The sequence below is a fragment of the Tatumella sp. JGM94 genome (genome assembly GCF_018257595.1).
Classification (GTDB): Bacteria; Pseudomonadota; Gammaproteobacteria; order Enterobacterales; family Enterobacteriaceae; genus Tatumella; species Tatumella punctata.
This window is the reverse complement of record NZ_JAERJN010000007.1, coordinates 1-57671: the sequence shown is the minus strand read 5'-3', so window position 1 is coordinate 57671 and position 57671 is coordinate 1. Positions and strand designations below refer to the sequence as shown.

The following is a 57671-nucleotide window of genomic DNA, read 5'->3' as shown; positions in this document are numbered from 1 at the left end:
TGGCTGTCCCTGCAGGAAAAGATGCTGCAACGCCTGAAAGAGGGAAAAATCGATGCACTGCGCCAGATAGTTTATGACGCTGGCCGCGAATATCCGCGGCCGGAACTGGTGACTGAGGTTCTGCGCCCGCTGCGCAGTCAACTCTCCGCCAACATTCCGGCCATGCTCACCCTGCGGGAAATCCTCGACGGTATTATTATTGCCTACACTTCTTTTTGTCTGGAGGGTGATAAAAAAGTCGCGGGCGATAATATTCTGATCGGCGGCTGGCTGCTGGCAGACCCTTGTGAAGTCTGGCTCGAAGCGCTGAAACGGACCGGAAAAGGTCTGCGGCTGGATGTTCTTCCCCGGCCCGCTGCCACCCCGGCCCCGGTGACTTTCCCCGATAAAAAATGGTTACTGGTGACCGGTGCCCCACTGACGGCTGCACAGGCAGAGCAGTTTCAGCGCTGGCAACAGCAGGTAGCGTCTCTGGAACTGATTACCCTGTACTGACCTCTGTGGTTAACCCCTCAGGCAGACAGAGAGTCTGAACAGGGCTGATCAGTACTGTTCAGGCTGCCGGCGATGGTGATCAGCAATCACCCGCTGTCTGCGTCCCAGCCATAAACTGTTAACCCACCACAGTAATGACAGAGGCACTGCCACCCACGCCATCAGAGCCACCGGTATACCGATGGCCCCCATCGCCGCCCAGCTCCAGGCACCCACCTGATCACCCGCCCGGTACACAGCCGTATCAATAAAACTTTTCGCTTTGTATTTATCTTCCCGTTGTAACACGGTAAACAACACCTCACGCGCCGGCCGGGCCAGGGCAAAATTCCCGGCACGGCGGAATATGCTGAACAGCATGACCGCCAGCAGGGTCGGCCACAGAGATAACGATAAAAAACCGATGATGGTCAGAACCGGCAGAAAACAGAGCACCAGAGCCGTGCCATAACGGTTAAGCAACCGGCTGGCGATAAAAACCTGGGTCAGTAGTGTCAGGATATTGACCGCGAGGTCGGTGGCTGCAAAGAAAGTGGTGCGGGCATCTTCACTGTTAAACGCATGTCTGACCAAATCCGCCTGCCGAAAATACAACAGGGTCGATGTCGTGGAAAACAACAACATATACAGACAGATATTCCTGAGGTACGGCGAACGGAAAGTATGTGTGATACCGGCAAAAATACTGCCGCCGAGGGCCGGGGCGTCATTGTCGCGACTGACTGAGGTATCAGTCGCAGCGGATCGGCTCAGCCCGCAGGAATGATGAATTAACCGCCGTACACAAAATATGGCGCATAACAACAGCAGTGCCGAACACAGCAATAGTCCGCTGATATTCAGCAGACGGGCAAACAGGGTTGTCAGAAAAGAGCCCCCGATAGCACCGACAGTGGCACCGGCTGCCATCAGGGCAAACAACCGTCCGGCACGCTCGGTACTGAATAAATCCGACACCAGCACCCAGAATACGGAAACCGCATACAGGTTAAATACAGACACCCAGACAAAAAACAACCGCCCCGCCCACACCCGTTCACCGGCCGGTAACCAGTACATCAGTGCAGCAAAAATCAGTAAATTAATGACAAAAAAGTAATAAATCAGCGGGATAAGACGCTGCCGTGGAACCGAACGGGATAACGCCGAAAAGGGAATATTCAGCACCAGCATACAGAGTAATGTGGCAGTGAATAACCATTGCAGGTTATGCACTCCTCCTTCAACACCCAGCGTGTCTCTGACTGGCCGTAAAATATAGTAGGAACATAACAGGCAGAAGATATAAGCCATACACCAGAGCAAAGGCTGCCACTCTTCAGGCCTGATATTGAAAAATGCCAGTACCCGTGCTTTCGTCTGCGGCCCCTGTCTGAATTTGTTTAGATTCACCATACCGGATTAACCCGCTTTCAGGAAACCTCTGTCACTGGCAGCAACTACCGGGTCTGTTTCGGCAATATGCTGCCGGTCACGCCATCACCATACAGCAGCTAAAGCTAGGCACCTTTTGCGCAACTGTCAATTAACGGCTCAGCCTGACAGGCTGTGTTGCTGCAGTGGGAACCCGTCTGAACCGCGTATTACACCAGGCGGGCAGCAGCACAGGAAAAATGTTTGATTATGTATATTTTTGTGTCGCTTAACCCTTCCAGGGAAAATGCCCGCGCAGGGACAGGGCGCGCCGCTCCCCGCCGGTTACTGATGGTGCCGGTCAAAACGCCGCAGCAGTATCAGTGCCAGCAACAGGAGACTCAGCGGCAGTAACAGTGCCGTCAGCAGCGGGTTGAATGACAGCAGTAACCCGAGGCTCAGTACCACCTGGTAACTGATATAGGTCAGCAATCCGGTAATGACCCCGACAGCCAGCCGCCCTCCTGCCGATGCGCGGGGTGCATTCAGAGTGAAAGGAACGGCCAGTAACAGCATCGCCACCATCAGCACTGGCTGTCCTGCTTTTTTCCATAAACTAATCCGGTACTGGTTGTCCGGTTGTCCGGAGGATTGCAGATAACCAATATAGTGCCATAACTGCTGTACTGAGAAACTGTCCGGAGGCTGTATCAGATCCGGCAAACGCGCCGCCGGGAGTATCGGTTGCCACGCTGTCTGTTCAAGGCTGCTCAGGGTTTCCTGTCCCTGCCGCCATTGTTTCCGGGTGACCTGATGCAAGGTCCAGAAACCATTTTTTTCAGGGGTTGCGGTACGGGCATAGCAGTAGCGGTTAAGGGTGAAGTCCGGATTGTAGATGAAAATCTCAATATCAAACGGCTCACCGGCTGCATCCGGATATCTGAGGGTAACAAATTGATTATTTCGCCGCGCCCATAAGGTATTTTTACCCTCCGGCAGATCGGTCTGAGCGCGTGCTTTGATCACCAGCGCCTGTTGTTGCAGAGGTGCAGCAATCCACTGATCGACCGCCGCAGATATCACGGCCGCCATCGCCCCCGCCAATAGCATCACCCGGCCAAGGGCGCAGACAGAAAGTCCTGCACTGCGCATCGCCGTCAGTTGCTGGTTTTTTGCCAGCAGCCCGAGTCCGGTAATACCACCGAGTAAAGCAATAAACGGGCCGATATCGACCAGGGTGCGCGGCACCGTCATAACCACCACCAGCAGAGCCTGCGGCCAGCGATAGCCGCTGGCAGTGACATCCTCCAGCTGACTCATCAGATTAAACGTGGAAAAAACCGGCAACAACAGAGCCGCTGAAGCCGCACAACCGAAGAACAGATAACGGATCAGGTAACGTTCGATAATCCCCATCAGACACGGTGCCGCAGTGACGAAAAGTCCCTGAACATCAGCATCAGTAAGACTATGGCGATGCTCACCGTCACCAGCCAGCCCCCGGGGATCTCCGGCAACGAGTTATTGGCCACCAGGGTACGGCACAGATTTCCGCCATAAAATATGGCAATAAATACCAGCGTTAATGGCAACAGCGCGGCATAGCGCCCCTGGCGGGGGCGGCAGCGGCTCAGAGGCACCGCAAGCAACACCATCATCAGGGTATTGATGCCGCGGCTTTGTCGCCATTGCAATTCTGCGATATTTCCGGGGACCGGTACATCTAACAACTGCCTGACCGTGGCAGACTTCTGCCCAGTGCGTAGCGGTATCACCGTCGGTTTCAGCGCCATTTGCAACACATTATAATGTTGCAGGTTATCATCCCTGCCCTGCCGGTCGAGACGATAGGCGGTGCCCGCCTGTAATCGCACCCCGGGACGGAGCGGGGACGGATCAGTGACAGTGACTCGTTGCGCACGGTATAAACGGGTAATATTGCCGGTGCGCGAGTAGATAAGTGCATCGGTTAACTGACGGGTAGCAGGATCAATCCCCGCGGCCAGCACCATTCTGCCACTGTTATTCTGATTAAACGTATTTGCCTGTAAATGGCTGACATCCAGTGCTGACTGTGACTGTTGCTGCAAATGGTAAATCTGGTTATACGCGCGGGGTCTGCCATACAGCGACAACACCGAAACCAGCAACGCCAGCACCACCGCCGGAAACAGTACCGCTGTATACACCCGCCACGGACTGCCACCACAGGCAAAAAATGCAGTTATTTCCGAATCCGTGTGCAGTCGCCCCAGAACCACTGCGGCAGCCACATATAATCCGACCGGTAAAAGCATTTCAAGTGAGATCACTATTTTATAAAATATTACCGCCAGAACAACCGGCAGAGCCAGGGTCCCGTTTGCCGCTTCCGTCAGATAACGTTGTGCCGAGTAGCTGGCGAACATCACCACCAGCAAGCCGCTGATCAGTATCGCCTGACAGGCTATTTCGCGCATCAGATAGCGTTCAATTACCCCCATGGTTTTTCTCCGCCATGACAGCACGCGGCTTTAGCGCCTCCTGCCGCTCCCCGGCGACCAGCTGTTGTAACAGACTGAATACCTGACGGCTGTCGGCCGCTGTCAGCGGGCCTTCCTCAACCCGTCGGACCAGGCCGCCTTTATCCAGCACAACCAGCGCACTGCTGTCTGCCTTCAGCTGCCAGCGCCTGCCGACCTGCCCGTCATTATCGATAACAAACAGGGCCCACGGATAACGTTGCTGGAGCTTTTCTATTTTCCGACGCACAAAATAACCTGTTCCGGGAACAGTATCGTCCATATTCACAATAATCACCGGCTGGAAGGCCGTGACCGGAAAGCGGGCATGCTTTACGGCGATCATCAGTTGATGATCATTGTGTTTTACGGTGCTGCGTCCGGCCATCACCAGTACGACCCTCACCTTACCTGCCAGTTCACCACTGTCCCAGGGACGGTAGCTGATACTCTGAGCACTGACAACCAGCTGACCGCGATCCCTGATCTGCAGCGGAGCCACCGGCTGGCCGTACACCAGATTATGTGCCGCCGCCGCGTGGATGATCAGCCATGGCAGCAGTATCAGATAGCGGAACAGGGTCATCGGTTACCCTCTGCCGGTAAGGAAAAAGCGGTCAGTAACTGTTCCAGACGCCGGCGGATATCACTGTCCAGTGGTGCCGGCCGATCGTAGATATCACCGCCTGACAGTTTATCAGCCACCATCTGGTCATGACGGTCCCCCATCAGGCCGTTAATCACCGCCATAAATCCGGACATCTGACGGGCATGGATATTTTCCGGGGCCAGTGAACGCAAAGTGTCATAAAAGGACAGCTGCTGGCTGACGATTTTTCTCAGCTCATGGAATTCTGCGCCACTCAGCGTCTGGCGGGTGGTTAATTGCCGCAGCCGCTGTAGCTCTGCCCGCCGGTAAACGGCAAACCCCTGCTCAGTCTCAATTTCCGTATGCTGCAGTGCATAATCAATCACTGACCAGACAGCTGTACTCAGTAGTCCGCGCAGGATATAGCCATATTTACGTAGTTGCCCCTGATTCCCGTGGCGGAAGGCATCCTGAAAGTGGCCAAGCATCACCGTCGTCATATTCAGCAAACGACCGGGCCGGTGACCGGTACTGTACAGCCGCAGGGCAAAGCGCAGGTGTTTGTAACGGGCACGGATATATTTGTAGCGCATCCGCACCGCCAGTGGCTGGTTACTGTTCTTCAGAAATGTATTGATCAGCGCCAGCAGTTCTTTACGGTGACAGCCCTCTTCCCAGAATTGCAGACAAAGGGCGTAGTTTTCATACAACACCAGTGACGGGTAGCCGAATTCAGCACAGGCCGGCAGGCTGTCTCCGGCCCCGATAACATCATCCTCTTCCACCGCCTGAAATAATAATGCCGTGGTTTCGGCAGGGAACTTTTGCCAGTGTTTACCCATGTTACTGCCTCTCGCGGAACATAATCCGTCCCGGCCGGTGACGGCCACGGTAGGCACGCAGTGTCGGGATCAGGGTTAACAACATACTCAGGCATTGTCCGGCAAAGTAAGCATAGGCGGCCCCCCGCACACCGGACAGATAACAACTGCCAGTCAGTAATATCAGGTAACAGAAACAGGCCAGTACCTGATAGATTAAAAACGCCCGCTGTTTTCCGGCCATCAACAGTAACGACTCCAGCGGGAACCCCAGCATCGATACTATGGTGGCCCCCAGCATAATTTTGATTAAATCGTAAGCCGCCAGATACTGATGACCAAACACCGCCGTAATTAACGGTTCTCCCGCCACCAGCACCAGTAAGGCCACAGCAATACCCAGTCCTCCGGCCATCAGGGCTGCACGTAACCCCAGTCGCCAGGGAGCGGAGGTTCGCGGGTCAAGCCGCATCACTTCCGGATAAAAGCTTTTTTCCAGTAACCGGGCCGGTGTTCCGGTAGCATCATAAAAGGTCATGGCTATTTTAAATAACCCGGCAGCCGCCGGGCCGGAGACCAGTCCGACCAGCACGGTGCTGCATGAGTTTCTTGCCGCCCACAGGGTATGAGCGATATTGGTCGTCCAGACAAAGTCCCAGGCCCCGTGCAGGTTTCTGGCCGCGCCAAACAGGGCCGGTTTCAGCGCATGACGGATATTACGCCGTTTCAGTTCCCGTCCGGCAAACCACCAGAAAAGGCTGCCGCCTGCCAGGTTAGCGATATACCAGCTGATCATAAACCCCGCAAAACCGAGCCTGAAGTAATAGCAAATCACGCTGCCCGCCGCCTGTAAAAATGGCCTGACCGCCTGCTGTATCGCAATTAAATCAAAGCGATCCAGGGCGCGTAAAATACCGGTCGGTGTCGAAGAAGTCATGGAAGGGATTAAGGTGCAATACACCATCGCCAGCCAGAGGGTTTCCCGGTCTAACCCCAGGGAGGAGGCAAGAAACGGCAACAAACCAATCCCGCCAGTAATTGCTATCAGACTACTGACGATATCCAGACCGAATGAAAAGCGGACGACTTCACGGAAGCGGCCAGTATTATTCTCCTGCAGGGCCGGGGTGCCAAACTGCACCACAAACTGCCAGGTCTGAAACTTAATCAGGTCACTGACGGCTTTGTTATAGGCCTGAATAACCACCAGCACGCCGAACATACGTGGCGTCATACCTTTACCTGCACAGGATAAGGCCAGCAAACCGAGCAACGCACTGACCACACTGCCGCAGCAAAGACTGACAGCATTACGTAACAGGGAACGGAAGGCACCGTCACGCAACCAGTGCTTCATGGTTTACCGTCCGCACATTTTACCGGACAGTGGCCGGCTATCAGGCTATTTTCCATAAAAAATATCCTGCTGCTGTCGGATATCACCGCCGTCAGAAGCCAGTCGCGAAATTGCCGCTAATGCATTATTCAGCACCCGTGGATAAGCGATCCGTGAGTCCAGCTCAATAATACGGGCGCCGTTATAGCTGATACGCTGCATCTGTGAAATTTTGTCCTGCAACTCTTCGTAAGAGTGATCCGGTTTACGGGAAAATGCCGTATCCGCGTCAATATCCAGCCGCAGGATCAGTCCGGGACGGATTGAGGCCATCTGCTGATAGAGACGCCGTTCACTTTCGGCCAGCCGTGTCAGTAAGCGGCCCCTGACCCGTTCGATACCAATGCCCGGCCCGTCATAATAGAAGCCGGATATTTCCGCCTGCGGGTAACGATCACAGATCACCAGCACTCCGCTGTCTGCCAGCCGTACCGTTTTACGCAAACAGGCGGCCCGCCACAGAGAAAAACCATACATAATCAGCGCCACCCACAGGGACGGAGCCTGGTTGCTCATACGCTGGCTTTTATCAGATTTGGCCGCCAGCCTGCGTTCCAGCCAGATGCCAATCAGCGGTAATTGTTTAATTTTGTCGCCATTTTCACCGGAAATAAGTCCAAGGTAGCGCCGTACCACCGGACGCTGTACCCTCAGGCGGTTAACGATATCAGCTGTCAGGGTCGACTTACCGGTGCCATCGCTGCCGACCACCGCAATCAGTCCCTTAATGCACTCAGCCGGACGGCGGGTGTTGAACGGAGTTTCTGTTTTCATAAATTTCGCCTGAAAATCCCCTGACCATCACATATCTGGCGGGGTCAGTCGCTGGAGTATGGCACGTAACGATGCCTGACAGATCTCGGCGGCAGGCGCAGTACCATCAAGATCAATAATGGTGGCCCCGTTAAAGGTCAGAGACGGGATCACCGCTATTTTTTCGCGCAATGCCACCGCAGGATGATCCGGCTTGCGGGTACAGGCGGTTTGTTCGTCCACGTTCAGCCGAATCAGCAACCGCGGCGGGTATGAGGCCATCCACTGGTACAACCTCTGCTCCCTGCGGCGCAGCCAGCCCAGCCAGCGGTTTCCGCCACTGGTTTTCGCCAGTTGTGCGCCATCAACCCGAAACCCTGCGACCTCAGCCTGCGGATAACGATCGGTGATCAGCAATCTCCCCTGGCGGGCTTTCTTCAGCATTTTCCGGAATTTATAACCCCGCCAGCAAGAAAGTAAGAAGATGACCAGTGCGGTCAGATTGCCCGGCAGACGGGAGGGATGTTCACTGACCCGCTGTGCGCGGGATAAAAGAAACCGCCCCACCGGCCCGCCAACCAGCGGCAACTGTCCCAGCCATCGGCCTATCGCCCCTGATGACTGACCGAGATAAATCAGTTCTGTAGGGTTGTATGCAGATAAGTAATTCACCAGACTGTTCGCCAGCGTTGATTTTCCGGAGCCATCACAACCTGTGATAGCAATTATTTTCCCTGCCGACGGAGGAAGGCTTTTTATTTCCTGTGCAGACACAGTGATTATCCATAAATTAAAAAAATCATTTTATTCTAAATAAAGACATATTCAACATAGCAAAACTGAAATGCGCAATTAAAGTCAAAAACATAAAATAACTGCCGGTTATTACTTTAATTTATTTATCAATTAAATAAATATCACATAATAACTAAGCACTATTTGTCCACCACCGGCACTAAAATGCCCTGTTTTGTGCAGAACTATTAAATAACAGCTGTTATATTCGGGATTATTTTATCAAAAGAGAAAACCATGATAAATTCCAGTTGGCCACCGCTAATTGCGGTTATTGGCAGTGATGGTTCGGGAAAGTCAACGATTTGTAAATATCTGATCAATGAACTGCGAAGATATGGCCCGGCGATGCCGGTACATTTAGGTAAACAGGCAGGAAACACCGGCCGTGCATTATCTGCTTTACCTTTACTGGGTAAACCATTAAAAAAAGCCATTGTACATAATACAAAGAAAATAAAATCACCACAGGCAAATGTCAGTCTGTTATCCGCGCTGGTTATTATGGCTTTTGTCGGACGACGGTTATTACGTTTTCGCAGGATGCTGAAATACCGGCGTAAAGGATATATTGTACTCACTGACCGTTTTCCGCAAACACAGGTGCCCGGCGGCTATGACAGTCCGTCATTCCCCGAACAGATAACCGCCGGACGGGTTATTCAGCGGATGGCAGAAAAAGAACGTAAGTTATTTGCATGGATGACCCTGCAACAACCGGATATGGTGATTAAACTGAATGTCAGTCTGAATATTGCCTGCCAGCGAAAACCCGACCATTCTGAAGAAAAACTGGCCAGAAAAATAGCGGTGACACCACAGCTTACTTTCAGCAATGCAGAAGTGGTGGATATTGATGCCGATCAGCCCCTGAATCAGGTGATTACCCTCGCCGGTCAGGCAATCGGGCAGTTTATGGAACGTCGCGGCTACTGCCCTCCTGCCGGTAATGCACCGCGGCAATAACCATTGTCCGGATTACGCATCCGCCATCATTATGCGTAATCCTGTGACGATTATTGTTTTAGCCGGGTAAATACCTGAATAATTTTATCAATTTGCTGTTCACTGTGCGCCGCATTGACGCTGCAGCGCAGCAGAGTCATACCGGCCGGGGCCGCCGGGGGCAAGACCAGATTAACGTACACCCCGTGATCAATCAGGTCACGCCATAAGCGCAGCCCTTCCTCCTGCGAAGCAATCATCACCGGCACCACCGGGCTAATGCGCGGCCCCGACTGATAACCGGCCAATGACAGCCCGTGGTATAAACGTCTCGCGTTGTCCCACAACTTATTTCTCAATGCCGGGCAACCGGCAATGGTACGTAAAGAGGCCCGCACTGAGGCAATACTGGCCGGGGAAGGCGATGCGGTGAAAATATATGGCCGGCTGCTGTAACGCAGTACTTCCATCTCTTTACTACCGGTAGCAAAACCGCCAATCGCGGCCAGACTTTTACTGAATGTGCCCAGAATAATATCAACATCCTGTTCCACACCCGCTTCTTCAGCCAGTCCGCGGCCGTTAGGCCCGGTCACGCCGAACGAGTGCGCTTCATCCACCAGCAGGTAGCCACCCCGCTGTTTTTTTACAGCGACAATCTCCGCCAGCGGGGCAACATCCCCCAGCATGCTGTAAATGCCTTCGACAATGATCAGTGCCTCTGCAGCCCGCTCTCCCAGCCGTTGCAGGCGGCGATCCAAATCGGCCACATCATTGTGCCGGAAGCGGATAATCTCTGCCCCGCCCAGTGCGCAGGCATCATAGATACTGGCATGGCTGTCCGCATCTATTAATACCACTGCCCCGGGACAGGCCAGCGTACTGATCACTGCCAGATTAGCCGTATATCCGGTAGAGAACACAATCGCCGACGGACGACCAAAAAATGCCGCCAGTTCCTGTTCCAGTGCAAGGTGGGAACCATAGCTGCCGTTGGCCATCCGTGAGCCCGTGGTTCCGGTGCCCTGCTGTGCCATTGCCATCTGACCGTCAGCTATTGCCTGCGGGTCGAAAGTCAGGCCCAGATAATTGTTGGTCCCGGCGAGTATTACCCGCCGGTCGCCGATACGTCCCTCAGTTGCCGAATAAACTTCATCGATGCAGGTACCGAACGGATTCAGTCCCGAGTGACTGAAATACTGCCGCTGGTTTTTCAAACGGGAGAATTTATCATAAAGACCCATTTGCGTTCTCCAGCCAGGGTTGCAAGGCGTTCAGTAACTGCCGCGGAGTTCTGACGTCCAGCAGGATATTAATCGGAATCGAGATATCCAGTTTATCTTCAAGCATCATCAGCAAATCCAGCACCCTGACAGATTCCAGCCCCAGGTCATTAATCAAATCGCTGTCGGGGGTGATTTCCACACCACTGTCAGCAATATTTTTCAGGCAGGTCAGAATACAGGTCATCACAGCATCACGATTTAGCATAGCTACGTTGTAAAACCTCGGTTCAGAGAATTAAAAAAGCCGCTCACGTAAAGCACGTTCGAGACTCACTTCAGGACGCCAGCTGATAGCGGCAGTCAGCCGCTGATTACTGGCAGACCAGTCCGGATGGATGATTTCGCGGATTTTAGCCGGGGTAAGCATTGGTGCTTTCCCCGTCACGCGGTGGCACTGCACAGAGATCGCCGCCAGTAATCTCAGCACCGTTAACGGGATACTGGCCCGCCATACCGGTCCCCGGCGGACACTGGCCCCGATGAGCTGCAGGCGTTTCCAGCTATAGCCTCCTGGCATGCCGTCACAGAGTTCATAAATACCGGTGGCCGGAGATGCGCTCAGCAGCCACTGGCTGACTGCAGTAGCTAAATCACTGACGTGCAGAAAAGAAAGTGTCCCGTCATGGCCTGCCGGGCAGGGTAATACCCCGCGTAACAGGCCGTTCAATAACGGGTAAAGTTCTTTATCACCACAGCCATAGACCGCTGTCGGCCGGAAGATACCGAGGGAAATATCTCCTGCAAGCGTCTGCAGTTGCTGCTCAGCCCGGTGTTTAGAAGCGGCGTACCAGGAAAGTTCCGGATGGCGGGCGGCCAGAGAAGAGATAAACAGAAAACGGCGACACTGACCGCTGTGCAAAGCTGCCTGTAACAACGCCTGGCTGCCGTGCAGATTCGTGCGGGTAAAAACGTTTTCGCTGCCGCCTCTGACCTGACCGGCACAATGGATCACATCATCGGCCCCGCGAACCAGTTCACAGAGCGCCTGCGGACTTTCCAGACAGCCATGCACCCAGCTTAGCCGTGCGTCAGGGGCTGAACGCTGAGTACGGGTCAGGGCGCGGATCCTGAACCCGCGTCGTAGCAAATCACCGACGATATACCGGCCAATAAAGCCGGTGCCGCCGGTCAGGGCAACCGTACGGTTCATGGGGCGAATCCGGGGACCGGCAGCGCAGGACAGACTGCCGTGGTCATCCAGCGCTTCCTCGCTTCTGCCCTCGCCGGTTTACCGGAAGAAGTACGCGGCAGACTATGGGGCGGCAACAGTTCGATCTCCACCACCACCCCGAATTCGCTCTGGATGCTGGCAGATAACGAGCGGACCAGCTGTTTACGACGTTCTTCTGAGCTGATCCGACACTGGATTTGCAGGATTATCCGGGCATTCTCCCCGTGATCCTCCGTCACAAAAGCGATGGCATCGCCCCTGTTCACTTCGGGTTCCGACTCTGCCAGATACTCAATATCCCGTGGCCAGATATTGCGGCCGCGGATGATAATTAAATCTTTTTTACGTCCGGTGACATACAGGTAACCTGCCGACTGGTATCCGAGATCTCCCGTGTCCATCCATCCGTTATTCAGCAGTTGTTTTCGTATTTGCGGGTCACCAAAATAGCCACTCATCAGGCTGGGGCCGGAAATACAGATATGGCCGACCTGTTGCTCAGGCAGTCTCATTCCGGCTTCATTTCTGATTTCAATACGGTGACCGGGTAATGCTTTACCGCAGTTAACAAACACAGATACTGCGCGGGTACGGGCAGATGGTACAGCCGCCCGCCCCTCGTACTCCAGAATATCGCGGTCGATCGTATCCGTCTGTACGCCGCAGTTTTCATCAGAAAAACTCACCGCCAGGGTATTTTCAGCCAGCCCATAGCAGGGCATAAATGCCGTCGGGTTAGCGCCGACCACGGCAAAGTGCTCACTGAACCGGGCTAACAGTTCCGCAGGAATAGGTTCGGCACCGACCCCCGCAACCCGCAGACAGGAGAGATCCATCCCTGCCAGTTCTTTCTCACTGCTGCGGCGTAAACAGAGATCATAACCAAACGGTGGTGCCACCGTGACAGTACCGCGGTTTTTATCAATCAGTTTCAGCCACTGTAACGGTCGCATGGCGAAGTCCTGGGTACGCAGATAATCAACGGATAACTGGGTCGCCACCGGTGTAAGCAGAAACCCTACCAGCCCCATATCATGGTAAAAAGGCAGCCAGGAAACACAGCGATCGCCGGGACGTAATTTAATGCCATCATGGCTGATGACCTGCAGATTGGCCATGACCGCCCGCTGGGTAATGATCACCCCGCGCGGAAAGCGCGTGCTGCCGGAAGTATATTGCAGATAGGCAATATCATCGCCGGACGGTTCGCTCAGCGGTATCCGGCCGCAGGGCAAGGCACGCATCTCCTGATGACTGAGGACATAAGGGCCGGATCCCTGCGTCATCGCCGAACGAACCAGCGACAGCCACTCTTCACCGCTAATAATCACTGCCGGTGCGCAGTCATTAATCAGGCCCTGTAACCGGGTAATATAGGAGGCTCGCTGACCGATCCCCATCGGAATTGCCAGCGGGACCGCAATCAGCCCCGCATACTGACAGGCGAAAAATGACTCAGCAAACCCGGCGCTGGTTTCGGCAATTAAGCCAACACGGTCACCTTTTTTCAGCCCCAGCGACAGCAAACGACCGGCGGCAGAGACTGCCCGTAGCCTGAGTTCAGTGTAGTCCAGTACTTCAGTCAGCTGATTACGGCGATCATAGAAATTCATTCCGCTGTTTCCCCGGGCAGCATAATCTAACGCTGCCGTCAGCGACGGAAAATCAGCATAACGCATGGGAAGAGAATGGGTAGCACTGGTTTCTTTAACAGAAAAATTAGCCATAAATTTAATTCACCAACGACGACAGATATTATTGGTTGAAAAACTACTGTTTTATTTTTTAAGACATTCACTGAATAGTGCTTTCCCCGGAGAAAATCCTCCCGCACTAAAGGATAATATTTTTATTTCAGCTTACCTCCGTGAGAATAACAAGCAGCAGCTAAACTTCCCTGCTATAACCGGAACATTATAAAGTCACCTTGTATTATCGGCGATCGAACAAAGTTAAACATATCGTAAACAATAACCGGAAGTAGTTTAAAAGTGAATCTCTGATTTGTTTTACAGCACCCAAAGGCATTAAGTGATAAAAATACAGTATAACAGATTGAAAAAATCTTAAACTCCGATTAACAGGAGCTAATCATTAATTAACTATTATTTTGAATAGCACCAAACGATTAACGCTTTATAAAAATATCTGTCATTACTTTTCATCCGCAAGAGAATAGCAATAGCCATCGGATATAATATGAAATTATATTTTCCGCCAGTTATTATTCAGATAAATGAAAGAAATAATGCTGCTGAGGCAGTGAGTATATCCGTTATATAAATACCCCGTTACTGACCGGTACTGGCTGATGCCGGTAATATTATTTAAGGCTTTTTATGATTCAAATTGACGCTGTACAGGATAAAGACGATCTTAAAGATTTTATTAATTTTCCTTCATCATTGTATCCTGATGACCCGAACTGGATCATTCCTTTATTTGTCGAACGTGCAGAACATCTTTCAGACAAAAATCCGGCTGCAGAACATATCGAATGGCAGGCGTGGCTGGCCAGAAAAAATGGTCATATCGTCGGACGAATTACGGCACAGATCGACCGCCTGCATCAGCAGTTATACGGTAACCAGAGTGGTCATTTCGGTATGATTGATGCTATCGACGATAATGCCGTATTCGCTGCATTATTTACTGCTGCAGAGGCCTGGCTGCGGTCCAAAGGGGCAGTGATGATTACCGGTCCCTTTAGCCTGAATATTAATCAGGAAAGCGGATTACTGATTGACGGTTTTGATACCCCGCCGTCGGCGATGATGAACCACGGTAAACCCTATTACGCTGCCTGTCTGGAACAACAGGGATACGCTCAGGATACGGATTTACTAGCCTACCGGATGAAAAGGACAGACCTGTGTTTCTCAGACTCACTGAGAAAACTGATGTCACAGGCCAGCAGCAAAGTCACCCTTCGGCGTCTGGATCGTAAGCAGTTCTCCGCAGAAATGCAGTTGCTGCGTGATATTTTCAACTCCGGCTGGCAGCACAACCGCGGATTTGTCCCCTTTACTGCCCATGAATTCGCCACTATGGGGGGACAACTGAAATATCTGGTGCCCGATGATATGATTTACATTGCCGAAATCAATGGCGTGCCCTGCGCATTTATCGTCGGCCTGCCCAATATTAATGAAGCCATTAACGGCCTGAATGGCAGCCTGTTCCCCTTTGGCTGGGCCCGGCTATTGTGGCGATTGAAAATCCGTGGTGTACGCACAGCCAGAGTCCCTTTAATGGGCGTCCGTCACGAATATCAGTTCAGCCGCCTCGGGCCGGTTATTGCCTTATTACTGATCGAAGCATTACGTGAGCCTTTCGCCCGCCACCGGATTGATTGCCTGGAAATGTCGTGGATTTTGGAATCGAATAGCGGAATGCGCACTATCCTGGAGCGGATTGGTGCCGTGGTTTATAAACGCTACCGTATCTATCATAAACAACTGTCATCGCCGGTATAGCCTCAGCCCCCCCACAGGGCAATTACCCGTTGACCTGTGACAGACGAAGAACTGTGACTGAGAAGGCGGTAATCACCCTGTTACTGCCGGTGCTGACCGGCCAGCGCGGGTTAACACTGACCGCAACAAGGAAAATATTATTTTTATGAATCTGAGCAGAAAAAAAGGATTAGCAAGATTAACTGCCAGTATCAATAACTCCTGGCAGGGGTTTAAAAATGCACTCTCTACGGAAGAGGCTTTTCGTCAGTTAATCATTATTAATAGTGTGCTGCTGGTCATTATCCTGTTTTTGCCTGTCCCGCCGCTGGAAAAACTGCTATTGATCGCCTGCAGTTTCTTGTTACTGGTGGTGGAACTCCTGAATACGGCCATCGAAACCGTCGTTGACCGCATATCCTCACAGATCCACCCCCTTTCAAAAAGAGCAAAGGATATCAGCGGTGCCGCCCAGCTGGTGGCCGTAACCCTGACTATTCTGGTGTGGACCGTGGTACTGGTGTGGGGCTGATGGCCAGTTAATTTTCCCGCCACTGACCTACACTGCTTCTCAGAATTATCCCTGCTCAAGCCACCTTTTCGCTGCTATACTTTAGCTGTTTTCATCTGAAACCGGCCAGTGACCGGGCAGTGGAACAACAATACTGATGGTGCAATACCCTTCCCGGCAGGTTTCGGCTGCCGGCTGTACCGGTCTCTGTGTTATCAATAACCGGCCGGAAACATCTTAATTATTGATGTTAATTCATTTGCATACACTAATCATAACGACAGAGCCGTGGGTGGCAGGCTGGAGTATCGGTTATTTAAAGGAGCAATAATGTTAAATAAACACGCTGCTGGCGCAATAATGATCATTGCAGGAGCCATCTGTTATGGCATGCCGGGGATTATACTCAGTCTGGCACTCCGCCATGGCGCACACACCAGTAACATTATTGCCACACAATACTTATTCTCTTTTATTCTGTTTTTTGTGCTGTCGGAGTTTACCCGGAATAAAAAAGCCACCATCCCGACCAGAGAAAAAGCTATCGCCTTGTTTACAGGGATGCCGCTACTGGGCGTCACTTACTGCTTTTTTCAGTCGGTCTTTTATATCGGAGTCCCGACAGCAACATTACTGATGATGCAGTCGTCATGGATTGTGCCGCTCATTAACGCCATTATCAGAAGAACGCCTGTCGCCCGTAAAGATATACTGTTGTTACTCTGTATTATCACCGGGGTCGCCATTGCCACCGGGGTCTTTCGCGGGTCGATGCGCCTGAACATTATCGGTATCAGCTGGGGACTGGGGGCGGCTCTCTGCTATAGCCTGGTGATACTTTCGTCATCACAGATAGCCAAAGAAAGCCGTGTTATTGATAAGGCCAGATTACTGACTCTCGGGGCGTTTATTACCGCCATCTGTGTCATGAAAGATAACGTCGATATTTCGCCGTTTACCACCGACAGTTACTGGTCGCTGTTAACCGCCGTATTCTCGTCAATACTGCCCGTATTACTGTTCGGGCTGGGGATGCCAAGAACCGCCCCGTCACTGGCCGGTATGCTGGTGACCATCGAATTGCCGGCGGCGTATGTCTTTTCGTACCTGATTCTGGCCGAAAAAATCAACATCGATCAGATTGTCGGCTGTCTGATTATTGTCTTGTCACTGGTAGTACCGGGGCTTATCGGTAAGTATAAATCCCGCTGAAGTTTCTGCCCTGCTACACTCCGGCCTGCGTCGGCGAAAGCTCTGGCCGGTGGCGCAGTGCTTCAATCAGCAGGGAAAATGCTGCCGGGTGCTGTCTTCGGCTCGGATAATAGAGAGAGTACCCGGCAAAAGCCGGGCACCAGTCATCAAGTACCGTCAGTAACCGTCCCCCGGCAATCGCCTCTGATATCTGGTCCGCGGGGACAAATACCAGTCCCAGCCCGCAAAGCGCTGCATCAATGCGTTGTGAAAGGCTGCTGATGATCAGTGCCCCGTTAACCCGTACCCGCAGCGGCTTGCCCTGTGCTTCAAATTCCCAGTGATACAATGCACCGCTTCCGGGCAGGCGCATATTAATACACTGGTGTTGCAGTAAATCCTGCGGAGTCTGCGGGATCCCCCGTGCGGCAAAGTAGTCCGGAGAACCGGCAACCACCATCCGTATATCGGGGCCGATAGGTACTGCCACCATATCTTTTTCGATACTTTCCCCGAGCCGGACTCCGGCATCAAACCGCTGCTCAACAATATCGATAAAACGGTTATCGGCCACCAGTTCAATACTGATTTGCGGATACTGGCGGGTAAAGAGCTTTATTTTAGGCCATAGCAGGCTTTCCAGCGCATGCTCACTGACAGACAACCGTAAACTGCCTGTCGGCTGACCACTCAGTTGTAACAGGGCATCAAACTCCTGTTCCAGTGCCGACAGGCGCGGTGCCAGGCAGGCAATCAGCCGTTCTCCGGCCTCAGTCGGTGCCACACTGCGGGTAGTTCGTGTCAGCAACCGCAGGTTAAGGCGGTTCTCCAGGGCTTTCATCCCGTGACTCAGCGCCGACTGGGATACTCCTAACCGGGCCGCGGCTTTAGTAAAGCTGCGTTCCCTGGCTACCACCAGAAAGTTTTGTAGTTCGTTAAAATTTTCTTTCAGCACTACCCGCTTCCTTATTTACGACCCATCCGCCTGCCGGGGGAGCAGGCGGCGAACACAATATGGCCGGTAATAGCCCCTGACCGGATAGCACTGTGCCTGAGTGCCATCGCTGCCGCCATTTACTGTCCGGCCGGTGCCGGTTCTGCAAGAGATTTACGTTTTATCAGGGTTGCCGCTGCCAGAATCAGCATGACCAGCGCTTCGGCGGCCAGAAACCCGGCCATCGCCTGCGGGTAACTGCCCTGCTGATGATACTGATGCAGGTAAACTGCACCGGCAACGGCAGGACCTAATCCAAGGGCTGCCTGCTGCAGGGTACTGAGAATCGCGCTTCCGGCCCCGGCATCGCTGGCCGGGATATCCCGCATCCCTACCCGGTAAAAGCAGTTAACAATAATTGCCTGACCCAGCCCAAGTAAAATGCTGCCCGGGGCGATAGCCAGGGCGCCGGTTGAATTCCCCAGTATCCAGAGGGTCATCATCAGCACCAATACCCCGCTGACCTGAATTAAAATGCCGGTCAGTAACACCGGGGCCGTCGAATAACGACGGATCAGCTTCGGGGCATAGAGAGCCGACAGAAAATAAGCCACTCCCAGCACAATAAAACTGTTTCCGGACTGTAAGGGCCCCATTCCGGCACCGGCCTGTAACGTCAGTGCCATGCAGAACATAAATCCTGACCAGCAGCTGAAAAAAAGAAATGCGATCAATAAACTAAAGCGTACCCCTGGCAGTTTCAGCAAATGCGGCGGTAACAGCGGCTGCTGACCGCGCTGTTGCTGGGCCAGCGCCCCTTTACGCATCAGTAATGCCAGTGGCACAGTAATCAGCAGCATCACTTGCATTTGCCACGGCCAGTGCAGAGAGGGGCCGAGAGCCAGCGGAAACAACAGACAGCAAAGAATGATTGCCAGTAACAATGTGCCCTGCCAGTCGATACGTGATGCCCTGTCACTGCGGGTTTCAGGAATAAAGTGTCGGCTGAACAGCAATACCAGCAGGCAAATAGGAACATTAATAAAAAAGGCATTACGCCAGCCCAGACCGGCGATATCCGCCGAAACCAGCCAGCCGCCCCCCATCTGACCGATAATAAAGGCGATACCGCCGATCCCGCTGTACAGACTGATCGCCCGCGCATGGGCAGTGCCTTTCAGCGTCACATGCAGAGTGGCGAGGATCTGCGGGACAATTAATGCCGCTCCGGCCCCCTGTATTGTCCGCGACACTAACAGGGTATTGACGCTTCCGGCCAGACCACAAAATAATGAAGCAATACCAAAAATAACCACCCCGGCCAGCAGTACCCGCCGCCGGCCATAGTTGTCACCCAGTTTACTGCCGACGGCCAGACAAACAGCAAATGCCACCCCGTACAGGGCGACAATCAGCTCCAGATCTGTGGCAGTACTCGCCAGAGAACGGGTAATAGAGTCCAGTGCCACATTAGTAATCGACGTATCGATCAGTGGCAGCATTTGGGCGGTTAATAACAGTATCAGGCCGATTTTCCCCGGCGAGGCAGGTGAAGCGTTCATTGAAACTCCGTTGCGTGATTCACTTTCTGGCCGTAGTATTGACGATAATTTAACAGGGTACCAGTAGCTGTTTATACTGGTACTGGCACTACTATGCAGGAGTTTCAGTGACTATCATCACCCGCCAGGCCACCCTCAGTTCTCCTGAAAGAAACAGCCGCCAGCTGCTGGCCACCTTTTTACGTACCCGCAGAGAAAGTCTTGATCCTCAAAGGCTTGGATTACCGCGCAGTGGCCGTCGCCGGACACCCGGTCTGCGCAGGGAAGAAGTGGCCATGCTGGCCGATGTCGGGGTGACCTGGTATACCTGGCTGGAACAGGGCCGGCAGATGAAACCTTCGGCTGCCGTACTGGCCTCGGTCAGCCAGGCACTGCAATGTACCCCGGCCGAAACCCGCTACCTGTTTATACTGGCGGGACTGCCGGTGCCCGGAGAGCCGCCTTCTTCCGTGTGTCAGCAAGCCGGGCCCGCTTCCCAGCGGCTGCTACGATCGCTGATGCCTAATCCGGCAGCACTGGAACGGCCTAATTTTGATCTGATTGGCTATAACCAGAGTTTTTGCCGGTTAATGGGCGTCGACCTGGATCAGGTACCGCCGGAAGATCGCAACTGTATTTATCAGTACCTGACCAGTGCCGAATGGCGCAGCCGTTTCTGTGGGGAAGACAAAGTGTTACCCGTATTTGTCGCTTATTTCCGTGCCGGAATGGCAGAATACCGCGGGGACCCGCGCTGGGATACGCTGCTGGAACGTTTTTTTACCGTATCTCCGCGGTTTCATGAATTGTGGAATCAGCACTATGAAATCCGCAGCATCGAAAATCATATAAAGAACTTTAACCATCCGCAACTTGGTACTATTACTCTGCAGCAGATGAACTGGTATTCAGCACCACGCGATGGTTCGAGGTTGCTGGTTTACCTGCCACTGGATGCCAGTGGTGAAAAGACTGTCGCTGCCCTTGCTGCCGGCCCGCAGGCCGGTCAGTCCCCCCATGACAGGGAATAATCCGTTGTCATACATGAAAGCTGCTGTCGGCGATATCAGTAATAAACATATGGCCCGGAGCGTGGCTGATAGCAAAAGGTAACCGCGAGGCCATCACTGCCGCCTGGGGAGTCACTCCGCAGGCCCAGAACACGGGGATTTCCCCCGGTTTAATCTGTACGGCATCACCGAAGTCAGGCTGCGCCAGATCACGGATCCCCAGTGCCGCAGGCTCACCAATATGTACCGGCGCACCATGTACTGCGGGATAGCGGGCAGTGATTGCCACCGCATCTGCTACCCGATCCGCCGCCACCGGCCGCATTGAAACCACCATTTCGCCCTGTAAACATCCCGCCGGACGACACTGACGGTTAGTGCGATACATGGGGACATTACAACCGGCGCTAATATGCCGGATCTCAATACCGGCTTGCTGCAACGGTGTCTCAAAGGTAAAACTACAGCCAATAAGAAAGGTCACCAGATCCGGATGCTGTGCCCAGAGTGACGACGCATCGGCAATTTCTTCGGCCAGTGCGCCATCCCGCCAGACCCGGTATAGAGGAAGATCGCGGCTGATATCTGCGCCTGCTGCCAGCGGGGTCGTTGTTTTTCCGGCTTCTATCACATCCAGTACCGGACAGGCTTTGGGGTTACGCTGCGCATACAGCAAAAAATCCCAGGCCCTGTCGGCCGGTAAAGCAATCATATTGGCCTGGGTCATGCCGGGGGCAATACCGGCAGTCGGCATCACCCGCCCCTGACGAAATGCTGCCCGGGCAACCGGGGCGGTTACCCCCTGATATACAGCTGTATCATTATCTGCTGACATGCTTATCTCCGTTATATCGGTATTTGCGGCGAAACCGTTTTTTCTGTCGCGCCGCGAAAACAGTGATCAGGATGGCTGATCCTGATTAAGCGCCATCCCACGGGTTTCCGGAAGAGCCAGACAGGCGATAATCACCAGCAGATAGCTGCCTCCCGCCATATAACCAATCGCGGTCCCCAGCGGGATATAACCGCTGAGAAAGCCGACCATCCCCGGGAAAATAGCGCCGATAGCACGGCCAGCGTTATAACAAAACCCCTGACCAGAACCACGTATATGGCCGGGAAAAAGTTCACTGAGATAGGCCCCCATTCCCGAGAAAATCCCCGACAGGAAAAAGCCCAGCGGAAAACCGAGGATCATCATCACCTGGTTAGTGATCGGCAGTAAGGTATAGCCGCACACCAGCAAAATAGCGCAGACGGCAAACAGAATAAAACAGCGCCGGCGGCCTAAATAATCCGATAGCCAGGCACTGGTCAGATACCCGGCAAACGAACCGGCAATCAGGACCACCAGATAGCCGCTGGTATTGAGTACCGACAAGTGCCGCTCTGCTTTCAGGTAGGTCGGCAACCAGGTTGTCACGGAATAATAAGCTCCCTGCATACCTGTTGCCAGCAGACTGGCCAGCAGAGTAATACGCAGTATCCGCGGATGAAAGATCTGCATAAAACCGGCGGCAGATTGTCCGGTGGCCTGCCGCTGACGGCGGGCAGCAACAAAAATCTCCGGATCCTGCAATTGCCGGCGCAGAAAAACCAGCAGTAATGCGGGTAATGCCCCGACCCAGAACAGCACTCTCCAGGCATATTGCGCATCCACCAGCGCATATATTGCCCAGTAAGCGATAGCCGCAATACCCCAGCCAACCGCCCAGCTGCTTTGTACCAGTCCGACAGCTTTCCCCCGATGCCGCGCACGGATCATTTCGGCTATCAGTACTGACCCGACCGACCACTCTCCGCCGAAACCCAGCCCCTGCATAACACGGGTAAATAACAATTGCTCGGCGGATGTGACAAAGCCACTGCATAAGGTGAAGAAACTGAACCATAATACGGTCAGTTGCAGGATCCTGACACGGCCATAACGGTCGGCCAGAATTCCGGCTATCCAGCCCCCGATCGCCGACGAAATCAGCGCGCCGGTTGCAATATATCCGGCTTCTGTTTTACTCATGCCCCACAGAGTAATAAAGGTCGGGATCATAAAGGTATAGATCATTGAATCGAACGCATCGATCCCGTACCCCATAAATGCCGCCGCCAGTGTCTTGCGCTCGCTGCTGTTTGTTTCTTTTAACCACATAATCGTCCCCTGCCGTCCGGTGTTGCAGGCCGTATATCACACGGCCCGTTTTTCAGGTCATCTGCATATATTTTTATTGGTTGTCTTACTGTCACAAGCAAGGCCCGTGCCAGTATTCTCCTGCCCCTGCAGGCGGTTGTTTACCTCCGCCAGCCATATTGTTGAACAATATTCAGGGCTGTGTTCCACTAGCGGACCGGCTCTGCCCGCAACGGCCTGCCAGGGAAGCACTTTTATAGTGCAGGCAAGGGGGCAGATAGCACCATAAAGGTGCATTTAGCGGATAACCGCTGGTCAGGACGGGTTATTTGGCATTTTCCTGCCTGATATGAGAATGTGAAGTGAATATCATCAATATTGCAGAGCTTATGGTTAATACTCCTGTTCCCGGGTTATCCCCACAAAATCTGGCTGACCGGATTGCCGATCAGTTAAGAAATGAATTAGTTCACGGAAAATATGCGCCGGGGATGCACCTGTCAGAAGCCGGTCTCTGTGAACAGCTGAACGTCTCGCGGAACACCCTGCGCGAAGCTTTCAGAGTGCTGATCAAAGAGGGCTTGTTGCAGCATATTCCTCACCGCGGGGTCAGTGTGATTGTCCCGACACTGGAAACGATTATTGATATTTACCGGGTACGTAAACTGATTGAATGCAGGGCTGTGTCACTGGCGTATCCGCTGCATCCGGCGGTGAAACGGATGCGCAGTGCGGTCAGCCAGGCAGAAGCTTATCAGCAAAAAAAACACTGGGCAGCGGTCGGCACTGCCAATATGGACTTTCACCGTGCGATTGCTGAACTGACCGACAGCCCGCGTGTTATTGCACTGTTTGATCACCTGCTGGCTGAATTACGGCTGGCGTTTGGTCTGCTGGATGATGCTGAGTTTCTGCACTCCCCCTATCTGCCGATGAACGGGCAGATCACCACTCTGCTGGAACAGCAACAACCGGATACCGCAGCAGAATTACTGAGTGATTATCTGCATCATTCGGAGCGGGTGATCATTGCCGCTTATAGCCGCCGGATGAGGACCGATAGCCGCGGCAACGGATTCAGCCATAAGTAATCCCCGTCAGCGCCCCCAGCCTGGCGATACTGCGTAAAGGGCCCCCCTGACTCAGGGAATATTCCCAGACATTACCGCCGAGGTCGGTGATCCACATCCGGCGGTTGTCCGCATCTCTGACCAGGGCTATCGCTTCCTGTAACCCGCGCGCCAGGATCTGGTGGTCGGTCAAACGGCCATCCACCAGCCGGGCACAGTTCAGAGAGTTCCCCCCGCTGGCGTCGTCACCACGATCCGTCCAGTACATGATCCCGCGGGCAGCATCATAGTCCAGGTCAATCGGTTCCGGCAGTCCTGACAGCATGACTTCAATATCCGGACGATTACTGGCTTCTGAACCGCGGGGCAGCCTCAGCCCGGCACGTAAGATCTGTCCCTGTCCCCCTTTCGGCGGCCCTTTCAGGGTCCAGTAAATATAGCCCTGCTGATTGTCTATCGCCACCCCCACACAATGCCGAGTATAGTCGCCGCTATCGGCCGGAAACAGGCCGGTTTGTACCAGCACCTTCAGGTCACTGCCATCTTCCCTGGCACAGAAAACCCGCATTCCTTCACGGTCACACCAGTACAACAGACCGTTTTCCGCATCATGGATTAACTGCTTACCGGTAACAAAGATCCCGTTTCCCGCCAGCAGACGACGATCACGGCCTTCTGTGGTCATCGACTCCAGTCGCCCGTCGGCCTGGAAAAACTCCGAACTATCGGCGCGGGTCGCAGCCCCCATATAAGTCACAAACAGGCGCCGGTTCAGAGGATCGATTGCAATACCGTCCGGATGGGTGTTAAGCCCGGCAACCAGGGTTCGTAATCCGCCAGTGTCAGGATCCAGTTCAAGGATCCGGCCCGGCGTAGTGACCTGCAAAAGATACAGTTTTTTGCCCATTTTATCGCTCCGCATCATCGTCATCTCAGATTCCTGTGCATATCAGGGGGCCGAAACAGCCGGGATTAATCGGCAATAAAACGTAATAATCGCTGACTGAGGCGGCGGTTTTCCCTGTCCAGCCGGTCAATCCGGTCCAGTAATGATAATGCGACGGCAATCCCCGGCCAGTCCAGCTCCAGCTCACGCTGCAGACGCTGTGCCCGGTGAAAGGCAGCGATCGCCTGGTCATCGAAGCGCCATTCCGCGGACGGAGTCTCCTGCTCTGCCGGACGGAGTACACCCAGCCCGATAATCTCCGTCAGTTCGGTCCGGGACAGTCCGGTATGCTGGCAAAATTCAGTGACCGTAAAGCGGATATTGACGGTAGCCATTATTTTTTCCCCCATCCCTGCCGCGGATCGTAGCCGGATCCGGCTTCCGCCAGCTGTTGCCATAACTCACGGCTTTTTTCATCCGTGGTTGCAGGGACCACTATTTTGATCACTGCGTACAAATCCCCCTGCTGTTTTTTACCGGATAATCCTTTCCCTTTCAGTCTCAGGCGTTTACCGGCCTGAGTACCGGCAGGGATGGTCAGCAGAATGCTGTCATGCAGGGTGGGTAACGCCACTTTGGTCCCCAGTACCGCTTCCCAGGGGGCGAGAGGCAATACCACTTCCAGATCATTACCCACCACATCAAATAACGGGTGCGGCGCAATACGGACCACCAGATAGAGGTCGCCCGCCGGTCCGCCGGCACTCCCCGGTGCTCCCTGCCCTTTCAGCCGGATACGCTCGCCGTCACCGACCCCGGCAGGAATTTTCACCTTCAGCGTTTTAGGGGTTTCGCGGATCACTGAGCCAAAGACGTCATACTCCGGCAGTGTATAACGGATAGTCCGGGTTTCACCGGTTTGTGCTTCTTCCAGAAACACAGCAACTTCGGTTTCAATATCCTGTCCGCGTTGCGGACGCTGCTGACGAGACTGGCGGCCCTGCTGGCCGAACATCGAACTAAAGAAATCAGAGAAATCGGCACTGTGCTCGTCACCGTAGCTGTGCTGAGACTGTCCGCCAGACTGGTGTGCATTAAAACGGGGATCGTTACGGTGCTGCCACAGCTGGTCATATTCTTCGCGGCGTTGTTGATCTTTGAGGACTTCATAAGCTTCCGCGATTTCTTTAAACCGCGTTTCAGCATCTTTTTCGGTGCTGACATCAGGGTGATATTTGCGGGCCAGCCGCCGGTAAGCCGTTTTAATCGCTTTCAGGTCGTCGGTACGTTCAACGCCCAGGATGGCATAATAATCCTTTAATTCCATAGTATTATCTTCCGGATCAGTAAACAGAATTATACGGGATGGATAACGGTATTAGGGTTACCGTGCAGTAAATATAGTCCCCGCCAGGAGGATTTGCAGCGGTAATTTATCAGCCGCTTGCGGAAAAACACCGGCCGCAACACTCTGAGCTGAAGCCGGCAGAGGCAACAGGCCCTGACACCTCAGCTTACATTAATTTATCCGCCTGGCTGAAAGTATCCCTGTTGCCGGCCAGCCCTGCACTCTGCGGCCCCCCGCCCTTAGCAGCAGTCCCTGCTGTCAGGCATTGATCAGCGCATATAACACTGCGTTTATCCGGCGATGGCCACAGATAATATTTATTTACCTTACAACATAACTGCCGGAGGTTTGTGCCCGCGCCCGTTTCAGTCCGTATACAGAACTGTCAATCAGGACTACTTTATAGGTTGCTGCCGGCCGCGGACAGCATGCTAAATAATGTCACCGGCTTATCTGCAGGGAGAATATTGTGATTGAATTGATAATTGCGGCTCTGTTACCGATTGTTGTAACGCTGATGCTGGGGTTTGTCGCCGGATGGCACCATGACTTTGACGCCGGGCAAGGCGCGGTTCTGAACCGGATGGTGATGCTGTATGCACTGCCCCTGACATTATTTGCCGGAATGATGGGATTATCGCGGTCCGTGTTGCTCTCACAAGGAACAATTGCCTTGATTCTGCTGGCAGGGATGGCTGGCGGATATTTACTGGTGTTTCTGCTGGCACGGCTGGTGTTTCGCCAGGCCGCGGGGGTTGCCGCGTTACTGGCTCTGGCAATCGCCGGCCCGGCGGTGCCTTTTGTCGGTGTTCCGGTACTCGGCCATTTATACGGCACCATCAGTACCCTGCCGATCGCCCTGTGCAGCATTATTATGAACCTGTTCCAGGTACCGCTGACGTTACTGATACTTTCCTCTGGTGCACCTGACAGAAAAGACGCCGGATTTATACAGCATATTGTGCATACGCTAAAAGAACCGGTGGTGTGGGCCCCGCTGCTGGCGCTGGTGTTACTGCTGTGCAACCTGCATATTCCCGATCAGTTCCGCAATGCATTACAGCTGCTGGGCGGCACCACCGGCGGTGTTGCTCTGTTTGCCTCCGGGGTTATTCTTTATTCCTACCATGTGGTTTTTAACCGCGGCGTTATCCTGTCAGTGATTGCCAAAAATATTATTTTACCGCTGGTGATTATGGCCCTTGCCCTGTGGATGCATGCGGATAAGCAGACGCTCAATTTATCGGTGATCAGTATGGCCATCCCCACCGCATCAGTCTGCGTCATCCTGGCGGTGCAGTATAAAACCGCAGAGCAGGAAATGGCGTCGATTCTTTTCTTCAGTACTCTGTTCTCAATTCTGACCATGGGCGGATTATTATACTACCTCGGGGGGTAGCTAGCATTCCGCACCAGGGTTACCTGATAACCAGTCTCCCGGAGGTGTTGTATGACGACTCAAACCAGCAATGTCGCAGAATTTATGGTGTCCTGTCTCGAAGCAGAAGGGGTGGAATATGTGTTTGGTATTCCGGGTGAGGAAAATATTAAGTTTGTCAGGGCTGTCACCGCTTCCGATAAAATACGTTTTATCCTGGTACGTCATGAACAGGCAGCCTCGTTTATGGCCGATATTTATGGCCGCCTGACCGGAAAAGCCGGTGTCTGTACCGCAACCCTCGGCCCCGGGGCAATTAATCTGCTGCTGGGAACCGCCGATGCCCAGACCGATTCCAGTCCGCTGGTGGCTATTTCTGCCCAGGTCGGTCTGAACCGGATTTATAAAGAATCACATCAGATTATCGACCTTGTCGCCATGTTCAGGCCGGTAACCCACTGGGCTGAGACTATTTATACCCCGGCCGCCACCGCCGAAATGGTGCGTAAAGCCTTTCAGCTGGCCCAACAGGAACGTCCCGGCGCCACTTATCTGGCGGTGCCTCAGGATGTTGAAGCCATGCCGGTGGACGCAACACTCACCCCGTTAATGCCCTCAGTGACAGGCCGCTCAGCCCCGGAAGATGCCGCGATACATCAGGCGGCAGAATTACTGCGTAACAGCCGCTTCCCGGTGATTCTGGCAGGCCACGGCGTCGCCCGTAACCGCGCTTCTGAGGCCCTGACCCATTTTGCGGAACACTACCAGCTGCCTGTCGCCACCACTTTTATGGGAAAAGGGGTGATCAGTGACCGCAGTACACAGGCGCTGGGTGTTATGGGGTTTATGCGTCATGATTACGAAAACTTCGCGTTCGATCAGGCCGACCTGATTTTGTCTGTCGGTTATGAGTTACAGGAGTTCGCCCCCCAGCGAATGAACCCGGATGCTGATAAAAAAATCATCCATATCAATACGTTCCTTCCGGATACCGATCAGCATTATGTGGCGGATATCAGTATTGTGGCCGATATTACCCTCAGTCTGCAGGCCCTGGGCCGGGCACTGGGGGAAGCACCGTTACACAGTCAGCCGGCTACCGCCCGTATTCGTCAGTTACGCCAGCAGGAGCTGGATAACGGTCAGCAGGATGACAGCTTTCCCCTCAAACCTCAGCGGATAGTCGCGGATATCCGCGCTGCGATGGGGGATGATGATATTGTGCTGGCCGATACAGGGGCAATAAAAATGTGGGTATCCCGCCTATACCCGGCCTGGCAGCCTCTGACCTGCCTGACCTCGAACGGCCTGTCAACGATGGCTTTTTCTTTACCCGGCGCGCTGGCGGCCAGGCTGGCTTTTCCACAGCGTAAAGTGCTGGCGGTAATGGGTGACGGCAGCTTTATGATGAACTCTCAGGAGATCGAAACAGCGGTACGTGAACAGATCCCGCTGGTGGTGCTGGTCTGGGTAGACGGCAGCTACGGACTGATTAAATGGAAAATGGATATGGAAGAAGGTGCCCATGATTCGGTGGATTTTGGTAACCCGGACTTTGTGAAATATGCGCAGAGCTTCGGGGCTCGCGGCTGTCTGATCGCCGAAGCAGCACAGCTGTTACCGGCACTGAACCGTGCCCTCGCAGAAGACGGCGTGACAGTCATCGCCTGCCCGGTGGACTACCGGGAGAATATGGCACTGGTCAGTAAGCTCGGTGAACTGACTATCGCCCTCTGAACGGCCTCCGGCAGACAATGCGTGACACTGTCACTTAATTATCGGAAGGGGATCGAGGTTCCGCCGGCAGAAAACAGTGCTATGCTGATAATACCCGCCCCATCTGCTGTCCATCCGGCACAGCACCTTGCTCCGGGCCAATGTGCCGCCGTCAGCCCGTCTTCAGGTGACTGCGGCGGTGCTCTCTGTGAACAGCAGCGATTAGCGGCTGCTTTTCTGTAAGGCATAAGGCAAAAGTATGACTGTGGATCTCACTAATAATCACGCCCCGTTCGGTACCCTGCTCGGTTACGCGCCCGGCGGCGTAGCGATTTACTCCTCCGATTACGACTCACTGGACAGTGAAGAGTATCCGGATGACTCGTCATTACGCAGTTTCCTCGGTAATGAATTTATGGGCTACAAATGGCAGTGCGTGGAATTTGCCAGACGTTTTCTGTATCTCAATTACGGTATGGTGTTTACCGATGTCAGAATGGCTTATGAGATTTTTTCTCTGCGTTTTCTGCGCCAGGTCATCAATGACGATATTCTGCCGTTGCAGGCCTTTGCCAACGGCTGTCCGCGCCCTCCTGTATCGGGTGCATTATTAATCTGGCAACAGGGCGGCGAATTTGCTGATACCGGCCACGTCGCGATGATTACGCGGGTATTTGCCGATAAAGTGCAAATTGTCGAACAAAATGTTATCCACAGTCCGCTGCCCGCGGGACAACAGTGGACCCGGCAACTGCCGTTGCGCCGACAGAATGGCCTGTTTTTTATTGATGATACCTTTGACGATACGCAAATCCTCGGCTGGATGATACAGACCTGTGATAACAGTGACAGCCTGCCGGAACCGGTGACTGCCGGTAAATTACTGGCAATCCACCCGCACAGAATCAGGGATAACGGCCAGTTTTCCGGTCCGTGGCTGAATGAAGACGATCCTGTTCAGTCGGCCTATATCCGTGCCAGCCATGGTCATATAATTAACGCCGATCCTCACCAGTATTTCACCCTTTCACGCAGTGCCGAACAGGAACTGATCAGGGCAACCAACGAACTGCATCTGATGTACCTGCACGCTACCGATAAGGTGTTACGGGATGATGCCCTGTTGCGCCTGTTTGATATCCCGGAAATCCTCTGGCCACGGCTGCGTCTGTCATGGCAGCGGCGGCGTCACCATATGGTGACCGGACGACTTGATTTTTGTCTGGATGAACGCGGGCTGAAAGTGTACGAATACAATGCCGATTCTGCTTCATGTCATACGGAAGCCGGAGTGATCCTCGGGAAATGGGCGCAACAGGGCGGAGTCAGTGCCGGAAAAGATCCCTGTCGCCGGCTGGTGGAAAACCTTTCAGCGGCCTGGAAACACAGCGATGCGCTGCCGTTTGTCCATATTCTGCAGGACGAGGATGCTGAAGAAAATTATCATGCATTACTGATGCAGCAGGCGTTAACCGATGCCGGTTTTGACAGTAAAATTCTTCATGGTCTCGTTGAGTTACACTGGAGTGCGACCGGATTACTGATTGACGATGACCAGCGGGAAGTTAACTGTGTCTGGAAAACCTGGGCCTGGGAAACGGTGCTGGAACAGCTGCGTCAGGAAACAGAAAACGATGCCACCGCTACCCTGCCGGTACGTACCGGTGAAGCCGATCAGGTGCGGCTGATGGATGTGTTATTACGGCCAGAGGTGATGGTATTTGAACCCCTGTGGACTGTTATTCCGGGCAATAAAGCTATCCTGCCGATCCTCTGGTCCCTGTTTCCGCATCATAAATACCTGCTGGATACAGATTTCACCGTAAATCAGGAACTGCAACAGACCGGCTACGCCATCAAACCTATCGGCGGGCGCTGTGGCAGTAATATCGGGCTGGTCAGCCATCAGGAGCAAATGCTGGATGAGACTGCCGGTAAATTTGCTCATCAGACTAATATTTATCAGCAGCTATGGTGTTTACCGCAGGTGGCCGGACGCTATATTCAGGTCTGTACCTTTACGGTCGGCGGCCACTATGGCGGAGCCTGTCTGCGTTCCGACCCGACACTGGTGATTAAAAAAGAAAGCGATATCGAACCCCTGCGCATTATTAAAGACAGGGATTTCAGCCGTTAACTCCGCCCTGCCCGTGGCAATCCTGCCACGGGCTTTTTTATAATAACGCCAGGAAATGTTCTCCGGCTTTACTCAGATTATGTCGCCGCCATGCCAGTGCAACCTGGGCGGTCAGCGGAGTGCCTTTTACCGGCAGGTAGCGTACGTTGGCCTGATCAATTTTACTCAGCGACGCAGGTATTATCGTATAACCAAAACCGGTGGCGACCATGCTGATAGCCGAGGTGGTCTGGGGTGATTGCGCAACATTGGACGGAGTAAAACCTGCATCACTGCAGGCATTGATCACCGAATCATACAGCCCCGGAGAGATCTCGCGCGGGAAGATAATCAGCGTTTCGTTACGTAATTCAGCCAGAGAGCTGAGCTGATGATTCGCCGCCAGAGGATGATTAGCGGGTAACGCAACCACCATCTCTTCATTATCAATGATCCGGTACTCCAGTTCTCTGCTGCGGGCGCAGGGCAGCCGGATAAAGGCCAGATCAATCGCCCCCTTCAGCAGTTCATCCACCAGCGCTGACATATGCAGTTCACCGGGGTGCAGATTGATCATCGGATAATGGTCGCGGAAAGTGTGCAGCAAAGTGAACACCCGTGGATTGAGGGCCGTTGATGAGGCGAAACCAATCCGCAGCCAGCCACTCAGCCCGCGTCCGACACTGCAGGCTTTTTCAAAGGCGGCATCAGACATTTTCAATATTTTAATAGCATCTTCATATAGCACGCGGCCGGCATCGGTCAGTTCGACACTGCGGGTCAGACGGCGCAGTAACGGGCTGCCTATTTCATGTTCAAGCCTCTGTATCTGCTGGCTGAGGGGGGGCTGTGATATCCCGAGATTTTCGGCAGCACGGGTGAAATTCCCCGCATCTGCCACCGCAACGAAATAGCGTAAATGGCGCAGTTCCATATCAAAAACGTCTCAAAGTGGGTACTGCATCATATTGGAATTATCTGCGGTGACCTGTCAACCTTTAGGCCACAAGGTTAAGCAAAAAACCGCAGGAAATAATCATGGAAACAGCAAGTTGCGGATGCAGCTGCATCAGCGATATCACCCGGGCAGCACTCAGACTGGAAAAAAAACAGGGTGAGAATGTCATTTATCAGGCTTCCCTGATGAGCGCCCTGTTGAGCGGTGTTTATGAAGGCGATACCACAATCCGTGAATTACTGGAGCACGGGGATTTCGGGCTCGGCACCTTTAATCATCTGGATGGTGAAATGATCGCTTTTAACAGTGACGTATTTCAGTTACGCAGCGATGGCAGTGCACGCAGCGCCCACCCGGACCAGAAAACGCCGTTCGCGGTGATGACTTTTTTCAACCCGACCCATGAATATACTATTGACCGCCCCCATACCCGCCAGCAGATCCATCAGATTATTGACGAAACGGTCGCCAGTAAAAACCTGTTTTGTGCCCTGCGCATCGACGGTCATTTCGAAAAGGTAGATACCCGTACCGTGCCGGAACAGCACCGTCCTTATAAACCGATGATGCAGGCTGTTGAAGAACAGCCGGTATTTCATATTCAGCGCCAGGACGGCGTGCTGATTGGTTTTCTGACGCCCGAGTATATGCAAGGCATTAATGTGGCGGGTTACCACGAACACTTTATTAATCAGCAGCGCAGCAGCGGCGGCCATGTGCTCGATTACCAGGTCAGTGAAGGGAAACTGACGTTTGGCACTATCGAAAAACTGCTGATTGATTTCCCCGGAGATAACGATTTCCGTAACGCCGATCTGAATCCGGACGATCTCAGTGCGGCTATCCAGTCAGTGGAAGGTTAACCCTCTGCGCGTAACGGCTAAGTAAGGATTTTACTGTGAAAGATACTGAGAAAAAAACCGGGTGGAAATGCGGCGCAGATTTGGTGGTCGCTCAGCTGGAAGAGCAGCAAGTTAAGTATGTGTTCGGTATCCCCGGCGCGAAAATTGACCGGGTATTTGACTCTCTGGAAGACTCTCCGATTATCACTGTTCCGGTGCGGCTGGAAGCAAACGCCGGATTTATGGCCGGGGCCATTGGTCGTCTGACGGGTAAAGCCGGTGTGGCGCTGGTCACTTCAGGCCCGGGGTGTTCAAACCTGATTACCAGTGCCGCCACTGCCACCTCCGAAGGTGACCCCTTTGTCGCCATCGGCGGGGCCGTTAGCCGGCAGGACCATCTGAAACAGGTACACCAGACCATGGATACCGTGTCGATGTTCCGTCCGGTCACCAAATATGCGGCCGAAGTTACCTCCTCATCGGCGATTGCCGAAGTCCTGTCTAACGGGTTCCGTGCCGCTGAGTTTGGTCGTCCGGGGGCATCATTTATCAGCCTGCCGATGGATATTGTCAACGAGCCCGCCAGCGGACATGTGCTGAGCGCACGCCTGCCGGCACTTGGCAGCGCACCACAAAAAGAGATTAATCAGGTTGCCGCACTGATCCGTCAGGCCAAAAACCCCGTATTGCTGCTCGGTCTGATGGCCAGCCAGACACGTAACGCCGATGCCGTACGCAAGTTACTGAGAAAAAGCGACATCCCTGTGACCAGCACTTATCAGGCTGCCGGGGTGATCGATCAGGATCACTTCTCACGCTTTGCCGGCCGTGTCGGTTTATTTAATAACCAGGCCGGCGACCAGTTACTGCGTAATGCTGACCTGATTATTACTGTCGGTTACAGTCCGGTAGAATATGAACCGGCAAAATGGAACCGCGGCGCGGCACAACTGGTGCATATTGATGTGCTGCCGGCCGAAAATGACAGTAATTACTCTCCGGATGTTGAATTAATCGGCGATATTGCAGAGACCGTCGATTTGCTGGCCGGACAGATTGATCAGCGTTATATATTAAGCAGCGGCACAGCCGCCATTTTGCAGGAACGCCAGCAGCAACGTGAGTTACTGTCGCGCAAGGGTCACAGCCTGCAGCAATTTGCCATCCATCCGTTACGGCTGGTGAGGGCAATGCAGGATATCGTGAATAACGATGTCACCCTGTGCGTGGATATGGGCAGCTTCCATATCTGGATTGCCCGTTACCTTTACAGTTTCCGTGCCCGTCAGGTGCTGATCTCCAACGGGCAGCAGACCATGGGCGTGGCACTGCCATGGGCGATTGGTGCCGCACTGGTTGACCCGCAGCGTAAAGTGGTGTCTGTGTCCGGAGACGGTGGTTTTATGCAGTCCAGTATGGAGCTGGAAACCGCAGTCCGGCTGGGCGTTAACCTGCTGCATATTATCTGGGTGGATAATTGCTACAATATGGTGGCGATTCAGGAAGACAAAAAATATGCCCGCACCTCCGGGGTGGATTTTGGTCCGATTGATTTTAAAGCCTACGCTGAAGCCTTTGGCGCCAAAGGTTTTGCCGTCACCTCTTCTGAAACGCTGGAAAGCACGCTGCGTGCCGCAATGGATGTTCAGGGCCCGGCGGTTATCGCCATCCCTGTGGATTACAGCGCCAATGCCCTGCTGATGAGCCAGCTGAATATGGCCGAAATGTTTTAACCCGCGGCGGTCATCACCGCAGGGGAGCAAAAGTGCTGCCCTGCGGCTGTGGTGATACGGGTTACGGACATGGGTTGTTACCCGGGTTAGCCGTTGCAAACACTTTCGCTGCAATAATTCGCCGGGGTTAAGCTACACTCTGAATTGCTGATTTATTATCCTATAACCGGAGGTTTCAGATGATAGCCGGATTTGTTGCCCTGATGATTGCTCACTCCCGTGTACTGCCTTTTTCTGTCGCCCTGTACTCTACGGAATCCCGCTGCCAGACCGCCATCAGCCAGCAGCAGCCAAAGTATCCGAAAACGCCACTGCTGTGTGGTGAGGTGATGCGCGGCAGCTATATGTAATGGTCAGTTGTCTGCCGCTGGCGGCACCATCCATGCGCGGGTGAAGTCAAACCAGCCGAGGTTATTCAGATGAATACCCTGTGCCTGCCCCGGACCTTTCAGCCGCATCCAGTGGTGGAACAGCGGCTGTAACCAGCCATCGCGGATCACTTCACGGGTCAGTTGTTTTGCCCCCAGTGTCTGCTCCCGCCACTGCTGTTGCCAGCCGGCAAACCGTTGCCTGTCCCCGCCGGATACTGAGTGTTTTAGCAGTGGCATCCCCAGCAGCCAGCTGCCGACGTGCCAGCTTTCAGGGACCGCAAAGTTAACCGTCCCCAGCCAGAGATCGGCTTCCGCATCGCCGCGCGCCCATTGCTGATACTCCAGCCCGAGCAGAGTCAGGGTAATATTGTGTTGCTGCAGCAGATGCTGCATTTCGCAGGCCAGCATGGCAAATTCCGGGTGCTGAAGATGATACGCCAGGGTCAGTTGCCCGCAGCCCTCTGACTGGCGTGTAAATGGCGGAATGGTCACCGGGCCGTCATCCATATAGTGCAGCCAGTCCGGTAACAGGCTGCCTGCAGGGATCCAGAATGGCCGGATCGGCGCAATAAAACGCTGGATCAGCGCGTAAGGGTTCAGTACTTCACGGATCCAGCGGCGGTGTTCTGGTTTTTTCCAGTAAGCCGAACGGCTGTCGCAGAGCAAAAAATAACCGCCTTTTTCGGGAAACATCTCACCGGAAACATCGTCCGGCGGGCCGCTCAGTCCTGCGGCCATCCCCGAAGTGTATTCGATATCACTCAGGCTGGAACTCAGCCATGCCGCCGGAGCAACCGGATGCAGCCGCGCGGTGGCTTCTGCCGGCGGCGCAGCCTCTCCCTGTTCCGATAAAGGCCAGACAATCACTTCGATATCATCCAGCAGCCCGCGGAAACCGAAATAGTCATCAAATGCCTGCATCCGTAAATGCCACTGATCATTTTCGGCGACAAAATACGGTCCGCTGCCGATCGGTCTGACAGCAAAGTCTTTGCGGCTGGCATGGTCAGCTGGCAGGATCAAGGCAGCAGTGTCGGTCAGTAATAAAGGTAATTGCGGATCAGGCTGGCTCAGTTCAATCACTACCGTCAGACTGCCCTGTGCCGTAACCTGCCGCAGGTGCGAAAACAAGGGTAATTCTGCGCTGCGGATTAATGAGGCCACCACATCCTTGCTGGTCAGTTCTTTACCATCATGGAAACGGACCGCCGGCCGCAGATGAAAAGACCACTTCAGCTCACTGCTCTGTGACCAGAAATGAGCCAGATCGGCTTCCGGCCGGCCACTTTGCGGATTAATACGGGTCAGCCCGCTGAAAATCTGTTTCACCAGATGCGCTTCTGAACGACGCAGAGGGGTCCCCGGGTACAGATGCGGCATGGTCCGGTAATAGGGGATCCGCAGAGACTGACGATCCTGGCGCACACTGTAGCCCAGTTTTTTCCTGAGCAATGCCGACACCAGCGGCTGCTGATTATCAAGTAACCGCACGGCGCTGCCAATGTCGCCGTCATCCAGCAGATGTTCCGCTTTTGCTAACAATAGCTGCTGTTCGCTGCAACGCAGGATCAGCCGCGACTGATGACCACGTCCCGCATTTGCCTGCCATTCCAGCCAGCCCGCATCCTGCATTCTTAAAAGTAATGACCGCATGTGCCGTTTGGTACAGCACAGCTGATCAGCCAGCGCCCCTAAGGTGGTAGTGATATCCCGTGACGGAAAATAGTTCAGTAATCTCAGATAATGTTGTTCAAGTCGTGTTACCGGCATAAAAGAGGAACTCCTTTAATAAAAACATAGCCGTTTTTACCTTCCTCTTTTTAGTTCATTATCAGAGTGACGACAAGTTTTAACAAATTTATCAGTGTGGTCTGCCGTCCGGACAACCTGAAAAAAACAGAGCGACAAGGAGTAATGTATGACCCGCCAGATTAATAAAGACACCACCATTTGTATGTCACTGGCCGCACGCCCCAGTAACTTCGGTACCCGCTTTCATAATTACCTGTATGACGCCCTGGATCTCGATTATCTGTATAAGGCCTTTACTACCCGCGATTTACCTGCCGCTATCGGCGGTGTCAGGGCATTAGGTATCCGTGGCTGTGCGATTTCAATGCCTTTTAAACAGCAGTGTATTCCGCTGGTCGATGAACTGGATGCCTCCGCCGCGGCGATTAATTCAGTCAATACTATCGTCAATACTGACGGTTATCTGAAAGCCTATAATACGGATTACATTGCGATCGCCGCCCTGCTGAAACAATACCAGGTCAGTAATCAGCTCAGTTTTGTCCTGTTTGGCAGTGGCGGTATGGCAAAAGCTATCGCCTGTGCCCTGAAAGATGCCGGTTTTAAAGACGGCTGGGTGATCGGTAACAATGCCGACAGCGCAGCGGAACTGGCGGAGCTTTGTGGTTTTCGTTCAGCGACCGATATGACATCGTTGCAACCGCAGTTACTGATTAACGCCACCCCTATCGGTATGACAGGAAGCCCGGACGCAGAGAAACTGGCATTTTCCGTCTCGCAGATACAGGCGGCAGAGATAGTTTTTGATGTGGTCGCCCTGCCGGAAACAACGCCGTTGATTAACTGTGCCCGTGAACTGAATAAAACCGTGATCACCGGTTCGGAAGTGTTTGCTATTCAGGCCGTTGAACAATTTGCACTCTATACGGGGATTCGTCCGTCGAACCAATTGTTCCGTGAGGCCGCCGCCTATTCACGACAATAATCTGCCGGCCTCTGTACCCGGTAAGCTTAAAACACCTGTTAAACCAATAATACGAACTGAAATATAAGGTGTATTCCATGAGTCAGCGAATGGTTGCAGTAACCGCCTGTCCTACAGGTGTCGCACATACGTTTATGGCCGCAGAGGCTCTGAAAACCGCCGCCGAAAAGCTCGGTTACCTGCTTAACGTGGAAACCCGTGGCTCCGTGGGCGCACGGGATTTACTGAGTGATGACGATATCCGGCAGGCAGATGTCGTCATTATTGCCGCAGATATTGATACTGATTTATCCCGTTTCGTGGGAAAACGTATTTACCGCACCAGCACCAGTGCGGCACTGAAAAACCCGCAGCAGGTACTGCAACAGGCCGGCGAGTCAGCCACTGTGTACAATACCGCCGCCTCCGGCAGGAGTGGCGGGACAAAAAACCAACTGCCCTCCGTCTACAAACACCTGATGACCGGGGTGTCACATATGCTACCGCTGGTAGTCGCCGGGGGATTATGTATCGCCTTATCTTTTGTCTTCGGGATTGAAGCATTTAAACAACCGGGCACCCTGGCGGCGGCATTAATGGATATCGGGGGGAAAGCGGCTTTTGCCCTGATGGTGCCGGTGCTGGCAGGCTATATTTCTTATTCGATTGCTGACCGTCCCGGGCTGGCACCCGGCCTGATTGGCGGTATGCTGGCCGCAACCGGTGGCGCCGGTTTTCTCGGCGGGATTGTCGCCGGATTTCTGGCCGGTTACACCGCCCGCTTTCTGACGCAGAAAATCCGTCTGCCGGCGTCCATGGAGGCATTAAAACCGGTACTGGTGATCCCTTTACTGGCCACTCTGGTGACCGGGTTGATTATGATCTTCGTGGTGGGCGGACCGGTGGCGCGGGTAATGGCCGGCCTGACGAATTTCCTCGCCAGTATGACAACCGCCAATGCAGTACTGCTGGGGGTGTTACTGGGAGCAATGCAATGCTTTGATCTCGGGGGACCGGTCAATAAAGCGGCCTATACTTTCGGCGTCGGTCTGCTGGCATCCCATACCTACGGTCCGATGGCCGCAATTATGGCTTCAGGCATGGTTCCGGCCCTCGGCATGGGAATCTCCACCTGGCTGGCGAAAACTAAGTTCAGTCAGCAGGAGCGGGAAGCCGGTAAAGCCTCCTTTGTTCTGGGCCTGTGCTTTATTTCAGAAGGTGCTATCCCCTTTGCCGCCAGGGATCCCATCAGGGTTATCCCGTCAACAATGACAGGCGGCGCACTGGCCGGCGGGATGTCGATGTATTTTGGCTGTACCCTGATGGCACCACACGGCGGGCTGTTTGTACTGGCTATTCCAAACGCGGTTGATCATGTGGGACTGTATCTGCTGGCCATTATTACTGGCAGCCTGGTGACCGGGGCAATGTATGCGTTACTGAAACCGGGGCTGGCACTGACAACAGTAAAATCCTGACGGTTAAACGGCTCCGGTGAGCACCGGAGCCGTTTACTGGCTGAAACAGATTAACGGACCTGAGAAGAGATCACCTGTTTACCCGCCTGCCAGACACGATAGCTGACCTGTACGCCCTCAGGCGCATAAACAACCAGCGGCAGTTTACTGTTATAGCGCAGTAATTGCTCCCCGGCCGCAGGCAGCGTCACCAGAGTATTTTTCTTAGGGGTATCGACACAAGCCATGCGAGTTGATACCGCCCCGGGCTGCAGGCTGACCTGATAATAAGGATAGCCCCAGCCTTTGACGGTCTGCTCACTGAGTTCCCCGGCCAGCCGGACCTGGTTACAATCGGTCAGCATCTGTTTACCAATAATCAGTTCCACCCTGTGCTGTGGTTCGTCGGCAAGTACCGGCAACAACATGACATGGCGCTGCATATGTTCAGCAGCCGGAGGATAAGGTTTAAGCTGTGCTTCAGCGTCCGCTGTGGCGGCCTGTGCCGCACTGCCGAACAATATTGCCGGAACAAACACTAAGGCTACGGAGAGTCTGATCATAGAATTTCCTAAAGTAAGTAATACAACATCATTCTGTACTGGCCTTCAACCGCTAAGGTTTCAGTGACAACCCCTGCCGCCACGACAGGCAGTACATTGTCTGCAGGCCATCGCCGGACTGCCCGGGTTGAGACTGCGTGGTGTACAGCGGGACATTAACAGTATCAGCAGCAGGTTATATACTATCACCCCTGTCAGAATCAGTCCGGCACTGAGAGGGGATTCGCGAAAACTGATTAACTGCCAGCTGACTGTCGCGACGGACCAGGCAATACTCAGCCCCCAGAACACCGAAAACAGCATCCAGTAACGATTACTTTCGCGGGTGATCGCCCCCATAACCGAGGCACAGGGTACATACAACAATACAAACAGCAGATAACAAAATGCGCCGCCACTGCCGGCAAACTTCTGCTGCATCAGCCCTGAGGCGGCAATCCCCATTTCTGCATCCCCCTGGCTGGCCTGCAGAGGATTTTCCAGTGCCGCCGGACTAAAGGTTGCTGCCAGACTGTCACGCGTCGCTTGCCAGGCTGCTGTCAGTTCTTCCCATGGACTGAACTGTGACGGATCAAAAGACTGTTCTTCCATCATTTGTGAAGTATAGAGCGTATTTAACGTGCCGATCACCACTTCTTTCGCCATCGCGCCGGTGATCAGGCCAACCGTTGCCTGCCAGTTATCCTGCCGGATACCCATTGGCTGCAGCAACGGTGTGATAAACTGGCCGACTGTTTGCAGTGCCGGCGGGTTTTCAGGGCTGACCACTTGTCCGTTAATTGCAAAACTGTTCAGGCCACTGATCAGTAAGCTGACCACCACTATCACTTTCCCTGCCCGCCAGACAAATTCCCGTAATCTCTGCCAGCTTTGCAGCATCAGGCTTTTCATATGCGGCAGATGGTAGAGCGGCAGTTCCATAATAAATGGCCGGGCTTCGCCACGCAGCAATGTGTATTTCAGTAATAAGCCGGTCATTATCGCAACCACAATCCCGGTAAGATACAGGGCAAACACCGCCAGGGCGCTGTGGTGACCGAAGAATACCGACGAAAAAACAGCGAAAATCGCCAGTCTGGCACCGCAGGACATAAAAGGTGCCATTAATATCGTCATCAGTCGTTCCCGCGGGGAGTCGAGACTGCGGGTCCCCATCACCGCCGGGACATTGCAGCCAAATCCGGTGATCAGCGGGACAAAGGATTTACCGGGCAATCCCAGCCATTGCATCAGCCGGTCCATGACAAAGGCCGCCCGTGCCATATAGCCGGAATCTTCCATAAAGGTCATCAGCAGGTACATAATGCCGATTTGCGGTATTAAAGGCAGTACCGTATTGATCCCTCCGCCAATACCGCTGGCCAGAAAATCCGTCACACCGGACGGCAACTGTCCGGCCCAGCCCAGCCATTGAATGCCGTGAATAAACAGGGTCACGGAACCAAGGTCAAACAGGGGTTGCAGGGCCCCGCCGACATTAATCGCCAGAAAAAACATCAGGTACATCATCAGAAAAAATACCGGTAATCCGAGCCAGCGGTTCATGACTATCCGGTCCAGTCTGCGGGTCAGCAGGTGCGGTGTGGCGGACTGCTGGCTGACAACATCATCCGCCAGTTGCCGCGCTGTCTGCTGACGTAACCTGGCCATTTTTAATGGAATATCCTCCTCCTCTCCCGGCAGTGCATCGGTCTCTGTCAGGACGTTTTCTGAAAGATACTGCCGACTGCAGATATCCCCTTCCAGTACTTGCAATGCCAGCCAGCGCCGAAGTGCCGGCGGAAAAGAAGCACTAATATGCGCTGAGATTTGCGATGCCAGCTGATCTATTGCCGGGGGTAATGCCAGTAAGTCAGGCGGTTGCCTGGCTGGCGGTGAGGCCTGGCTGTGATCGATAGCATGTTTCAGGGCCACCAGCCCCTGTTTACGGGTCGATACCATCGGGATCACCGGACATCCCAGCCGTGCCGCCAGTCGCGGAATATCCGGAATAATGCCGCGCTGTGCCGCCACATCCATCATATTAAGCACCAGAATGCAGGGAATTCCGGTAGCAAGTAACTGTAAGCTCAGCCATAAGTTGCGTTGCAGGGCACTGGCATCAACCACATTAATCAGTAGTCCGGCGTTATGCCCGACAATAAACTGCGCTGCGATTTGCTCATCAACCGAGGCTTCTGGCGAGGTCACGGTCAGAGAATAGAGCCCCGGTAAATCCACCAGCTGGACCAGCGCACTGCCGGTAGTAAAAAAACCTTCTTTACGTTCGACGGTCACACCTGCCCAGTTACCTGTGCGCTGACTGGCACCGGTTAACTGATTGAACAGGGTGGTTTTACCGGTATTCGGGTTTCCTGCCAGCCCAATGGTCAGTGGTTTTCTGCTCATCGCTGATCGCCTCCGCCAGTGGCTGGCAGTCTTTCCAGGCTCAGTGAGCGTAAATCTCTGCGGCGTAACATCAGATTCATGGTGCGGGTATGGATCTCCAGCGGATCACCTAACGGGGCGACCCTGACTACCTGAAAATCAGTACCCGGCAGTAAGCCCAGTGACAGTAACCTCTGCCGGAATGCAGGCGGTGTTTGCGGGTTAATCGCGCGGATAAGATAACGGTGACCGGCAGTCACTGTCATAGCAATATTCCTTATTCAGTCATTCGGTATCAGTCAATGACCGGTATAATAATGAGAATAGTTCTCAATTGATTTGACGCAAAGCAAAGAATCCGCCAATTGTGTGATCTGACGCGAGGCAGGGGCAGCAGGCAGGACGCGGCGAGGGTCGCAAATACAGCAGACAGAAGGCTGACAGCAAAAACCAGCCGGCGGTGCTCACCGCCAGCCGGCTGGCAGGTTTAGCAACCGGAGGAAGCCAGTAACCCGTACTGATGAATAAAGCTGTGCAGTTGTACCGGGGTAGGTAATGCCGGCAGTGCACCTTTGCGGGTGGTTGCCAGTGCGCCACAGGCACTGGCCTGAGAGATAAGTGCACTGATCTGACTGAGATCCGGCATGCCATGGCGTGCCAGCCAGGCCAGTAAGCCTGCCATAAAAGCATCCCCCGCCCCGGTGGTATCAATGCTGTCCACCGGATAGCCGGCAAAGCTCAGGGTCTGTCCCTGATAGATAACCACCACACCGTCTTTACCCCGGGTAATAATTTTCAGGGCAGCCGGATAAGGTTCCAGGCAATGCAGCGCCTGCTGTAATTCCGTACTCTGATCGTCAGCCAGCCAGAATAATTCATCATCAGACAGTTTCAGAATATCGGCGGCAGCACACTGCTGCCGGACGACCTGCCTCATCTGTTGCTTATCGGCCCACATTTGCTCACGCAGATTAAGATCGAAACTGACACTGCCATTGTTTTCTTTAATCCGTGATACTGCCTGCAATGTAGTATCGCGACAGGTTTCTGCCGCCAGGGCCAGTGAACAAAAATGTAAAATATCCCGACCGAAAGGCGGCAAATCATCACTGGTCAGAAATTGATCTGCCGATGGATTCACCAGAAAAGAGAAACTCCGTTCGCCGCTTTCGGCTAAATCGACCATCACGGTACTGGTGCGGTGTTCTGCATCGCGGATCATATATCCCGCGTCAACACCCTGTTCTTCCAGTGTTTTTTTCAGGAAGCGACCGAAGGTGTCTTCACCTACCCGGCCGATAAACGCGGTTTCTGCCGCCAGCCTGGCCGCACCGACAACCACATTAAATGGCGCTCCGCCGGCACAAGCCTGGTAGCGCATTTCGCCGACGGGAAGCAGGTCAACTACCGCGTCACCCAGAGCCCAAATTTTCATGTTATTTCCTTCATTTTGTCTGTCAGGGGACACCGGCAACCCCGGTTGACGCTTCAGAGACACCCAGTTTTTACGGCGACGAATTATAACGGAAAATAAATAATGTTCGTTCATAATCACAAAATTTATTTATTAATTTTTTATGCATAACCGCTGATTAAGCCATTATTCCCGTGCAGAGTGGCCATAAAAGGACAATAACCACAGGAATCAGGCCCTCAGTTACATTTCTCTTACACTTCTGTCCGGCGACAGCGTCTAACATATAACTTTTTATTATGGTAGATTAGCCCACTTTTTTTATTTATCGGGTGGATACTCTCGCAAGATGATTAAATGTTGGTCGAAAGAAGAAACTTTATGGAGTTTTGCGCTCTATGGCACTGCGGTAGGGGCCGGAACGCTGTTTCTGCCCATTCAGTTAGGCTCCGCAGGCGCAGTTGTGTTGTTTCTGACAGCATTACTGGCCTGGCCTCTGACCTACTGGCCACATAAAGCATTATGTCAGTTCATTCTGGCTTCCAAAGCCGGTCATCTCCAGGATGGTATTACTGCAGCAGTACGGGAGTTTTTTGGCCGCAAAGTCGGCAATCTGATCTCTGCGTTATACTTTGTCGCTTTTTTCGTGGTGATACTGATTTATGCTGTTGCTATTACTAATTCACTGGCGGAACAGCTGGCAAGGCATATGACCGTTGGTCACGGTACCCGGATATTGCTCAGTCTGGCAGTGGTCGCGGTACTGAACCTGATCTTTCTCACCGGACGAGGTATGACGATTAAGGTGATGGGCTTTCTGGTCTTCCCGCTGATAGCTTACTTTCTGTTCCTGTCCGTCTACCTCAGCAGCCACTGGCAGCCTGCCCTGCTGACCTCCGGTCTGACTTATACCCCCTCTACCCTTCATGCCATCTGGTTTTCTATCCCTGTTATGGTGTTTGCCTTTAGCCATACCCCCATTATTTCTACCTTTGCTGTTGCACAGCGCGAGAAATATCATGACCAGGCGATGGCTAAGTGCAAAAAAATCATGAAGGTTGCTTATCTGATTATCTGCCTGAGTGTGCTGTTTTTTGTCTTCAGCTGCTTTATGGCCATTCCGGAGGCTAATGTCGAGGTGGCTAAACAGCAGGGTCTGACCATCTTGTCTGCACTGTCAATGATGTCTTCCTCTGCCGGCTGGCTGAGTGTCTCAGGGATTGTTGTCGCGGTTGTCGCGATGTCTAAATCGTTTCTCGGCACCTACTTTGGTGTGATCGAAGGGGCGACCCAGCTGGTCTCTTCTGCAGCGCAGCAGGCAGGTTTCAAGCCGGGCCCGAAACTGAGCCGCGGCTTATCTGTGGCTATCGTGTCGGTGGTGACGTTTATTATCTGTTGCCTTAACCCGAATGCACTGTCGATGATTTATGCCATCAGCGGTCCGTTAATCGCACTGATCCTGTTTATTATGCCAACCCTCTCCTGCTGGCTGGTACCTGTATTACGGCCATACCGTTCCCTGGCCAATGTGCTGGTGCTGATTGTCGGTGTGTTATGTGTCTCGGTAATGTTTTTTAAATAATCCCCTGCCAGCCTGTTTTCCTGACAGGCTGGCTTGTTTTCTCCCTGCCAATATCGCATCTGTTTTGCTATAAAAATCACACATCCCCCGGTTACAGACTATTCTGATAATTGTAAGTTTCCGTATGAAGACAGGCACTTTATCGCGGAATCAGGTACATAGTAGTAACAGTTAATTTGGTCATGGAGGTCTGCATGCTAGCGTCTGCCATTAGTCTGGTTCGGTCCAAGGCAGGTTTTGTCCAGCAATTTATTCGTAATCCGCGAAAGGTGGGCAGTATCACCCCATCATCGATAGCATTGTGTGAAACAATGGCTGCCTGTGCTGACTGGAAAGATGTCCGCCGGGTCGCGGAACTGGGTGCCGGAGATGGTGTGTTAACGAAAGTTCTGCTGAAGCATATGGCGACACATGCAGAAATTGATGTGTTTGAAATCAGTCCGCCACTGGTACGCAGTCTGAGAGCAATTAACGACCCGAGGGTCAGGGTGCATGCCAATTCTGCCGAGCGGCTCAACGGTCAGTACGACGTGATTTTTTCCGGACTTCCCCTGCTATCATTAGACCCTCCGGTTCGCCATGCCGTGTTGTCGGCGGTGCATAAAAGCCTCGCGCCGGGCGGGGTATTCGTGCAATTTCAGTATACCTCCCTTACCCAGTCAGAACTGTCGCGTTACTTTACCTGGGAACGGAAACGGGTGCTGAAAAATGTTCCGCCGGCCTGGGTATACCGCTGCACTCATCACTGGACACAAGGTTAAACGGGTTATCCGGCTCAGAGCGGTAAAAACACCCCCTGAGCGGATACTGATAACTACCGTGATAAATTAACGGGGTTCCTGCTGCTGTTCTGACAACTCTTCATACATCGCCTGAATCGCCCCCCGGGTGAGTCCTGCCAGGCTGCGATAGAATGCCGTTTCTGCATTCGCTTCAGTCTTACCAAGAAATGCCCCGCACCACGGAAGTAAAAACTGTTCAAACACTGTCATCTGCGCCAGATATTCATCTTCCTGTGACTGGTCTTCCAGCCAGGAGGTCGCCAGTAATAATACCCCGAAATGGTTAGCCGGCGTTTCACTCAGAGGCATACCGCGTTGTTGCAGAAATGTCCGGACCTCATCCTGCTGAGGGCCGCCTTCCCAGTCAGATCCAAACGGTGAGACTGCCGGTACTTCTCCGCCGAATAACGCACGATAATCCTGTTCCAGCGCAGGAAGGTCACAGCTTTTTTGTAACACCGCCAGTAATTCATCCTGTTCCAGTGGCCATTGCTGCTGTAGTTTGCCTTCGCTGATTACCGTCAGCAGTGGCTGCATTACCGGATCGGCCGGTGAGCGGTTATACAATGAACCGAGAATACGACAGATCAGTGAAAATTCATTCATGGAGGATAATTCCTTGCGCGTTAATATCCGGCCCGCGAGATTCTGATGCCCGGCGAATAAAAGCGGGTTGCCGGAAAGTAATATAGCGCAGTATTTAAAGTCCCCTGCCGGCAGTTGTCAATTAAAGCTTGCCGATTGTGAGGTTTTTGCGGGAGATAGCGGTATATCCGGCTATCATGACAGAAATATCAGAGATGCAGACAAAAAGGGCCATACCGGAGGTATGGCCCTTTGTTCAGTAATGCCAGAACAGGCCGTTTAGCCGGTTCTGTTACCCCGCAAAGCAGAATGTATTACCGGGATCAGCTTTTAACTTTTCTGTAAATCCACAGTACCACCAGCGAACCGATCACTGCGACTATAAAGCTGCCGAAATTAAACCCGTTGACTTTGCCAAAGCCAAAAAACGTACTGATCCAGCCGCCGACCAGTGCCCCGACAATCCCTAAGATCACCGTCATAATAAAGCCGCCACCGTCTTTTCCCGGCATAATCCATTTAGCCAGAATACCGGCGATTAGCCCGAAAATGATCCATGAAATAATACCCATAACAGCTCCTTACATTTGATGACTTTACGTAAATCAGAACAATGTTATTCAGTGTAATCACTGTCTGCTTTTTTTCACCCGCTAATAGCCAGGTAATGGACTGCGCAGCAGATACGCAGACTGTCAGGCATTTTGCATCAATGGTACCGGAATTATCCTGCAGTCACATTAATACATCCTGTACAGCAGGTAAGTATAGTCACAGAGTCAGCAGAAGGCGACCTGTCAGAAAAAATTATGACTGGCTGCCGGATATTTAACCAGCACCCTTAGTAACTCGTATTAACTGTCACGATAAGCATTCGTGACTTTCCACAAATAACGCGGAGCCTGGCTGGCCGGATGTCTGCGCTCAATAAAACGATAGAACTGCTGTGGCGTCATATCATTAATCATCGCAATCGCTGTATTGCGGTTGCGGGAGAAGGTGCGTAATAAGGCACCGGCTCCGTTGGAGTATGAGACGATGGTTGCATAGCGCAATGTGACAGGATTATGAATGCCGGACAACATACTGTTTTGCAGGATTCTAATATATGCCGTGCCAATCTCAATATTTTTAGCCGGATCTCTCAGCTCGCTGCGGGTGGGCTGCCCCCGTTTACCCTGCACCCGGTAAACCTCACGGCCTGCGGTGGATGCCTTTATTTGCATCAGACCCACCGCATCAGAACGGCTGACTGCATTCGGGTTTCCACCAGACTCGACACTAATAATGGCGCTGATTAAACGTTGATCAACGCCATAATGACTGGCAGCATCTTCGGTGAAAAGGGACCAGTCATCATTACTGGTCAGTACTCTGGAAGGCGGTGCTTCAATGAGTGGTGTATATTTTTGCTGTACTGTATGCGTCGGTGGTTCACTGGCACACCCTGCCAGTAATAAGGCAGAGAGCACAAGAAATTTTATTTTCACGTTATCGTTATCCTGATCATTTTGCGTCGCCTATGATACAGATTTCTCATCCGCAGAAAATTACCGTTTGTCTTAAATACCCCGAGACTGAAAGGCGTGACTTATCCCGCTATTTTCGCCATGATGGCTCTATTATCTGACTTATTTGCTGCAAACTTACTGCTATGTCTGTTAACCCTACAATCCGATTAATCGCCCCTTCGGGCTATTGTATTAACCAGCAGGCCGCTGAGCGCGGACTGGATTATCTGCTGACTGCCGGTTACAGGCTGGAGAATACCGGGGTTGTTACCCGGCGCTATCAGCGATTTGCCGGCACGGATGAACAACGACTTGCTGACCTCAACCACCTTGCTGACTGTGAAAATCTGCCGGATATTGTACTCGCGGTACGTGGTGGTTATGGTGCCAGCCGGTTACTGAGTCAGATTGATTATTCTGCACTGGGAAAGCGTTTAGCGGGACAGCCGGTCGCGATTTGTGGTCACAGCGATTTCACCGCCATTCAGCTGGCATTGTTATCCCGGTGCGGCTTAATTACTTTCAGCGCGCCGATGCTGGCAGGTAATTTTGGCGCCAGCCCGCCGTCTGAATTTACCCTGCAGCACTTTCGTAATATTCTGAGGCAAAAAAGTTATACCATCCACTGGTCAGGAAATAAACAAAAAGATTTCAGCGTCAGCGGCACACTGTGGGGCGGGAATCTGGCGATGATCAGTTCACTGACCGGTACCCCCTGGATGCCACAGACAGATAACGGTATTTTAGTGATTGAAGATGTGAATGAACATCCGTTCCGCATTGAAAGAATGTTATTGCAACTGTGGCATGCGGGTATCCTGCAACGTCAGCAGGCAGTAATCACCGGCAGTTTCAGCGGTGCCCGTCCCTCTGAATATGATCAGGATTTCTCACTGGACAGTGTATGGCAATACCTGCAGGAACTGAGCGGCGTTCCCTTTATTGATGGCCTGAGTTTTGGTCATGAACAACAAACTGTTACTCTGCCAATCGGAGCGACAGCAGAGTTAACCAGCAGAGCGGGTCAGAATAGCCTGACCCTCAGTGGTTATCCGGTGATCAGCAGTTCCCGCCAGTAATCCACTGTTTCCGGTTAACTGCTGGCTGAACCGGTTGCGGCTGAATAGTTCAGGGGAGTAAGTGTCAGCAGCGGATCGGGACGGCTGTCAGTTCTTTCACAGGGCACCAGTGTTGTGGTGCCTGCATACACAAAAAATGTATTTTGTGTGGCGTTATCCACCATCAGCTGGTCGCCGTTACGAAACAGGGTAATGGATACGGGCTGACCATCCTGTAACCGGGTACGGTCCTGCCCTGCGGCAATCTGAAAGTTATTATCACCCCACATCAGTGTTGAAATACCATATTCCGCACGATCAATGGTCATGGTCGGACGTCCGGCACATGAAATCTGGAATTCGTCCCCGTCATTAGGGGCCGCAAAAGCTAATGCTGTGCTTAAAGGCATCACGATGCCTAATACTGTGGCAATGATCTTTTTCATCACTCATCCTGAGATATGTTTAACGGAGATAATTATTTACTGTGTAGCAAATGATAACCAGATTAAACAACAGAAAACTATCCGCTTAGGTTACAACATAATAAAATTGATGACTGGTGCTATATTCCCGCGTGTACAGGTAAAGACTTTATGATCTCTTATCAGCAATTATCCCGCCGTCTGGCTGGCTCTCCGTTTCGCAGCCGGTTTCATCTTGGCGTAAAAGAACGGCAGTATTGCCTGGAAAAAGGTGCTGAGGTGGTGATGCAGCATGCCGCCGACTTTGTCCGCCAGCGGCTGTCGGCGGCAGAGCCGGTAAACGACGGTAAGCAAACCCCGATGCGCGGCCATCCGGTATTTATTGCCCAGCACGCAACGGCAACATGTTGTCGCGGCTGTCTTGAAAAATGGCACCGTATTCCCGCCCGTCAGCCATTAGATGATGCCTGCCAGCGTTATATCTGCGATGTTCTGTTTCGCTGGCTACAGGGTGAGATAACTGCTCCCGCCCCATCTGTTATCTCCGGAAAGTAATCCGCGGCTGTATTATCGTTCACCCTGTCGCCTCCGGAAATGCTATGCTTGAGATCCCGGTAAAACGATAATTACCCGCAATGGACTAAGGTGATGTTATGCGTTATCTGCTGATGGCTGCCGTACTGGTATTAATCACTGGCTGTACCTCCCAGCCCCGCGGGCGTTTGTGTGACGGAGAAGTGTCCAGCCTGTATGGTCAGAATCTCGGCCGCAGTAATGCATGGGTATTTGATCAGGTGAATTATTTTACTGTCAGCAAAAATGCTGTGCGTATTAACAGCGGACCATTAATTTCAGCAGATCGCCAGTTGTATATTCCGGCGGCCGTCACCGCGGAAGGCTATTATGCCCAGCGACTGGGAGATAACCGTTTCCGGCTGATTAATTCACCGCAAAACCTGATGGTCACCTGGACCTGCCCTGCCCCCGGCACTGAATAGTCATGGTGGCCGGCTTTTCCGACAGGTATTTCTGGTATTTCCTGTAGCAGATTTTTATATTTTGTTGCATAACCCGCCACCTGCTGCCCGGCAGCAGAAAGCATGAATACATCAACTATCACCTGAAGAGCGCGCTATCCTCGCCCGGAGGCTTAACAGCCTGCCGGTAAGGTATTATGTACCACTGTTCTTTCTTAAAGGGCTGTCTCTGCCCGATTGGTCCGTAAAGATCCTTCACCCTGACTTAAGAAAATTCCGGTTCCCTGATGAGGAAAAAATCCTCTGCTATACTTAAAAACAACTGATAAAACAGCCAAACAAATCAGTCAAACAAAGGAGAGTTCTGTATGAGTGATAAATTTCAGGATAAAGCGCAGGAACTGGCCGGTGCTGCACAGGAAGCTTATGGTGATATCACCGACTCACCTGAGCATTCAGTAAAGGGTGCTGCGCGTAAATACGCTTCACAGGCAAGCTATGCTGTGCGGGATGCTGCTGATACCATCAAAACACAGGTCTCCGACAAACCTTATACCGGTGTCGCGATTGCGGCGGCTGTCGGGGTGGTGTTTGGTTATCTCCTCGGCCGTAAATAACCGCGGATTGTTTACAGTTAGTACATTACTTCCGGCCCCGTTATTTTTCAGATAACGGGGCTTTTTATTGACAGTGATAGCCGCGGAAATAATCATACACCGGACTAGAAACCGTTATAATCCCCCCTTCCCGGATGACTACCTGAAACAGCAATGAAAAGTAAAATACTGATAAGTGCCTGCCTGATGGGTTTCAATGTCCGTTATAACGGCCGCGATAAACCTTTTGTCTCTGATGCCCTGCAACAACTCCGCCAGCAAAACCGTCTGGTTATTTTTTGCCCTGAAGTGGCAGCCGGGCTACAGACGCCCCGTCTGCCGGCAGAAATACGGGGCGGCAATGGTGACCAGGTACTGACGGGTGCAGCCAGTATTGTGGAAAGTGACGGAACAGATGCCAGTACGGTCTATCGGCTGGCTGCCAGACTGGCACTGACAACCGCCCTGCAGCACGGTTGTCGTTTTGCCTTACTGACAGATGGCAGTCCGACCTGCGGCAGTCAGCACATTTATAACGGAACGTTTTCAGGACAACAGGTCAATGGCCAGGGTGTAGCGGCGGCTTTATTACGTCAGCATGGCATTGAAGTATTTTCTCACCGACACCCTGAACAGTTACTCGCCAGAATAGCGATCACCGAAACCAATCCGCGGCTCCTGCCACATTTTGCCGGTTGAGAAATAATTCATCTGAAGGGTTAATACTGACAGAAAGGGGTTGCAATTGAGAATCATTACCACTATCTTTAGCTCTGTCGAATAGTTGATTAAAACAGTCAACTATTTGACACGACATTGCTCACATTGCTTCCAGTTATCTTTGCCCGCTGACCGCGGGCTTTTTTTTGTCTGCGGTTGCGCAGACAGTACAGCACCGGAGACTGTGCTGTAGCTCAGAGCCTGCCATAGAAGATGGCAGCGCTCATGACAGTATTTACTGCTTACTGCTTACTGCTTACTGCTTACTGCTTACTGCTTACTGCTTACTGCTTACTGCTTACTGCTTACTGCTTATCAGTCTGAGTTCAGCCTATCCGGATACAACCATTATCCATACCGGCCTGGCTGTCGGGGTTCATCACCACTTTTTCCTGCATACCATTTGCCAGCTTAACCATAAATTCTTTATTGCCAGCAGCCAGATGGCCATTTTCGATTTCTGTCATCTCAGTGACAGCGACGTAACAATGACGCCCGTGTAAAAACATTTTCGCCAACATATTATTTCCTTTTTTATGTTATCTGCTTAATTATCCTGTTGTCAGGTTACAGCAATGTGTCACCGGTTTTTTTTCCTTTCGTGTCTGCGACAGAATGACAACAGGGTCGCCATATTAACCATATAGTTAGCATGGTTACAACGTATTTAACTCTCTCTGCAACAGAGTATAGACCCTGAATCTCTGTCGCTCTCTGTAAAGCACAGCTGAGACCGGTTTTTGTGATAAACATTTCTGCTATTCACTGGCAAAACCCGCAACAGACAACCGAATTAACGTTATAATCCGGAAAATTATTCAATATGTTCAGGTATTACGATGACAAAACTTAGCTTACAAGAACAGATGCTGAAAGCCGGACTCGTCACCAGCAAAAAGATGGATAAAGTTCAGAGAACCGCAAAAAAGTCCCGTGTGCAGGCCCGTGAGGCTAGAGAAGCTGTAGAAGAAAATAAAAAAGCGCAGCTGGAACGAGACCGGCAACTGAATGAACAACAGAAACTGGCTGCATTATCTAAGGAATATAAAGCCCAGGTACGCCAGTTAATTGATATGAACCGGGTACTGATTACCAAAGGCGATATTGAATTCAATTTCACCGATAATAACCTTATCAAAAAAATAACTGTCGATAAAACCACCCAGTCTCAGCTAATCAGTGGCCGTCTTGCCATTGCACGTCTGATAACTGCGCATGCAGACCGCCCCGACTACGCGATTATTCCCGCCGTCGTCGCCGACAAGATTGCACAACGCGACGCCGGGAGTATTGTTTTGAACAGTACTCTGACGCCTCAGGAACAGGATGAAGACGATCCCTATGCAGACTTTAAAGTACCTGATGACCTGATGTGGTAACCCTTGCTGCGGCGGACAGGGTATCTCTCTGTTCGCTGGCGGCAACAGCAGCCACGGTACGGAGTTCAGAACGGGCAGTGACTACCGGCATCCACCACCCGACCGGTGACCGGATGAGTAAAGTGTAATTGACTGGCATGCAGCATCAGTCTCGGCAAGCGGTCACTGCCTGGCTGCTCACGACCACCATAGAGATCACAACCAGCAATCGGAAATCCCAGATGCTGACAGTGAATTCGCAGCTGATGCGTCCGGCCCGTTTCAGGCAGTAATCGTACCCGGCTGACCGGTAATAACGTCCCGTCGGCTAACGGATATGTTTCATGCCCGAGCAGCCGGTAAGCAGAGCGGGATACCTTCCCTTTAACAGCACAGACCGACATTCTCGGAAACAGGGCGGGATCTTTGGCTATCGGTGCATCAATGATTCCTTCACTCTGTTTCAGATAACCGCACAGTAATGCTTCATATTGCTTGGTGACCCGACGCTGACTGAACTGCTGACTAAGTGCCGCATTTATTGCTTTATTACGGGCAACGATCATCACTCCCGAGGTGCCGAAATCCAGCCGGTGCACCAGTGTGCAACCGGGAAACGCTTTCACCAGCCGGTAATGTACTGAGTCCAGGTTTTGCGGGTTTTTCCCTGACAGGCTCAGTAAACCGGCCGGTTTATTAATCAGCAGCAAATGCTCATCCTGATAAAGAATTTCAATCGAATCAGTACAGGGAGGCGCAATAAAAGTATCGACAATAGCAGACATCAGATGATCCGGAGAATAACAGGCAGCGGATCATAACCAATTTCTGTACTGCTGGCGACCTTTGCCGGTCTTCATCATTACCGCTGATTCAGCGCACTTCCCTGCCGCTATTTTCCTGCGAATGACCGGTATCAGCACCGATTAAATTGTGACTTAGATCACATTAACTGGGATGCACTTCCCCGCGGGGATAAATCTGTCTCACACTGAGAGTCGGTGTTTTTTGTTGCGGAGTAATACTGATGAGTCATTTTTTCTACGATAGCAAAGACCAGATTATTGACAATGTCCTTGAGGGGATTATCCGGACCAGTCCGCATGCTAATCTGACGCGGCTGAAAACCGGTACCGGGTTGCGGGTAGTGATCCGCAATGACTGGGATAAACAACAGGTCGCCCTGATTTCCGGTGGCGGATCTGGCCATGAACCCATGCATGCCGGTTTTGTCGGGAAAGGTATGCTGACGGCCGCCGTCTGCGGTGATATTTTTGCCTCACCGGGGGTTGATGCGGTCCTCAGTGCGATTATTAATGTCACCGGTGACGCGGGCTGCCTGTTAATTGTGAAAAATTATACGGGAGACCGCCTGAACTTCGGGCTGGCAGCAGAAAAAGCCCGGGCACTGGGTTATAAGGTGGAAATGGTGCTGGCCGGGGATGATATCTCCCTGCCTGACAATCCGCAGCCGCGCGGTCTTTCGGGGACCATACTCGCCCATAAAGTGGCCGGATATGCCGCCAGTCAGGGCCTGTCGTTAACCGAGGTCACAGAGCAGACGCGGGCCGTATTAAATAAAACAGCGACCCTCGGGGTTGCCCTTTCTTCCTGTCATTTACCGGCGTCTGATGAAGAAGACCGGGTGCCGGCAGGGAAAAGTGAACTGGGAATGGGAATTCACGGCGAGCATGGGGTCGCAACACTTGATACACAGAACAGCCGTGAAATTGTACAGCAACTTACCCAACGGCTGTTATCTCATCTCGGGGACTCATCAGATCTGTTACTGATGATAAATAATCTCGGCGGTTTCTCAGCACTGGAACTGGCAATACTCAGTCAGGAGCTGCTCAGCTCCCCATTAGGCAAGCGGGTTAGTTATCTGCAGGGCCCGGCGACCCTGGTCAGTGCGCTGGATATGAAAGGCGTTTCACTGACCGTATTGCCTCTGACCCCGCAACTGCTGGCAGCCCTGCAGGCACCGGTGGAAGTCTCCGGCTGGTCGCCGGTGTATACACCGTCACAGATGCACTGGCATCAGGCCGCCCCGCTGCCGGAAAATAGCCCGGTGACCCCGTCAGAAAATGCACAAACTGCTGCTATTCTGGTCTCAGCATGCCAGGCATTAATCGATAATGAACAACAGCTTAACCGGCTGGACAGTCATGTGGGTGATGGTGATACGGGGTCAACGCTGGCGACCGGCGCACGGTTTGTAGTAAAGGCGGTACAGGATAAGCAACTGCCGCTCAATGATCCGGCAGCACTGTTGCGCTGGCTGGGAGAAAGTATTACCACCCCGATGGGCGGTTCAGGAGGAGTATTGCTGTCGTTATTATTTAGTGCGGCCGCTGAGGGATATGCAGAGCAGCAGCATATAGGTAAGGCATTGCTGGCAGGACTGGAACAAATGAAAAAATATGGCGGGGCAAAAACGGGAGACCGTACCATGGTTGATGCCCTGCAACCGGCTCTGGAGGCCCTGGCAGCAAATGCTGACTGGGATCAGGTAGTCGCAGCAGCAGAGAAAGGGGCCGCGGCGACAGCGGAGATGAAAAAAGCCGGAGCCGGCCGCTCTGCTTACCTGAATGCAGACAGCCTGCAGGGTCATATTGATCCCGGAGCCCGGGCTGTCAGCGAAGTATTTTCCGCAATCCGCCGCCATTGAGGGTAGCGGGTCAGCACGGGAGCCTGTACGCTGCCGTGCTGCCGGACAGAGTCATACTGTCCCTGTTTATCATAAACACCCCCTGCAATATAAAAGCAATCAGGAACCAACCAATAGCTTTAGCTTTGAGGTATCTGTATTTCACAAGGAGGGTGAATATATAAAAATCAGATCTAAATTAATCCCCGCCCCGTTACACAGACATATTCATAATGTGCCTAATGCAATGATTTAATTAGGTTATATTGAGTAAGTTCGTGCACACAGAGCATTGCCGCAATATCCCTCGACCTGACACTTGTTAGTTTGAGTTATATCGCGGCAATTTTTTGTCCCATACATGCCCCACTATTCCGGCCTTTCAAAACTCTTCACCATAAATGTCACCACTCCGATCACTCGCGCATCATCCAGCATCTCACCGTCAATAATTCCACCATAAGCAATATTTACTGGTCAGATAACCGGGAAAAAACAACTATTCCCGCGTAAGGGGGAGGACAGGAATAGTTTATCCGTCTGCGAAAGGTTAGATTACGCCTTTGAAGCAACTACCATAAGATAATCCATCAATCTCGTTAACCGCCCATCCGTTTGATAAGCATCGTATCCAACAGTGCATGATTGCCCTGCCGCCAAGGTGAAGGAATATGATTGCATGTTCACATCAACAGGAACACCAGTGAAGTTTGCGGACACATTACTGTCAGCTAACACGGTGTATCTCACAGCCCCATCAACTTTTATCTGGACCCTTGCAACATTACTATCTCCTGAGTTTTTATTCTTAATTGCGTATGCATATATGGCAGGGATTGCAATAACACGATTGATGGATGTTGCCGGAATTGTTACCGCTCCCCCTCTCGGCAAATAAAACATCTTGCAAACATCGCCGTCTATGTTGTTTGCGCTCAGCGTTCCCTGGATGTTGCAGTTTTTCCCAATAGTTACATTATCAATAGTCCCCTGACTCGCATAAACAGTTCCCCTTACCGTTACATTGTTGAATATGGCGTATCCGTCTTTACTTATCAGCCACCCTGTAGATCCTGCCGACCAGTCGTAGTTATTTGAGGCGATATAATCCCCGATTTTCGCACTCGTAATTGACGCATCAGCAATGATTGCTGAATCCATAACAACCTGGTTATTAACAACGGCAAACGGCGATTTGATATTCCCATTATCACCGCTTATCACCGCAAACCGGTCTGCCTGCACCAGGAACTGAGTACCGGTATTGTCGCTGGAAAGCCCGAAGCCAGCCACGCGCTTATTGCCGTTCGAGTCCGTCTGAACTTTCAGTGAATACGTTGCTGAAACTGTCCCATCAAGGGCCACTACAGTCTTATTAACCGCCGATATCTGAGAGCTATTATTATTCACTGACGTGGACAGGCTATTGATGGACTTAGCTTGCGAGTCGATCTCAGAACCATGGTTGTTGACCGTTGTTGTCAGAGAGCTTAATGCTGATGCATCCGCCTTGTCTGAAACAGTCTTATTCGTCTGTGACAGGCTGTTATTCAACTGAGTAATATCGCTCCCCTGAGAGGTTATCGTATTACCCTGCTGCGTCACCTTGTTGCTAAGAGT

56 protein-coding genes (1 of these 56 running past the window's edge) are annotated in these 57671 nt (G+C 52.5%); 24 read left to right on the top strand and 32 right to left on the bottom strand.

From position 1 onward, the window contains the following. Window positions 1-495, top strand: the 3' portion of a protein-coding gene (locus JK216_RS06850) for a MerR family transcriptional regulator (protein WP_212709325.1). It extends 237 nt beyond the left edge of the window; only the last 495 of its 732 coding nucleotides appear in the window; its start codon lies beyond the left edge, outside the window; its stop codon occupies window positions 493-495. A gap of 48 nt (window positions 496-543) precedes the next feature. On the opposite strand, the gene JK216_RS06845 is transcribed toward JK216_RS06850, so the two are convergent. The 8 genes from JK216_RS06845 to JK216_RS06810 all read right to left on the bottom strand — a co-directional run bounded on the left by JK216_RS06845 (window position 544) and on the right by JK216_RS06810 (window position 8682). Beyond that, window positions 544-1890: an MFS transporter gene (locus JK216_RS06845; RefSeq protein ID WP_212709324.1), complete on the bottom strand. Its 1347-nt coding sequence runs from the start codon at window positions 1888-1890 to the stop codon at window positions 544-546. Between the two features lie 303 nt (window positions 1891-2193). After that, window positions 2194-3264, bottom strand: a complete 1071-nt coding sequence (gene lptG / locus JK216_RS06840) for an LPS export ABC transporter permease LptG (protein WP_212710455.1) — start codon at window positions 3262-3264, stop codon at window positions 2194-2196. Beyond that, complete coding sequence (gene lptF / locus JK216_RS06835) at window positions 3264-4331, bottom strand: LPS export ABC transporter permease LptF (RefSeq protein WP_212711296.1); 1068 nt, start codon at window positions 4329-4331, stop codon at window positions 3264-3266. Before lptF ends, lptG begins: the two co-directional genes overlap by 1 nt. Continuing rightward, entirely contained in the window at window positions 4318-4935 is a 618-nt protein-coding gene (locus tag JK216_RS06830) for a YtfJ family protein (protein ID WP_212709321.1), read from the bottom strand. The genes lptF and JK216_RS06830 overlap by 14 nt, the downstream gene beginning before the upstream one ends. After that, a complete protein-coding gene (locus tag JK216_RS06825; RefSeq protein ID WP_212709320.1) occupies window positions 4932-5780 on the bottom strand; it encodes a hypothetical protein in 849 nt (282 codons plus the stop codon). Before JK216_RS06825 ends, JK216_RS06830 begins: the two co-directional genes overlap by 4 nt. Window position 5781: 1 nt before the next feature. After that, a complete protein-coding gene (locus JK216_RS06820; RefSeq protein ID WP_212711295.1) occupies window positions 5782-7116 on the bottom strand; it encodes a lipopolysaccharide biosynthesis protein in 1335 nt (444 codons plus the stop codon). A 45-nt stretch (window positions 7117-7161) separates the two neighbouring features. Next, on the bottom strand, window positions 7162-7929 hold the full coding sequence (locus tag JK216_RS06815) for a hypothetical protein (RefSeq protein WP_212711294.1): 768 nt from the start codon (window positions 7927-7929) through the stop codon (window positions 7162-7164). A 27-nt stretch (window positions 7930-7956) separates the two neighbouring features. Further along, a complete protein-coding gene (locus JK216_RS06810; RefSeq protein WP_212711293.1) occupies window positions 7957-8682 on the bottom strand; it encodes a hypothetical protein in 726 nt (241 codons plus the stop codon). Window positions 8683-8943: 261 nt separating this feature from the next. Here JK216_RS06810 and JK216_RS06805 point away from each other — a divergent pair, with 261 nt between their 5' ends. Next, window positions 8944-9669, top strand: a complete 726-nt coding sequence (locus tag JK216_RS06805; RefSeq protein WP_212710470.1) for a thymidylate kinase — start codon at window positions 8944-8946, stop codon at window positions 9667-9669. A gap of 50 nt (window positions 9670-9719) precedes the next feature. Here the strand turns inward: JK216_RS06805 and JK216_RS06800 are convergent, their stop codons facing one another. Genes JK216_RS06800 through JK216_RS06785 form a run of 4 tightly spaced genes read right to left on the bottom strand, consistent with a single transcriptional unit; the run spans window position 9720 to window position 13832 of the window. Beyond that, window positions 9720-10892 (bottom strand): aminotransferase class I/II-fold pyridoxal phosphate-dependent enzyme, encoded by a 1173-nt coding sequence (locus JK216_RS06800; protein WP_212709318.1) that lies wholly within the window; start codon window positions 10890-10892, stop codon window positions 9720-9722. Then, window positions 10879-11139, bottom strand: coding sequence for an acyl carrier protein (locus JK216_RS06795; RefSeq protein WP_212709317.1), 261 nt, complete (start codon window positions 11137-11139; stop codon window positions 10879-10881). Before JK216_RS06795 ends, JK216_RS06800 begins: the two co-directional genes overlap by 14 nt. A 30-nt stretch (window positions 11140-11169) precedes the next feature. Next, window positions 11170-12084, bottom strand: coding sequence for an NAD(P)-dependent oxidoreductase (locus tag JK216_RS06790; RefSeq protein ID WP_212709316.1), 915 nt, complete (start codon window positions 12082-12084; stop codon window positions 11170-11172). Continuing rightward, on the bottom strand, window positions 12081-13832 hold the full coding sequence (locus tag JK216_RS06785) for a fatty acyl-AMP ligase (protein WP_212710450.1): 1752 nt from the start codon (window positions 13830-13832) through the stop codon (window positions 12081-12083). The genes JK216_RS06790 and JK216_RS06785 overlap by 4 nt, the downstream gene beginning before the upstream one ends. 612 nt (window positions 13833-14444) lie before the next feature. Here JK216_RS06785 and JK216_RS06780 point away from each other — a divergent pair. The 3 genes from JK216_RS06780 to JK216_RS06770 all read left to right on the top strand — a co-directional run bounded on the left by JK216_RS06780 (window position 14445) and on the right by JK216_RS06770 (window position 17283). Next, on the top strand, window positions 14445-15581 hold the full coding sequence (locus JK216_RS06780; RefSeq protein ID WP_212710449.1) for an N-acetyltransferase: 1137 nt from the start codon (window positions 14445-14447) through the stop codon (window positions 15579-15581). Between the two features lie 145 nt (window positions 15582-15726). Then, a complete protein-coding gene (locus tag JK216_RS06775) occupies window positions 15727-16092 on the top strand; it encodes a diacylglycerol kinase (protein ID WP_212708824.1) in 366 nt (121 codons plus the stop codon). A 309-nt stretch (window positions 16093-16401) separates the two neighbouring features. Further along, complete coding sequence (locus JK216_RS06770) at window positions 16402-17283, top strand: DMT family transporter (protein WP_212708825.1); 882 nt, start codon at window positions 16402-16404, stop codon at window positions 17281-17283. 13 nt (window positions 17284-17296) lie between these two features. Here JK216_RS06770 and JK216_RS06765 read toward each other — a convergent pair whose 3' ends face one another. Beyond that, a complete protein-coding gene (locus JK216_RS06765) occupies window positions 17297-18217 on the bottom strand; it encodes a LysR family transcriptional regulator (RefSeq protein ID WP_212711292.1) in 921 nt (306 codons plus the stop codon). Window positions 18218-18336: 119 nt separating this feature from the next. Further along, window positions 18337-19758, bottom strand: a complete 1422-nt coding sequence (locus JK216_RS06760) for an MFS transporter (RefSeq protein ID WP_212708827.1) — start codon at window positions 19756-19758, stop codon at window positions 18337-18339. 107 nt (window positions 19759-19865) lie between these two features. Between JK216_RS06760 and JK216_RS06755 the strand changes: the two genes are divergently transcribed. Continuing rightward, window positions 19866-20768 (top strand): helix-turn-helix transcriptional regulator, encoded by a 903-nt coding sequence (locus JK216_RS06755; protein WP_343876581.1) that lies wholly within the window; start codon window positions 19866-19868, stop codon window positions 20766-20768. Between the two features lie 7 nt (window positions 20769-20775). Here JK216_RS06755 and JK216_RS06750 read toward each other — a convergent pair whose 3' ends face one another. Next, window positions 20776-21582 (bottom strand): putative hydro-lyase, encoded by an 807-nt coding sequence (locus JK216_RS06750; protein WP_212708828.1) that lies wholly within the window; start codon window positions 21580-21582, stop codon window positions 20776-20778. A 66-nt stretch (window positions 21583-21648) separates the two neighbouring features. Then, complete coding sequence (locus JK216_RS06745; protein WP_249213130.1) at window positions 21649-22893, bottom strand: MFS transporter; 1245 nt, start codon at window positions 22891-22893, stop codon at window positions 21649-21651. Between the two features lie 341 nt (window positions 22894-23234). On the opposite strand from JK216_RS06745, the gene JK216_RS06740 reads away from it, so the two are divergent. Beyond that, complete coding sequence (locus JK216_RS06740; protein ID WP_343876580.1) at window positions 23235-23963, top strand: GntR family transcriptional regulator; 729 nt, start codon at window positions 23235-23237, stop codon at window positions 23961-23963. Here JK216_RS06740 and JK216_RS06735 read toward each other — a convergent pair. The 3 genes from JK216_RS06735 to cbpA are packed head-to-tail and all read right to left on the bottom strand — an operon-like array spanning window position 23950 to window position 26155. Further along, a complete protein-coding gene (locus tag JK216_RS06735; RefSeq protein ID WP_212708829.1) occupies window positions 23950-24873 on the bottom strand; it encodes a hypothetical protein in 924 nt (307 codons plus the stop codon). The two genes, JK216_RS06740 and JK216_RS06735, sit on opposite strands and share 14 nt — an antisense overlap. A 41-nt stretch (window positions 24874-24914) precedes the next feature. Beyond that, window positions 24915-25223 (bottom strand): chaperone modulator CbpM, encoded by a 309-nt coding sequence (gene cbpM, locus JK216_RS06730; protein WP_212708830.1) that lies wholly within the window; start codon window positions 25221-25223, stop codon window positions 24915-24917. Then, a complete protein-coding gene (cbpA, locus tag JK216_RS06725) occupies window positions 25223-26155 on the bottom strand; it encodes a curved DNA-binding protein (protein WP_212708831.1) in 933 nt (310 codons plus the stop codon). The genes cbpM and cbpA overlap by 1 nt, the downstream gene beginning before the upstream one ends. Window positions 26156-26645: 490 nt before the next feature. Between cbpA and JK216_RS06720 the strand changes: the two genes are divergently transcribed. The 3 genes from JK216_RS06720 (at window position 26646) to gss (ending at window position 31407) form a co-directional block, all read left to right on the top strand. Continuing rightward, window positions 26646-27575 (top strand): AEC family transporter, encoded by a 930-nt coding sequence (locus tag JK216_RS06720; RefSeq protein WP_212711291.1) that lies wholly within the window; start codon window positions 26646-26648, stop codon window positions 27573-27575. Between the two features lie 51 nt (window positions 27576-27626). After that, a complete protein-coding gene (locus tag JK216_RS06715; protein WP_212708833.1) occupies window positions 27627-29291 on the top strand; it encodes an acetolactate synthase large subunit in 1665 nt (554 codons plus the stop codon). 238 nt (window positions 29292-29529) lie between these two features. Next, window positions 29530-31407 carry a bifunctional glutathionylspermidine amidase/synthase gene (gene gss, locus JK216_RS06710; protein WP_212711290.1) on the top strand — a complete coding sequence of 626 codons (1878 nt, stop codon included), beginning with the start codon at window positions 29530-29532 and terminating at the stop codon, window positions 31405-31407. Window positions 31408-31444: 37 nt separating this feature from the next. Here gss and JK216_RS06705 read toward each other — a convergent pair whose 3' ends face one another. Beyond that, window positions 31445-32320 (bottom strand): LysR family transcriptional regulator, encoded by an 876-nt coding sequence (locus tag JK216_RS06705; protein ID WP_212711289.1) that lies wholly within the window; start codon window positions 32318-32320, stop codon window positions 31445-31447. Window positions 32321-32424: 104 nt separating this feature from the next. Here JK216_RS06705 and budA point away from each other — a divergent pair, with 104 nt between their 5' ends. The 3 genes from budA to JK216_RS06690 all read left to right on the top strand — a co-directional run bounded on the left by budA (window position 32425) and on the right by JK216_RS06690 (window position 35269). Further along, window positions 32425-33207, top strand: coding sequence for an acetolactate decarboxylase (gene budA, locus JK216_RS06700; protein WP_212708836.1), 783 nt, complete (start codon window positions 32425-32427; stop codon window positions 33205-33207). Window positions 33208-33242: 35 nt separating this feature from the next. Next, a complete protein-coding gene (alsS, locus tag JK216_RS06695) occupies window positions 33243-34919 on the top strand; it encodes an acetolactate synthase AlsS (RefSeq protein WP_212711288.1) in 1677 nt (558 codons plus the stop codon). A gap of 179 nt (window positions 34920-35098) precedes the next feature. After that, entirely contained in the window at window positions 35099-35269 is a 171-nt protein-coding gene (locus JK216_RS06690) for a hypothetical protein (RefSeq protein WP_212708838.1), read from the top strand. 3 nt (window positions 35270-35272) lie between these two features. Here the strand turns inward: JK216_RS06690 and JK216_RS06685 are convergent, their stop codons facing one another. Beyond that, a complete protein-coding gene (locus tag JK216_RS06685) occupies window positions 35273-37060 on the bottom strand; it encodes an SgrR family transcriptional regulator (RefSeq protein WP_212711287.1) in 1788 nt (595 codons plus the stop codon). A gap of 148 nt (window positions 37061-37208) precedes the next feature. On the opposite strand from JK216_RS06685, the gene JK216_RS06680 reads away from it, so the two are divergent. Next, on the top strand, window positions 37209-38027 hold the full coding sequence (locus JK216_RS06680; protein ID WP_212711286.1) for a shikimate 5-dehydrogenase: 819 nt from the start codon (window positions 37209-37211) through the stop codon (window positions 38025-38027). 77 nt (window positions 38028-38104) lie between these two features. Beyond that, window positions 38105-39484, top strand: a complete 1380-nt coding sequence (locus JK216_RS06675; RefSeq protein WP_212708841.1) for a fructose-specific PTS transporter subunit EIIC — start codon at window positions 38105-38107, stop codon at window positions 39482-39484. Window positions 39485-39534: 50 nt separating this feature from the next. On the opposite strand, the gene eco is transcribed toward JK216_RS06675, so the two are convergent. The 4 genes from eco to JK216_RS06655 form a co-directional block, all read right to left on the bottom strand. Continuing rightward, window positions 39535-40026 carry a serine protease inhibitor ecotin gene (gene eco / locus JK216_RS06670; protein ID WP_212708842.1) on the bottom strand — a complete coding sequence of 164 codons (492 nt, stop codon included), beginning with the start codon at window positions 40024-40026 and terminating at the stop codon, window positions 39535-39537. Window positions 40027-40086: 60 nt separating this feature from the next. Beyond that, complete coding sequence (feoB, locus tag JK216_RS06665; RefSeq protein WP_212711285.1) at window positions 40087-42414, bottom strand: Fe(2+) transporter permease subunit FeoB; 2328 nt, start codon at window positions 42412-42414, stop codon at window positions 40087-40089. Next, on the bottom strand, window positions 42411-42659 hold the full coding sequence (locus tag JK216_RS06660) for a FeoA domain-containing protein (RefSeq protein WP_212708844.1): 249 nt from the start codon (window positions 42657-42659) through the stop codon (window positions 42411-42413). The genes feoB and JK216_RS06660 overlap by 4 nt, the downstream gene beginning before the upstream one ends. A 221-nt stretch (window positions 42660-42880) precedes the next feature. Continuing rightward, window positions 42881-43828, bottom strand: coding sequence for an aminoimidazole riboside kinase (locus JK216_RS06655; protein WP_212708845.1), 948 nt, complete (start codon window positions 43826-43828; stop codon window positions 42881-42883). Between the two features lie 328 nt (window positions 43829-44156). On the opposite strand from JK216_RS06655, the gene JK216_RS06650 reads away from it, so the two are divergent. Together JK216_RS06650 and JK216_RS06645 are read left to right on the top strand one after the other, a co-directional pair. Continuing rightward, on the top strand, window positions 44157-45389 hold the full coding sequence (locus JK216_RS06650; RefSeq protein WP_212708846.1) for an amino acid permease: 1233 nt from the start codon (window positions 44157-44159) through the stop codon (window positions 45387-45389). Between the two features lie 194 nt (window positions 45390-45583). After that, window positions 45584-46150 (top strand): methyltransferase domain-containing protein, encoded by a 567-nt coding sequence (locus tag JK216_RS06645; RefSeq protein WP_212708847.1) that lies wholly within the window; start codon window positions 45584-45586, stop codon window positions 46148-46150. 66 nt (window positions 46151-46216) lie between these two features. Here JK216_RS06645 and JK216_RS06640 read toward each other — a convergent pair whose 3' ends face one another. The 3 genes from JK216_RS06640 to JK216_RS06630 all read right to left on the bottom strand — a co-directional run bounded on the left by JK216_RS06640 (window position 46217) and on the right by JK216_RS06630 (window position 48246). Next, a complete protein-coding gene (locus JK216_RS06640; protein ID WP_212708848.1) occupies window positions 46217-46777 on the bottom strand; it encodes a molecular chaperone in 561 nt (186 codons plus the stop codon). Window positions 46778-47079: 302 nt separating this feature from the next. Further along, entirely contained in the window at window positions 47080-47328 is a 249-nt protein-coding gene (locus tag JK216_RS06635) for a GlsB/YeaQ/YmgE family stress response membrane protein (RefSeq protein ID WP_212708849.1), read from the bottom strand. A gap of 282 nt (window positions 47329-47610) precedes the next feature. Further along, on the bottom strand, window positions 47611-48246 hold the full coding sequence (locus tag JK216_RS06630; RefSeq protein ID WP_212708850.1) for a transglycosylase SLT domain-containing protein: 636 nt from the start codon (window positions 48244-48246) through the stop codon (window positions 47611-47613). Window positions 48247-48410: 164 nt separating this feature from the next. Here JK216_RS06630 and ldcA point away from each other — a divergent pair, with 164 nt between their 5' ends. Then, a complete protein-coding gene (ldcA, locus tag JK216_RS06625; protein ID WP_212708851.1) occupies window positions 48411-49346 on the top strand; it encodes a muramoyltetrapeptide carboxypeptidase in 936 nt (311 codons plus the stop codon). A 14-nt stretch (window positions 49347-49360) separates the two neighbouring features. Here ldcA and JK216_RS06620 read toward each other — a convergent pair whose 3' ends face one another. Beyond that, complete coding sequence (locus JK216_RS06620) at window positions 49361-49771, bottom strand: hypothetical protein (protein WP_249213129.1); 411 nt, start codon at window positions 49769-49771, stop codon at window positions 49361-49363. Between the two features lie 150 nt (window positions 49772-49921). Here JK216_RS06620 and JK216_RS06615 point away from each other — a divergent pair, with 150 nt between their 5' ends. The 4 genes from JK216_RS06615 (at window position 49922) to JK216_RS06600 (ending at window position 52022) form a co-directional block, all read left to right on the top strand. Beyond that, window positions 49922-50305: a DUF4186 domain-containing protein gene (locus JK216_RS06615; protein ID WP_212708852.1), complete on the top strand. Its 384-nt coding sequence runs from the start codon at window positions 49922-49924 to the stop codon at window positions 50303-50305. 98 nt (window positions 50306-50403) lie between these two features. Then, window positions 50404-50748, top strand: a complete 345-nt coding sequence (locus JK216_RS06610) for a hypothetical protein (protein WP_212708853.1) — start codon at window positions 50404-50406, stop codon at window positions 50746-50748. 347 nt (window positions 50749-51095) lie between these two features. Further along, on the top strand, window positions 51096-51344 hold the full coding sequence (locus tag JK216_RS06605; protein ID WP_212708854.1) for a CsbD family protein: 249 nt from the start codon (window positions 51096-51098) through the stop codon (window positions 51342-51344). A 153-nt stretch (window positions 51345-51497) separates the two neighbouring features. Continuing rightward, entirely contained in the window at window positions 51498-52022 is a 525-nt protein-coding gene (locus JK216_RS06600; RefSeq protein WP_212711284.1) for a DUF523 domain-containing protein, read from the top strand. 347 nt (window positions 52023-52369) lie between these two features. On the opposite strand, the gene JK216_RS06595 is transcribed toward JK216_RS06600, so the two are convergent. After that, window positions 52370-52564 (bottom strand): hypothetical protein, encoded by a 195-nt coding sequence (locus JK216_RS06595; protein ID WP_212708856.1) that lies wholly within the window; start codon window positions 52562-52564, stop codon window positions 52370-52372. A 318-nt stretch (window positions 52565-52882) separates the two neighbouring features. Here JK216_RS06595 and JK216_RS06590 point away from each other — a divergent pair, with 318 nt between their 5' ends. After that, window positions 52883-53422, top strand: a complete 540-nt coding sequence (locus tag JK216_RS06590; protein ID WP_212708857.1) for a DUF2058 domain-containing protein — start codon at window positions 52883-52885, stop codon at window positions 53420-53422. A 65-nt stretch (window positions 53423-53487) separates the two neighbouring features. Here the strand turns inward: JK216_RS06590 and JK216_RS06585 are convergent, their stop codons facing one another. Further along, window positions 53488-54186, bottom strand: coding sequence for an RluA family pseudouridine synthase (locus JK216_RS06585; protein WP_212711283.1), 699 nt, complete (start codon window positions 54184-54186; stop codon window positions 53488-53490). A 242-nt stretch (window positions 54187-54428) separates the two neighbouring features. Here JK216_RS06585 and JK216_RS06580 point away from each other — a divergent pair, with 242 nt between their 5' ends. Then, window positions 54429-56072 carry a dihydroxyacetone kinase subunit DhaK gene (locus JK216_RS06580; RefSeq protein WP_212711282.1) on the top strand — a complete coding sequence of 548 codons (1644 nt, stop codon included), beginning with the start codon at window positions 54429-54431 and terminating at the stop codon, window positions 56070-56072. A gap of 534 nt (window positions 56073-56606) precedes the next feature. On the opposite strand, the gene JK216_RS06575 is transcribed toward JK216_RS06580, so the two are convergent. Further along, a partial coding sequence (locus JK216_RS06575; protein ID WP_212715375.1) for a DUF1983 domain-containing protein occupies window positions 56607-57671 on the bottom strand: 1065 nt, incomplete at its 5' end.

Excerpts from the sequence above, each read along its gene's own strand:
- JK216_RS06620 (WP_249213129.1), bottom strand. The coding sequence starts at position 49,771 with ATGAAAAAGATCATTGCCACAGTATTAGGCATCGTGATGCCTTTAAGC.
- JK216_RS06745 (WP_249213130.1), bottom strand. The coding sequence starts at position 22,893 with ATGTGGTTAAAAGAAACAAACAGCAGCGAGCGCAAGACACTGGCGGCG.
- JK216_RS06580 (WP_212711282.1), top strand. The coding sequence starts at position 54,429 with ATGAGTCATTTTTTCTACGATAGCAAAGACCAGATTATTGACAATGTC.
- JK216_RS06690 (WP_212708838.1), top strand. The coding sequence starts at position 35,099 with ATGATAGCCGGATTTGTTGCCCTGATGATTGCTCACTCCCGTGTACTG.
- gss (WP_212711290.1), top strand. The coding sequence starts at position 29,530 with ATGACTGTGGATCTCACTAATAATCACGCCCCGTTCGGTACCCTGCTC.
- JK216_RS06685 (WP_212711287.1), bottom strand. The coding sequence starts at position 37,060 with ATGCCGGTAACACGACTTGAACAACATTATCTGAGATTACTGAACTAT.
- JK216_RS06645 (WP_212708847.1), top strand. The coding sequence starts at position 45,584 with ATGCTAGCGTCTGCCATTAGTCTGGTTCGGTCCAAGGCAGGTTTTGTC.
- JK216_RS06660 (WP_212708844.1), bottom strand. The coding sequence starts at position 42,659 with ATGACAGTGACTGCCGGTCACCGTTATCTTATCCGCGCGATTAACCCG.
- lptG (WP_212710455.1), bottom strand. The coding sequence starts at position 3,264 with ATGGGGATTATCGAACGTTACCTGATCCGTTATCTGTTCTTCGGTTGT.
- JK216_RS06815 (WP_212711294.1), bottom strand. The coding sequence starts at position 7,929 with ATGAAAACAGAAACTCCGTTCAACACCCGCCGTCCGGCTGAGTGCATT.
- JK216_RS06705 (WP_212711289.1), bottom strand. The coding sequence starts at position 32,320 with ATGGAACTGCGCCATTTACGCTATTTCGTTGCGGTGGCAGATGCGGGG.
- JK216_RS06600 (WP_212711284.1), top strand. The coding sequence starts at position 51,498 with ATGAAAAGTAAAATACTGATAAGTGCCTGCCTGATGGGTTTCAATGTC.
- cbpM (WP_212708830.1), bottom strand. The coding sequence starts at position 25,223 with ATGGCTACCGTCAATATCCGCTTTACGGTCACTGAATTTTGCCAGCAT.
- JK216_RS06780 (WP_212710449.1), top strand. The coding sequence starts at position 14,445 with ATGATTCAAATTGACGCTGTACAGGATAAAGACGATCTTAAAGATTTT.
- JK216_RS06605 (WP_212708854.1), top strand. The coding sequence starts at position 51,096 with ATGAGTGATAAATTTCAGGATAAAGCGCAGGAACTGGCCGGTGCTGCA.
- ldcA (WP_212708851.1), top strand. The coding sequence starts at position 48,411 with ATGTCTGTTAACCCTACAATCCGATTAATCGCCCCTTCGGGCTATTGT.
- JK216_RS06590 (WP_212708857.1), top strand. The coding sequence starts at position 52,883 with ATGACAAAACTTAGCTTACAAGAACAGATGCTGAAAGCCGGACTCGTC.
- JK216_RS06820 (WP_212711295.1), bottom strand. The coding sequence starts at position 7,116 with ATGAAGCACTGGTTGCGTGACGGTGCCTTCCGTTCCCTGTTACGTAAT.
- JK216_RS06830 (WP_212709321.1), bottom strand. The coding sequence starts at position 4,935 with ATGACCCTGTTCCGCTATCTGATACTGCTGCCATGGCTGATCATCCAC.
- JK216_RS06635 (WP_212708849.1), bottom strand. The coding sequence starts at position 47,328 with ATGGGTATTATTTCATGGATCATTTTCGGGCTAATCGCCGGTATTCTG.
- JK216_RS06595 (WP_212708856.1), bottom strand. The coding sequence starts at position 52,564 with ATGTTGGCGAAAATGTTTTTACACGGGCGTCATTGTTACGTCGCTGTC.
- JK216_RS06715 (WP_212708833.1), top strand. The coding sequence starts at position 27,627 with ATGACGACTCAAACCAGCAATGTCGCAGAATTTATGGTGTCCTGTCTC.
- JK216_RS06585 (WP_212711283.1), bottom strand. The coding sequence starts at position 54,186 with ATGTCTGCTATTGTCGATACTTTTATTGCGCCTCCCTGTACTGATTCG.
- JK216_RS06735 (WP_212708829.1), bottom strand. The coding sequence starts at position 24,873 with ATGACGATGATGCGGAGCGATAAAATGGGCAAAAAACTGTATCTTTTG.
- feoB (WP_212711285.1), bottom strand. The coding sequence starts at position 42,414 with ATGAGCAGAAAACCACTGACCATTGGGCTGGCAGGAAACCCGAATACC.
- JK216_RS06750 (WP_212708828.1), bottom strand. The coding sequence starts at position 21,582 with ATGTCAGCAGATAATGATACAGCTGTATATCAGGGGGTAACCGCCCCG.
- JK216_RS06800 (WP_212709318.1), bottom strand. The coding sequence starts at position 10,892 with ATGGGTCTTTATGATAAATTCTCCCGTTTGAAAAACCAGCGGCAGTAT.
- JK216_RS06760 (WP_212708827.1), bottom strand. The coding sequence starts at position 19,758 with ATGAACGCTTCACCTGCCTCGCCGGGGAAAATCGGCCTGATACTGTTA.
- JK216_RS06795 (WP_212709317.1), bottom strand. The coding sequence starts at position 11,139 with ATGCTAAATCGTGATGCTGTGATGACCTGTATTCTGACCTGCCTGAAA.
- JK216_RS06845 (WP_212709324.1), bottom strand. The coding sequence starts at position 1,890 with ATGGTGAATCTAAACAAATTCAGACAGGGGCCGCAGACGAAAGCACGG.
- JK216_RS06615 (WP_212708852.1), top strand. The coding sequence starts at position 49,922 with ATGATCTCTTATCAGCAATTATCCCGCCGTCTGGCTGGCTCTCCGTTT.
- JK216_RS06675 (WP_212708841.1), top strand. The coding sequence starts at position 38,105 with ATGAGTCAGCGAATGGTTGCAGTAACCGCCTGTCCTACAGGTGTCGCA.
- JK216_RS06825 (WP_212709320.1), bottom strand. The coding sequence starts at position 5,780 with ATGGGTAAACACTGGCAAAAGTTCCCTGCCGAAACCACGGCATTATTA.
- eco (WP_212708842.1), bottom strand. The coding sequence starts at position 40,026 with ATGATCAGACTCTCCGTAGCCTTAGTGTTTGTTCCGGCAATATTGTTC.
- lptF (WP_212711296.1), bottom strand. The coding sequence starts at position 4,331 with ATGGGGGTAATTGAACGCTATCTGATGCGCGAAATAGCCTGTCAGGCG.
- JK216_RS06650 (WP_212708846.1), top strand. The coding sequence starts at position 44,157 with ATGATTAAATGTTGGTCGAAAGAAGAAACTTTATGGAGTTTTGCGCTC.
- JK216_RS06785 (WP_212710450.1), bottom strand. The coding sequence starts at position 13,832 with ATGGCTAATTTTTCTGTTAAAGAAACCAGTGCTACCCATTCTCTTCCC.
- JK216_RS06610 (WP_212708853.1), top strand. The coding sequence starts at position 50,404 with ATGCGTTATCTGCTGATGGCTGCCGTACTGGTATTAATCACTGGCTGT.
- JK216_RS06775 (WP_212708824.1), top strand. The coding sequence starts at position 15,727 with ATGAATCTGAGCAGAAAAAAAGGATTAGCAAGATTAACTGCCAGTATC.
- JK216_RS06680 (WP_212711286.1), top strand. The coding sequence starts at position 37,209 with ATGACCCGCCAGATTAATAAAGACACCACCATTTGTATGTCACTGGCC.
- JK216_RS06655 (WP_212708845.1), bottom strand. The coding sequence starts at position 43,828 with ATGAAAATTTGGGCTCTGGGTGACGCGGTAGTTGACCTGCTTCCCGTC.
- JK216_RS06770 (WP_212708825.1), top strand. The coding sequence starts at position 16,402 with ATGTTAAATAAACACGCTGCTGGCGCAATAATGATCATTGCAGGAGCC.
- cbpA (WP_212708831.1), bottom strand. The coding sequence starts at position 26,155 with ATGGAATTAAAGGATTATTATGCCATCCTGGGCGTTGAACGTACCGAC.
- JK216_RS06790 (WP_212709316.1), bottom strand. The coding sequence starts at position 12,084 with ATGAACCGTACGGTTGCCCTGACCGGCGGCACCGGCTTTATTGGCCGG.
- budA (WP_212708836.1), top strand. The coding sequence starts at position 32,425 with ATGGAAACAGCAAGTTGCGGATGCAGCTGCATCAGCGATATCACCCGG.
- JK216_RS06640 (WP_212708848.1), bottom strand. The coding sequence starts at position 46,777 with ATGAATGAATTTTCACTGATCTGTCGTATTCTCGGTTCATTGTATAAC.